The following is a 43,073-nucleotide window of genomic DNA, read 5'->3' on the forward strand; positions in this document are numbered from 1 at the left end:
GCTTTCCTACATGAAAGAAATGGGCATGGGCAGCGACCAGTATGAACTGATCACCCTGTAGGGCCAGCCATATCATGCCGTTGAGTCTTCCTGCCGGCGATGCCTGAAAATGGCCGTGCCGCTTCGGGTGCCGAAAGCCCCCGCGATGTCGCGTCGCGGGGGCTTTCACATGGCATGGCGGGCGTCAGCCAAGGCTGTCGCCAGAGCGGTTTGGGTGACTTCATTGGCAAACCGCTCTGCGATCACAGCGGCTATAGGGAGTTAAGAAATATGAGAATAGGGGATGGTCTGTTCCGTCCTTGACCGATGCTTGACAAACCCTTGCCTGATGCCGCTTAGGCGCTTGACCGAAGCCCAAAAAGCGTCAGGAAAAAGAGTTGAGAACGCGGGGCCGTTTTGCGGCCCCTTTTTCATTTAAGGTGAGAATTGCGCGCGCGTGGCCGTGTGCTGATTCAAACACAAAAAACGGCCCATTTTTTCAATATTCGCGCCCTATCCAGAGGACTTGTCCGATAACCCGAAAAAGGTCCTGCTCCTGGCCCTGGACATCAATCTCCAGCGGTGGATAGGCCGGGTTCGTGCTTTTGAGGATCACCTTCCCCGGCACCCTGTCGATGCGTTTAAGATAGATGGCATCCTCGAAGCCTACCGCAAATATTTTGCCAAGACGTATGTCTGTTTTGCTCTGGTCCAGAAGCACGGCGTCTCCATCCATGATTTCCGGCTGCATACTATCCCCGTCCACACGCATAAGAACCATGTTCTTTGGATTGCCTTTGCGAAGGAGGAAGTCTGAACGGAACGCATAGCTGCGGTCACTCTCCCCGCTCACCTCTAAGCTCCCGTGGCCCGCTGATAAGCGCGCCTCAACCATCGGAACCATAATCAAATCGACATCGCAGTCTTTGCCCGTTTCCTGAATGGAACATCCCTGTATGGCGTTTAGAGCCTCCGGTGGGGAAACCGTGGCTGCGGAACCTTCCAGGCCGTTCTCGCCCATCAGAAGCCAGTCCGAAGAAATGCGCAAATTATGACAGACATTTCTTAAAAATTCTGCGGTGGGACTGGAAACACCCTTCTCGTAGTTTCGGAGGGTGCTTTCAGTGGTTCCCATTTGCTCGGCGAAGGCTCTGCGGGGTTGTCCATTCCTCAATTTTATCAAGCGGGCTGCCAAGTCATTCATCACGCAAACCTTTTGAGAAACAAAGTTTTGCGCAATATTTTGCGCGGAAAACTTTATAACCCTACAAAATTGCTCGCAAATCACAAAAACGCAATTTTTTTAGATTTGCGCAGATTTTGATTGACTATGCGCAAAAAATGACAGAAAAAAGACTTGCGAGCGGTTGAATTTTCAACGCTGACAACGCCGACTTTAGCCGCTCCACCTGTTGAAATCAACGTCCACGGCAAAGCCGAGTTTGGACACGAGCGGAGGACAAAATGGAATACCAGGACTTCCTTTACGGCACGGGCTCCAAGGTTTCGGAAGAAGATTTCGAGGACCTTATCCGGCCAGTCATCGAGGACCGGAGCGACCTCTTTCCTACGGATGAGGCAGCGATCGCCCATTACAACCGCTTCGGTCTGAATGGGTTTTTGGACGGGTTCATCGAGGCCATTGACGAACTCGTGGACCATCTCCGGGACGCCAGACTGGCAACCGGTGTGGATCCGACATCTTTTCTCAAGCTCGTGGAACTGGCCGTGGAGCAGGTTTAGAGGCAAGCCACAATGACGCAGCTTTCCCTGCTCGAAACCTCTTACCAACTTGCCGGCGCAATGGCCGCCATACGGGCGGCCATGCGGGCAACGGTGGGCGCGCCTGAAAGCGAAGGCCGCAAGGCGCTTCCTGACCGCATGAATGCCATAGCGCGCCAGGCGGGCGTCCGACTCACGCAGGGAAACCAGAAGAACATCAGCAAGGACACCCTGGACAAGTGGCTGTCCCCTGCTGACACCACGCACACGCCTTCCCTTATGGCTGTGCTGATATTTTGCGCGGCTACTGAAAATATGGAGCCGCTCCGCGCGGCAGCGAAGTCCCTCGGCCTGGACCTGATGACCAAAGAGGACATGAAGTTCCGGGACTACGGGCGCGCCGTGTGGGAAATGAAGGCGGCGCGAGAGCGCAAGCGGAAGCTGGAGAATGATTTATGAACCGGGCAGCCTGCGGGATTCAGCGCTTTGCTCACCGGTATCTTATCCGGGAAATTTTGGATGACCGGGGCCTCAGTATGGCGGCGCTTGGGAGGCAGATTGGCGTTTCTTATGAAACGGTCTCCGCAACGGTTCGAGGGAAAAAGCATTGCCACAAAGTCCTGGATGCTCTCAAGGACCTGGGAGTGCCGACAGCATATCTCTTTGACCCTCGCGTAAAAGAAAAGACAGCCGCCTAATGGCTTCACCATCCGTCTGGCAGGTTAGAGAAATGGCAATCAAGACGGCATACACTACAGCGGAAATAATGGCAGTTTTGCAAATTTCTGCGGCGTCCACAGTAATTCGGCGCTCTGCAAGAGAAAACTGGCAATTCCGCCCCCGGCGTGGGCGTGGCGGCGGCAAGGAATGGCTTGTGGCTTCCATGCCGGAGGATACGCGCCTCGCCATACAGGCAGCCGAAGAAAAAGCCCTCATGGCCGAAGCCACTTCCGCCCCGCGCCTTCCGGCTCTCCCGGCCACCATACAAGCCGCCATCATGGACGATTCCAGGCGCAACAAGGCCCTGGCCCGCGCAGACCTGGTGCGGCAGTACCTTTCATGGCTTAGGCGCTTTGGGCACGGCAAAAAGCAGCGTCAAGACTTCATTTCCGCCTATCTCTCCGGCGCGTGGCCACAACTCCTGCAAGAAGTCGGCAAAACTAGCTGGAAATCCATTGAGCGCTGGAAGGTGGCGCTGGAAAGGACAGAAAGCGTCCTCACCCTGACGGACAAGCGCGGCGTGGCTCACCGTGGGCGGACGCTCCTCACGGAGCGCCACCGTACCCTTATCCTCGGCCATATCCTCAACCCTAATGCGCCCAACATCAGCCAATGTGCCAACGAGGTGCGCAAGCGGTTCCAGGCGGAAAATCTCTATGTCCCCTCCGAGCCGACAATCCGGCGCTTTGTGAAGTCCTATATGCAGACCTGCTTTGACGAATGGACTCTGTTCCGTGAAGGGCGCAAGGCGTGGAACGACAAGTGCGCCATTTCCCTGTTGCGGGACTGGAGCCTGGTCAATGTTGGCGACATCGTAATCGCAGACGGCCATACCCTCAATTTTGAGTCAATCAATCCGGCAACGGGCAAGCCCAAGCGGATGACCATTCTGCTTTTTTATGACGGTGCCAGTAATTGCCCGCTCGGCTGGGAAATCATGCCCACCGAGAACACGGCAAGCATTTCCGCCGCCTTCCGGCGAACCTGCATCCTGCTCGGGAAATTCCCGCGCGTTGTGTACATCGACAATGGCCGCGCCTTCCGCGCCCGCTTTTTCGAGGGCTGCCCGGACTTTGAGCAGGCGGGCATCTTCGGCCTCTACGAAAGCCTTGGCTGCAAGGTGATCCACGCCTGGCCCTACCACGGCCAGAGCAAGCCCATTGAACGCTTTTTCGGCACCATGCACGGCCTTGAGGTCTGGATGCCGTCATATACGGGCTTTGACATCGCCCACAAGCCCGCCCGCATGAAGCGCGGCGAGGACCTTCACCGCAAGCTCTACGAAAAGATGGGTGCCCGCCCCCTGACGCTGGAAGAAACCCATGTCCAGGTGGCGCGCTACTTCGCCGAATACGCCCAGCGCCCGCAGCACCGTACCCACCTGCGCGGTCGCAAGCCTGCCGAAGTGTTCATGGCAGGGCGCGGGGACGGCTATAGGGGGGCAAGAGAAATGAGAATGGCGGTACTGGCTAATCCGGCTTGACGAATGCTTGACTTTCCCTTGACTGATGCGGTCCCGACGCTTGACCGACCTCTAACAAGCGCGAAAAGAAAGACTTGAGAACGGAAGGCTATTTCAAGAGCGTTTCCGCACGACAAATGAGAACAGAACAGCCCCGCCGCGTGTCGTTTTTGACACAAAAGCAGGGCTGTTTTTTTCTGTTTGGCGACTACGCCGCGCCACTTGCTTCTTTAGGCTGATCCGTAGCAACAGCGAGTCGATTTTTACGTTCCTCCAGTCGGGCAACCTTTTCCCGCAGTTCCCCGATTTCGCGGAACAGCTCTTCCTTTTCCTTATAGAGCACCTCTTTTTCTCGGTAGAGCTTGCGATTTTCTACTGTCAACTCTCGGCGTTCTTCTTCCAATATATTTAATTTTTTCTCGATGTTAGAATAGTCTTGAGATGGTTTTTCCTGATTCTCTTTGCATACTGAGGAAGCCGAAGTAGCGCTAAGGTGCATGGGTCCTTCCCCTTTGAGGAGCCATTCGGCTGAAATATCATACGAAAGACAAATTTTTAGGATGACATCTGCACTGGGTGAATTTCTGTCATTTTCATAGCCACCTATGGAACCTTTTGCAATTCCAACATGTTCCGCAAATTCGGCTTGGCTTTCTTCCCCGCGTATGAATCGGATGCGTTCTCCCAGTGTTTTCATTGGGTAAAAGTTCCCTACACCAAAGTTTTACCTCAACTTTTACCTAGCTACTTAGGCAACTAGCTAGAAAAATTGACAAATAAAATTATGGGCGCTTTTTAAGTTTTACCCAAAATTTCAGGTTACTTGTCTGAAATTTTGTCCTAAAACTGGACTTGCGGGCGGTTGAAGTTTCAACAGTAAGCAAGTCGACTTTATCCGGCCCGCCCCATTAAATCAACGTCCGAGCGCAAGCGGCGTTTGGACAGGGAGCAGGCCATGAAGCAGTTTTCCTTACTTGACGATGCACTCAGGCTTTCGGGCGTGATGGCGGCCATACGGACCGCCATGCGTGATGCAGCCGGAGCGCCGGAAAGTGAAGGACGCAAGATGCTTGCCGACCGACTGAACGAGACAGCGCAACGGGCGGGCATCAAGCTGACGGGCGGCAATACCCTGTCCATCAGCAAGGCCACGCTGGACAAATGGCTGGCTCCCTCCGACACATCGCATCCTCCCTCCATTCTGGCACTGCTGGCCTTCTGTCGAGCCACCGGCAACGTGGAACCGTTCCGTGTTGCGGCGCGGTCTCTGGGCCTGGACCTGATGACGGAGGAAGACAGGAAGCTCCGCGACTACGGAGCGGCAGTCCTGGAAATGAAGGCCGCCCGGAAACGCAAGCGCAGACTGGAGGAAGACTTATGAACCGCAACAGATGCGGACTCCGCCGCTTTCAATACCGTTACATCATTCGAGCCATCTTGGACGACCGGGGCTTGAGCATGTCGGAGCTTGGCAGGCGCATAGGCGTTTCGGCGGAAGCCGTTTCCGCCACGGTACGGGGCAAGCGGCACAGCCCCAAGGTTCTGGACGCCTTGCGCCGGGAAGGCGTGCCGGAAGAATACCTATTTGACCCGCGCCTTGAGTGCAGCAAGGCCGCATAGCGTGGGAACGTGAAGGAAAAGGCGATGGTACTCCGTGAAGCATACATCACGCAAGAATGCAGCAGGCTCTTGGGGTTGAGCGTAAAATCTACGCTGCAACGCGCACAGCGTGAGTCTTGGCAGTCCCGCCCGCGCAAGGGCCGGGGCGGCGGGAAGGAGTGGCTTGTTTCCTCCATGCCGGAAGCAACGCAACGCGCCCTCCAGACGGCGGAGGAACGCCGGGTGATAGAGGAAGAAGCGGCCCATAATGCAGCCCTTCCCATGATTGCCAGCTCGCATGTTCCATCAGTGGCCCGACAGGCCATTTTTGACGACAAGCGCCGCTACAAGGCGCTGGCAAAGGCCGACCTTCTGGGGCTTTACCTGGACTGGCAGACAAAGCACGGCAGTACCATCAGGCAGAAACAAGCCTTCATCCTTGCCTATCAGGGCGGCGCGTGGGGCAAGCTCCTTGCGGAACTCGGCCCGCGCGTAAGCTGGAAGAGCCTGGAACGCTGGAAGCTGGAGCAGAAGGACTCCGGCGGCGTTTTGGCACTGGCCGACAAGCGCGGCCTTGCCCATCGGGGCAAGAGCATGCTCACGGAACGGCATCAGACCATCATTCTGGGGCAAATCTTGGACGGCGACCGCCAAATCAGCACCTGCGCCCGCATCATACAGGAACGGTGCAAGGCGGAAAATCTGACCGTTCCCTCAGACGATACCATCCGGCGCTGGGTAGCCAACTACTCAAGGACATGTTTCAGCGACTGGACGCTGTGGCGCAACGGCGAAAAAGCCTGGAACGACAGGTGCGCCATATCCATTCTGCGAGACTGGTCGCTGGTGGAAGTGGGGGACGTGGTTATCGCGGACGGGCATACGCTCAACTTTGAAAGCATCGACCCGGATACCGGCAAGGCCAGGCGCATGACGCTGCTTCTGTTCTTCGATGGAGGAAGCCGCTACCCGCTGGGCTGGGAAGTCATGGGCACAGAAAACACGGCCTGTATTTCCAGCGCGTTCCGCCGGTCCTGCATCCGGCTGGGGAAGTTTCCCCGCGTTGTCTATCTGGACAACGGCAAGGCGTTCCGGGCGCGGTTCTTCGACGGGTGCAAGGACTTTGAGCAGGCCGGATTCCTCGGTCTTTATCGTGACCTTGGCTGCGAAGTCATCCATGCCTGGCCCTACCACGGCCAGAGCAAGCCCGTGGAACGGTTCTTCGGAACCATGCACGAACTGGAAGAAATCACGCCGTCCTATACGGGGTGGGACATAGCCCACAAGCCCGCGCGGCTGCACCGGAACGAAAAGCTGCACCGCCGCCTGCATGAAAAACTGGGCCGCCGCCCGCTCACGCTGGAAGAAACGTATGAGTGGCTGGCCTACTGGTTCGAAGTGTACGCTTCCCGCCCGCAGATTACCACGCATTTACGCGGCAGAACGCCCGGAGAAGTGTTCGAGGCAGGCCGGGGGCCGGGTGTGGACATGGAGCGCCTTACCCTGCTGATGCTGCAAAAGGAAGTCCGCACCATCAGCAAGGACGGCATACGGCTGGACGGCCGCCTGTTCTGGCATGAAGCCCTGTTCAACCGCCGCCATCCGGTACTGGTTCGCTATGACTGGCAGCTCTCGCCGCACACGGTGCTTGTGTACGATCTGGAAGGCCACAGACTTTGCGAAGCCCGCGACCGTTACCATTACGGCATTGCCGCCGGAATCCATCCCGCCGCCCGCGCTTTGGGAACGACGGAACAGCAGCGGGACCTTACGGAAGCCCTGGAACTCAAGAAGCGGCAGGAATGCGCGGCCAAGGCCGGAATACGGCAGATGACGGAAACGGTCATTCTCCCGGAAGCCCGACAGCGGCAGATCACAGGATTCCAGAAGGTCATCCCCGCCCCGGAACCCGTCAAAAAGACTCCGGCGCTCTCCGCCACGGAAAAAGCCGCCATCGAAGCCGCCAAGGCCGCCGGAGCGCAGGCCCGCGCGGAGCTGGACGCCCCATCCTACGAACCTTCCATTTTCAAGCGGTTCCCGGATGAACCGGCCCGGTACGACTACCTGTTCACAGCCCTGCACGAGCGGGGCGCGGAACTGGTGCCGGAAGACGCGGCATTCATGGAATATTTCGAGAATACCCCGCAGTTCCAGCGCAATTTCAAGGCGCTGTACGAGGACAGGCTGGAACTGCTGCAATTCAGAAAAGGTCAATACATCGCAACGGCATAGGGAGGCTATATGCGAGACGTGATTATCCCCACAGACGCGACGGCGCGGTTCACCACGGCGGTGGACGCCGTGGTGGACGCGGGCCGGGGAACCAGCGGATTCATTCTTGCCCACGGGCAGGCCGGACGCGGAAAGAGCGTGGCGGCGGACCAGTACCATTACCAGCGCGGCGGCGCGTATGTCCGCGTATGGGAAGGCTGGACGCAGGCGGCGTTCCTCCAGCGCGTACTTTTCGAGGTACGCGGCAAGAACGGGGATTTGCCCCGCATGAGCGCGGACCGCTGCAAGCAATCCATTGTGGAACTTCTGGAACGGGATCGCAAGCCCGTTTTCGTGGACGAGGCGGACCGGCTGGCCATCGGGCGCATTGAAGATTTGCGGGACATTCTGGAAATGACCGGCGCGCCCATCATACTGATAGGCGAGGAAGGCATTTTCGGACTTCTTGCCGAACGCCGCCGCGTATGGAGCCGTGTAGCTCATGAAGTGGAGTTCGGCCCCATCAGCGCGGCGGAGGTTGCCATGTACGCCATGAAAGCGGCGGCACTGGACATTCCGGCGGAACTCTGCGGGCGCATAGCGGAACGGGCAGAAGGCGACTTCCGGCTGGTGCGCAACATGATGCTGCTTTTGGAAAAGGCGGCGAAAGCGGCGGAAAACTTCACGGTGGACGGGCCGATGCTGGACACCGTGCTTTCCGCGCATTCCTGGCGGCGCAAGTAGGAGGGAACATGGATACCCGCAAGGAAGTCAGCAAAGAGGCGGTGCGCGCGGCGCTGCAAGCCCTGGGCGAAGGCGGAAAGGAAATCAGCTATCGGCTTGTGTATGAGGCGCTGGGGCTGGAAAACGACGCGGAACAGGCCGTTGTCCGCAGCCGTATTTCCGACATGACACGACACGGGGAAGTCAAACGGACGCGCACCGGCTGTTTTACCTACGATTTCAGGCACCGTCCCCGCGAGGCGAAGAGCTATGAAACGCTGTGGCGTTTTGTCCGCAAGGCGAAACCGGGTTGGAGCATATCGGAATGCGCCATGATGACGCGCGTTTCCTACACGCAGGCACTCCGTTACTGCAACTGGCTGGCGGATGAAGGATTCATAGCGCGGGCGGGAAAGGACGAGCGCAACGCGGCCACATGGCGGGCCACGGTAAAGGCGGACAGAACCCCGGAAACGCCGTATCCGCCGCTGCGTGAAACGGACCCCTTCGCGCGGGAACGAGTGGCGGCGGCCACCATTGCGCGGCTTCTGCTCTGCGCCGACCCCTACGCGAAAAAGACGGCGCAAAGCATTACGGACGCCTGCAAGGTACTGCTGGCACGGTTCGACAAGAACCGCACGGAAAATGAGAACGACAACCCAGAGGAGGATGCAACATGCTGAAAGAAAATCTTTTGTCCATTCTGGCCGCCCTTGGAGAAGTACAGGGAAACGCAAAGGATGAGGAACAGGCCGCCCTGGTGCGCGGCTGCCGCGACAATCTGAGGGCTGCCGCCGAACAGGCGGAGGCCCTGGAAAACAACCTTCATGTGGTGAGCGTGGACTGGACGGCGGAAGAAGCGGAAATCGCCGTACCCGCCATGAACCTGCGACTGGTCGCACGGGGCATCAGCGCGTCGGGCGTGTTCCCGGCAAGGGCTATCCGGGAGGTGATGTAATGGCACGCATCAAGCCGGACCCGCATGTGGTGGAGAACCGGGCGCAATGTGAAGGGGCGCTGGCGGAAATGGCGGCACTGGACCGCAAGCTCTCCGCCATTGAAAACGAGATGCGGGAAACCGTGGACGGGGCGAAGACAAAAGCCGGTCAGCTTGCCGGGCCGTTGCAGGCGCGGCGCAAGGAACTGGCGGACGCGGTGGCTGTCTTTGCCAGGCTGAACCGGCGAGAGCTGTTCGCCAAAAGCAAGAGCCTGGACATGGGCTTTGGAGTGATAGGCTTCCGGGCCAGTACGAAAATCGTCCAGATACGGGGCATCACGGCGGAAATGACGCTGGAAAAGCTGCACCAGTACAATCTTTCCGACGGTATCCGAACCAAGGAAGAAATCAACAAGGATGCGGCGCTAGGCTGGCCGGACGAACGCCTGGAACTGGTGGGGCTGAAACGCCAGCAATCGGACACGTTTTTCATTGAAATCAGCAAGGAAAATGTCCCCCAGGGCACGGCGTAGGAGGAAAGCATCATGGCCTACAGGCTGACGAAACCGGACCGGGAAAAACTGGGAATGCGTTTTGCGGAAATCCTGCTCTGCCGGGCAAGCGCCAGCCCCGGAGAAATGCCGGAACTGGCCTATCGCAAGGACTGGAGGGAAGCGGCGGCCCATGAGCGGAAAAAGGTAGTTTCCGAGATTGCGGAAGAGGCGCGGGGCATCCTGCTGAAAAGCGGATACCCGAAGGAACAGGTGGAGAAGGCGACACGCCATCTCATCAGATACTAAGGAGAAAAGACATGACGAAACGCGAACTTATCGAAAAGGCACTGGAAACGGCGCGTAACGCCCGTGACCGCAATCTGACGCTGACCGATATGGGCGCTGCTCTGGACAGCCTGTGCGAAGTAGCCGCCGCCGAACTGCTGGGCGGGGGCGAAGTGCCGCTGCCCGGCCTCGGAAAGCTCAAGAGCAGGGATGTAGCCGCCCGCAAGGGGCGCAATCCGCGAACCGGGGAGACGCTGGATATTCCGGCGCACAAGGCGGTGATTTTCGCCGCCTGCAAGGATTTGAAAGAGGCAATGAAGCCATAAAAGCGAAACCGCCCGCCCACTCCAGGGGCGGCGCGGTCGCCCGGCGGTGGTGCGCAGGGCCTGACGAGCAGCCAATGAGCAAGCAAAGCAATCAGAGGATGCACCCGGATTTGAACCAGGTGCGCAAGGAACTGGAAAGCATCATGGCGAAAGGACACAACAGCTACAAGGTCTATGAGGACTGGATAGGTCTGATGTTCTATGCCTTTCAGCGTGATGATGAACACTACCTGGAAATTATGGGGAACTACAGGAACGAGGGGCCGCAGGGCAGGCGCGAGGCTGACTATTTCGCCGGGGCCACGGGGGCGCTGATGCAGTACATGGCGCAAACCCATGAGGAAGCGTTGGGGCCGCTGTTCATAGAATACGCCTCGAATCACTACCGGGGCCAGTATTTTACGCCGCTTTGCCTGGCGCGGACGATGGCGCGAATCACCCAAACGGAACCGCCGAAGGACAGACGATTCATCGTGGCCGACCCAGCTTGCGGGGCGGGCGTCTGCCTGGTGGCCTGCGCCAAGGAACAGACTTTCGAGGAAAACAATCGCGCCATTTTCGTAGGCCAGGACATAGACCTGAATTGCGCCCGGATGGCGGCCTTGAACCTGATGTTCTTCAACCTGGACGGCCTCATCATCTGGGGGAACACCCTGACCGTGGAAGTCCGCGGAGCCTGGAAAACGCGCCGGAGCGTAGCCTTCGGCGGCAGTCTCCGGCCCACGGACACGGAGCAGGCGCGGACATGGATTGCGGGAGCCTTCAAGGCGCAGGAGAAGCCCGTGCCTTGTGTCAAAACTGACACAAAAAAGCGGGGAAAACTGGAGCAAATGACGCTGTTTTAAGGAGGTGGAAATGCCCGGATTGCTGCCAAAACAGAGGGTGCGCCCCTGCAAACACTGTGGGGAAAGGCCGGTTCTGCACATTATCCCTATGGTTGGTGGTCTGTTGACGGGGTTTGTCTGCCGGAAGTGCAGCCCGAACAGAGCCACGGTCTTTACCTCGCTGGTAAAGGCGAAGCAGCATTGGAATTACGCCAATAAATGAGGTGGATGGCTATGGACATTGTGAGGACGGAACAGGAAATCGCCCGTGTGGAAAACTGGGCCTTCGCCGGACTGGACGAGGGAACGCGCTATGCGGGGATTACGTATGAGCAGGGACTGATTGACATGCTGGAATGGCTGCGCGGCGACACGGATCATGCGCCGGATGAAGAATAGGCAAGCGAAACCGCCCTGCGGGGCGGTCGTCCGGCGGTGGCGCGCCGGGCCTGATGATGCAGCCGGGAGAATAATCTCATGCTAATCCCCTTGAACCTGTCCATATCTATACCGAAATACGCTGTTTCCATCCGGCAGCCGTGGGCGGAACTGCTGTTGCGACGGCAGAAGTCAGAAGAGTACCGGCAATGGCAACTTTCTGAAAAACACTGGGACCAGTGGCTGTATCTGCATGTATCGGTCAGTATGGCCAAAGCGGAAAAGCTGGCCGCGCTGATGCGTTGCGGTACATTCGACCTTCCGCGCGGCGGGTATGTCGGAAAAATTCGGTTTGACCGTCCCTATTGGGGCGAGACGCCGCGCGAAGGGCAAGATTACGTCCGGTGCCCGTACTGCTGGCACTGGCCCGTGACCGGGATTGAGTGGACGCCGTTCGTGTTGGCCAAGGGAAAACTACGGATTTTCAAGGTGGAATGAATGCAGGAAGGTATTGTGGATCAGCGTCTCCCGCGACGAGAGGAAGGCGGCAAAGTTTACATAGGCGAAGGAATACGGTTCGAGCGCATCCGGCGCATCACGGGCTATCTGGTGGGCACGGTGGACCGCTTCAACAACGCGAAACGGGCTGAGGTGGCGGACCGCGTGAAACATGCGGTCATGAGGTGAGGCCATGAGGAAGGACAATCGGAAATTCTGCGCGTCCATCAGCGTGCGCAACGGTGAAGAGCGTGCGAAATTGGAGCTTTCCCCGGCTCCGCTGCATGGCGGGCCGGAGGGCTTTTACCGCGTGCGGCTGGCCCGGCGCTGGCTGGATACGGAAGGCGGAACGCCGCGCTTTTTCGACCGGGACGGCCTTGCCTGTCTGGCGGCGGAGCTTGCCCTGTGCGGTCTGGAAACGCCTGCGCCGCGCCCCCATATCCCCCAGGACTGCCGCGTGACTGTGCGCGTCTGGAAAGACGATTTCCCGCAGTATTACGGCACCTGGACCTACTCCGAGCCGATTCTGGACTATTCGGGCCGCTGGCTGATTCTGGTCAGCGTGGAAGGCAAACGGCGTTTCGTGCCCTGTGATGACGTAACCCCCCATGAGGAGCGGCGACATGCGAGAAAATAACACCATGCGCCTGGGATTATATCGCAAGATTGAGATTGCCCGCAAACAGCTTCCGAATATGGATGAGGAGGCGTTTCGTGGGCTTTTGCGTTCCGAGTTCGGCGTATCCAGCCGCAAGGATATGAATATCCATCAGCTTTCCCGTCTGGTGCAGCTTTTCGCGGCACAGTACGGCGTGACCTATACCGCGCCCGCCAAGAGCCGGAACAGCCGCGTCACGCCGCACGGACGCCCGGACTTCATAGAGATAACCGATTCCATGCCCTACGCGCGGGAAAAGCGGCAGATTTTGGCCATCTGGCGCAAGCTGGGTTACTCCATGACCAGCCTGGACACGAGAGTCAAACGGGCGTTCGGGATTCACTGTTTTGTCTGGCTCCAGAACGGGGAACAAATAAGCACGCTGCTGTCCGACTTGCAACGCCGGGAAAAGGCGTTCGAGAAAAAGCGGAAAGTCGAAGGCGGGGCCGGTGAATGAGGTTGATACCCTCCGGGGGCAGGTGCTTGAGCGGTATGCGTCGGTGTACGCCTTTTGCCGCGCGCATCCCGAACTGAAACGGGCCACGGTGTATCTGGTTCTGTCCGGGAAGTATCCGGGCAAATGGAGTTTTCAAGCGGCACGGATACGGGCCGCGCTGACCGGAGCAAAAGAAATACCGGAAGTTCCCGCGCCGGGCGCGACCGAAGGCGGCCCGGAGGGCCGTGCCCGTTGCGCCGAAGGAAGCTACGGGCATCGACAGCAAAGCGTGACGCGGGAAGTTCTGGCGGAAACCTTGCAAAACATACGGTGCGCCCATTGCCGCCGCCTGGACCGGCGGGAGTGCATGGCCTGCCGGGACCAGACGGAACGGGAAGGAAAGGAGCTGTTCGGCAAACTGTTTCAGGAGAAATGAGCATGAGAACGCGGATACAGGAAATAGTGACGCTGACGAAGGAAGGCTGGCGGCCCTACGATGCCGAACCGGATCGGAGCGTATATGAGAAGCTCGGTTGCAACTATGCCCTGCGCGGGCAGAAGCGCAAGCCGTTCTGGTTCGTGCGGGACGATGTGTTTTGCTGCATCGGCTGCGGGAGCCATTGTACGCTGAAACGTCCGGCGGGCTTTCCGCTGCCGCTGCCCATCCGGTATTCCGTGGTTCCGCCGGATCAGCCGTTTACTTTGACGCCCCTGGAAATGCTGGCCCGGCATGATATTCTGACGGTTCGGCAGACGGCGTATGTGCTGAACATATCGGAGCGTCAAGTTTACGATTATATTGCGGAAGGAAAACTTGTAAAACTCAAGGATACGCCGGTGCGGGTACGCGCCGACGAGGTGAAAGCTCTCCGCAAGGATTTTGACGAATAATCCCCTGAAATTTGTTCGCATGGAGCGCGTCCTTTCCGGGCGTTGTCCGGCCCGTCATGGCAAGATGGCTGTGACGGGCCTTTTTCGCGCCAGGCCCGTGTCCTCCCTCTTCCCGCCGGGATTGGCCCGGCGGGAAGCCTGGCTTCAGCCGTTGCGACGAAGGAAGCTACGGATGAAGACAGCAACTGGTTACACACTACGCGACGCGAAGAAATCGCTGTCGCTATCCGTAAACCCGCTAACGCGGGTAACGGCTACCGCAACCCGGCGCGAGAGGAGCAAATGGACATGAAGAAATTTCTTTGCAATCCCCGGTATCTGCTGGCCGTGTTCATCCTGTGCGGCGTGGTTCTGCTGATCGGGCTGCTGACGGAATCTCCCGTACAGGGGCCGGTGGTGGCCTACAAACTGGCGCTGGTCATGGTAGCGGCCATTGCGGGCATGGTCTTTGATTTTCTGGCCTTCCCGTATGCGCTGCCGTCCGGCTACCTTGACCGGGACTGGCGGAAAAATCCCGATGCCACGGGAGCGGACGGCAAGCCGGACTTTCCCATTGCCACAGGGTATTTTCGTCCGTTCTGCGCGGCCTTGCTGCGCCGCGCCGTCATCATTGCGGCCTTTGTTGTGGCCGTGGCGCTGGGGCTGTAGTGATGAAGGCGCGTCTTTTTTCGTCATGCGGCGTTAGGCTGCGTCCCGTCCTCCACGCGCTGGACTACTTGTCCCGCTTGGTCGGACGGAACTTGCCTTCCTTGCCTGACAAAAAAATCCTAGCCTTCATCATTTGTAGCCTGCTGGGGTTTTGCGCCGTTCCCGCTCACGCCGCCGAAGTGAGCATTCCCCGCGCCGCCGAACAGCACAAAGCCACACTCACGCGAGCGGCCCACGCCTTCTGGGGGCTTGACGCGCCGGTTTCGGTGTTCGCGGCGCAAGTTCACACGGAATCCTGGTGGAAAAACGATACCGTTTCCAGCGTGGGGGCGCAGGGGCTGGGCCAGTTCATGCCGTCCACGGCCCGCTGGTTGCCTTCCGTGGCCCCGGAAACGGGCGAACCCGCGCCGTTCAATCCGGGCTGGAGTCTGCGGGCACTCTGCGCCTATGACCGCTACCTCTGGGAGCGCGTCGGAGCGTGGTCCGAGTATGAGCGCATGGCTTTTACGCTATCGGCCTACAACGGGGGCTTGGGCTGGGTGAACCGGGACAAGGCCAGAGCGCGCAAGCTGGGCAAGGATGACCGGAACTGGTTCGACCATGTGGAAAACGTCAACTCCGGGCGCAGTGCCGCCGCTTTCCGCGAAAACCGCAACTATCCCCGGCTTATCCTGCAAAAGCGCCAGTATGCCTATATCAAGGCGGGCTGGGGGCCGGGAATTGAGCCATGAACAAGACGCTCGCAGTTTTTGCCATCGGTTTTGCGCTTGCGGCTGTGGTTCAGTATTTCGCGGCACGGGCGCTGGAAAGTTCCCTTGCTGCGGAAGAGGCGGCCCATGCCGTCACGCGGCAGGAGCGCGACGACTGGAAGGCGCGGGCGGAGGCGGCGGCAACGCGGGCGGAAGCTCTGGCGGACAATGCCCGTCGTTGCCTTGAGCGGGAAGCCCAGACGCAGGCGGATGCCGCCGAACGGGCGGCCATCATGGACGCGGCCAAGCCACGGACCAGGACCGCCGAAGAGAAAAACAAGGTGGTGGACGATGAAACGCGCCGTCGCGCTGCTCTGCGCCTCAATCGCCCTCTGTAATTGCTGCGGCTGCGGCCCGAAACAGGCCGCGCCGCTCGTCCTTAATCTGCCTGCTTGCCCGGCCCCGTCCGTTCCGGTCTTGCCGGAACTGGACGCGGCGGAGCCGCTGGACAGCCCGGAGAACCTTTCCCGTCTGCTGGAGAGAGACGACAGAATCCGGGCTTACATAGACGGCCTGAACGCGGCCCTGCGCTGTGAACAGGCACGGGGGAAATCATGGGAAACGAAGTGAACGCCGCCATAAGCGCGGCCCTGCCTCTCATAGAATCGCTGTTCGCCTTGGGATTGCCCGGCATCATCCTTATGCTGGCGGCCATCCCCGCACTGGTTATTATGGTAGTGTTCATTCTGGACTACCGGCACGGCAAGCGAACGGAAATGCTGCTGGAAGCCTATCGTGAAGACACGCAAAACGTTCTGCGCGCGGTCAGTGAAAAGCATGAGGCCATCTTGCGGGAAATGAGCGAGAAGCACGAGGAAACGGCGGAATTTTACAGGCGGAACGTTACATTGGTAAAGAATTATGAAAAAATGAACGACGCGCTGCAAGAACTGGTCGTGAACAACACACGGGCGACGGAACGCCTCACGACGATGATTGAGGCCACAATCAACAAGGTCATGCGGGGATAACCATGCTGGTGAAGGAATACAGAAAGGCAAGAGAGGAATTGCGCATGCGGCGCAAGTCGATTGACGCGGACATCTCCTCCCGCAGGGCCGACCTGCTGGCCGCGCTTTCGTTGACGCGCCAGAATGTCAGCCTTCAAGGCGATTATATCGTAAGTCTGGCCATCAAGCTGAACGAGCTTCTGCTTGAACTGAAAGGGGTTGATGACCAAATAGATATTCTTTCCCGTGAACTGGATGACTAAAAGGTTCTGGAGGAATAGGGAATGAACATGCGGCATGAATTGCTTGGCAGCAAAGTTGAACTTGCCCGGAAACAGAAAAAGAGCAGGATCATAGCTGATGCTCTTGCAGCCCATATCATCGCCATGTTGTCTCAACAGGACTACGGAGATATGGACACGGAAGACTTGCAACTGTCCGCGCAAAGTCTGTCCGAGGCCGTGACGGAGATGCGCGCCCTTTCGGAACGTATTGCCAGGGTCAACGAAGCCCTGGGGGAATAGCATGGGCCGCGAATACCCCACGGATACGCTCTGGCGAGCGCAGGAACTCTACTGCGTGGATCGGCTGAGTTACGCCGTCGTGGCGGAGGCTACGGGCGTTTCCGCCACCACGCTCAAGGCGTGGGGGCAGAAATACGGCTGGGCGCGCCGCCGCGAGGAAATCGCGCGGGCGGAAAGCGAGATACGGGTCAACATCATCAAGGGCCGCCAGAAGGCGCTGGAGCAACTTCTGGCCGCCGCCGATGCAAAAGAGGCTGCCCCCATGGCCTTTGCGGTGTCCAGTCTGGAATCCCTGGCGCTCAAGCGGCAGGAACTGGCCGCCTCCGGGAAGATACCCGACGCATCGGCTCCCGCGCGGCGCAAGATCGCCACGCGGGCGGACGCCGTGGCCGCTCTGCGGGAGGCCGTGGAACGCAAGCTGGGGCTTGCCCTGGCCGATCCGGATAAAATCTCCACGGCTACGGTGCAGGACGTGAAGCGTTGCCTTGACCTGGTGGCCGAACTGGAAGCCGGGCTGCCGAAGGAAACGGAAGCGGAAGACGCCCGAAAACGCGGCATGTCCGGGGAACTGGCGCAAAACATTTACCGGGCGCTGGGCATCACGGAGGATGCAGAATGAACGTCAATATCGCCAACGTCCTGCTGCCCTACCAGCGCCGCTGGGCGGCGGACACAAGCCGGGTGCGCGTGTGGGAAAAGAGCCGCCGTATCGGCGCGTCCTACTGCGAAGCCCTTTTGTCGGCTCTGGAGGCGGCCAAAAGCCGGGAAGCGGGCGGCCAGGATACCTTCTATCTTTCCTACAATAAGGAAATGACGCAGACCTTTATCCGCGATTGCGCCTACTGGGCCAAGATTTTCAATATGGTGGCGGAAGACGCGGAAGAACTGGTTTTGCGGGACGAGGACCGGGACGTGACGGTGTACCGCATCCGTTTTGCCTCCGGCCTCAACGTGTGGGGGCTGCCCTCGGAGCCGCGTTCCCTGCGCTCGAAACAGGGGCGCGTCATCATCGACGAGGCGGCCTTCGTGGACGATTTGCCCGAACTCATGAAAGCCGCCTTCGCCCTGCTCATGTGGGGCGGCTCGGTATCCATCCTTTCCACTCACAACGGCGAGGACAACCCGTTCAATGAGCTTGTCAAGGACATTCGGGCCGGGGCAAAAAAGTACAGTCTGCACCGCACCACGCTTGACGATGCCATAGCGGACGGCCTGTACAAGACCATCTGCAAGCGGGCGAATCCCCCTCGCCCCTGGACGCCGGAGGATGAAGAGGCATGGCGGGCGGGCATCATCGCGGACTACGGCGACGGCGCGGACGAGGAACTTTTCTGTGTTCCGAACCGTTCCAGCGGCGCGTACCTGACCGCGACCATGATTGAAGCCTGCATGGAGACCGTTCCCGTGCTGACCTGGACGCCTCCGGCGGAAGACTTCGTGGACTGGCCCCTGCCCGTGGCGGAGACGTACACCAGGGGCTGGATCGAGGAAAATCTTGCCTCCCGGCTGGAAGCACTGCCGGAAGACCGGGCGCATTTCTGCGGCGTGGACTTCGGGCGGAGCGGCGACTTGTCCGTGTTCTGGCCTGCTACAGAAGAACGGGACTTGCGCCTTGTGCCGCCCTTTGTGCTGGAGCTTCGCAACTGCCCGCACCGGACGCAGCAGCGGATTCTTTTCGCCATTCTGGACGCCCTGCCGCGCTTCTCCGGCGTTTCGCTGGACGCGCGGGGCAACGGCTCGGCGCTGGCCGAAGCCGCCCGCCAGGAATACGGCCCGGCACAGGTGCGGGAGGTCATGATTTCCGAGTCCTGGTATCGGGAAACCATGCCGATTCTCAAGGCCGGGATAGAGGACAAGAGGCTGATTCTGCCCAAAGACGCGGGCATACTTTCGGATTTTCGCAGCCTTCGCGTGGTGAAAGGCGTGGCCCGCGTGCCGGAGCAGCGCACGCAAGACAAGACCGGCGGCAGGCATGGCGACACCGCCATAGCCTGCGCCATGATGCTGGACGCGCGCAAGGAACTAGGGAGTGCGGAGCCGTGGGAGTATGTGGGGGTAAGTATGCCCGGATTTGATTTGAGCGGCTGGTAAAATCGTTCGCATAGCCCGCGCCCTTTCCGGGCAGGGCCTCCGTTTTTTGCCACAATGGCAGGAAGACGGAGGCTTTTTCGCGCCCAGCCGTTGCCCGCGCCAGCGGGCTTACGGATGCTTCAAGCGTTGTGACGCAGGAAACTACGCTTGAAGACAGCATGTGTGACGACATGACCACATTGTTACAGCCGCTGTCGCCATCCGTAAGCCCTTCGGGCAACGGCTGCCGCGGCGACAGCCTTCCTCTGAAAAAAGGAGATGTTGCTATGGCGGATGGGCTTTTTATGCCGGACGGCACGTTTCAGGCGTTCAGCGCGGCGGATTTGGGCACGGAACTGGCGACGCGCCAGAACGCGGGCATATTTTTCGGAGAACTGGACGGATGGCTGAATACGCTGCCGGATCCTGACCCCGTGCTGCGCAAGCGCGGGGACGACGCGGCCATTTTGCGGGAGCTTTCCGCCGATGACCAGGTGACTACGGCCATGCTTTCCCGAAAAAACCGCGTACTGAACTGCCCGCATTTTTCCATCCGGGCAGGCGCGCCGGAGGGCGAGACGCCCGCGCCGGAAGCGGAGGAACTGCACCGGCGCTTCATGCAAGACCTGGAACGGACCAACCTGCGCACGGTCATCAGCGGAATGCTGGATGCGCCCTTTTACGGCGTCACGCCGCTGGAGCTTCTCTGGCGCTTTGACGGGGACTGGTGGCATATCGTGGACATTGTGCAGAAACCCTATCACTGGTTCCGTTTTGACAGCCGCAACCAGCCGGTCTTTGTGGGCGAATACGGCCTGTTCTGCGCGGACCCGCGCCCGCTGCCCGCCGGGAAATTCGTTTTCGTCACGCATCATGCCACCTATGACAATCCCTACGGCCTGCGGCTGCTCTCGCGCTGTCTGTGGCCGGTGAGCTTCAAGCGCGGGGGCCTGACGTTTTACGCCAAGTTTGTGGAGCGCCACGGCCTGCCCTGGGTAGTCGGGGAAGCACCGGCAAAGGCCACGGCGCTGGAAAAACAGGACATGGCGCGAGGGCTTTCGCGCATGGTACAGGATGCCGTGGCCGTGATTCCCTATGGCGCAAACGTCAAGCTGGAAGGCGCCGGGCAGACGCAGGGAGCCTTGCACGAATCGTTCCTTGCCCGCCAGGACAGGGCCATCAGCAAGGTTCTCATGGGCCAGACTCTGACCATTGAAACAGGCGGGGACAACTCTTTGGCGGCCACGGAAGCCCACAAGGATGTGGCCGACGATCTGGCCGATGCCGACAGGGCTATGGTTACGGATGCCTGGAACGAGATTGCCTGGCTGTATGCCCAGGTCAACGCCGGGCCGGGCGTGTTCGCCCCTCTGGCGGAATACGACGAGCCGGAGGACTTGAACGTACAGGCTGACCTTGGCAAGAAAATCCGGGAAATGGGCGCGAAGTTCACGCGGGAATACTTCACCGGACGTTTCGGCCTCAAGCCGGAGGAGTTCACGCTTGAGGATGAAACTACGTCACCGGAAGGAGCGACAGCCGCAGGAGCGGACTTCGCGGCTCCGGCGGGCAAAAAAGCAGCCTCTGCGGACGCGGCAGCCGCTGATAAGGAACTGCTGGCCGACAGGGCGCAGAAAAACCTTGACGCGGCCATCAAAAAAATGCTGCCCGCCGCGCTCCGGGCCAGTTCAAAGTTTGTCGCGGAAGTTGAGAATGTCGTCAAGGAGGCAAAGAGCTTTGACGAACTGGAAGAAGCCCTGGCGGAATTGCTGGCCCCGTCCATGCAGCCGGACGCGCTGGAAAGTTTTCTGGCCAGCGCCATGACGGCGGCTGCCGGACACGGGGCCTCAGCCGTGGACGCTGAGGCGGAGGAGGACGCCGATGTCTGAACCGCGCTTTCCTTTAACCGCCGGAGGCGCGAGCGGTAGCGAGCTGATAGACCGACCGAAAGGCGGCGAAGCCGTGCCCGTTCGAGCGAAGCGAGTTACGGGCATCAAGAGCAGAGCGGAGGCGGCGTGTCCATCCGGCTTTGCCGGTGGACATGGATGCGCCGCCGGAACGGGGAAGGAGGCGGACGAAGATGCCTGAAAAGAAGCCGGATTTTGACTTGCCGGGGCCGGAAATCATCGCGGAACCCGTGACCCCGGACGCGGCTATAGCGTTCTGGAAGCAGCGGGCAAAATTGACGGACGATGAAGCCAGGGCGCTGGGCGAAGGTGCGAAACAGCGAGCGTTCTACGTCACCGGTCTGGCCCGGCGTGACCTGGTGCAACTGGTGAGCGACGGCATCCAGAGCGCCCTTGAAAACGGGGAGACGCTGGAGGCTTTCAGAGAGCGCATTGCGGCGGCCATTCAGGCGCAGGGCTGGCACGAACGGCGCGTGGAACTCATTTTTCGTACCAACATGCAGACGGCGTATGCCGCCGGGCGCTGGAAAAAGATTCAGGCGGTCAAGGCGTCCCGCCCCTATCTGCAATATGTGGCGCGCATGCTCCGCACCCGGCCAAGCCATGCCATTCTGCACGAGCTTGTCTATCCCGTGGATCACGAGTTCTGGGCCTCCAACTATCCGCCCAACGGCTTCCGCTGCCATTGTCATGCCGTTTCCCTGTCAGCCCGACAGGTGGAAAAACACGGTCTGACCGTGCAGAAGGAGATGCCTCGTCCCGGCGTGTGGACTGACCCGAAAACCGGGATGGAATACTTTGTCCATTTCCCCGGCGCGGACAAGGGCTTCAGGAACAATCCGGGCAAGGACTGGCTGGACGGTCTCGACCTCAAAAAGTACCCGGACCTGAACAAAAAGAGCTATGAGGAACAGCGCGGCCCGGCCTCAAAGCGGCCCGCGCCGGTCAAAACGTATGCGGAGCTTGAGGACGGCATCAGGTCGCGCTGCGGGCATTTCGCCTCCAACAACGGTATTCTGAGCGTGGACTTCATCAAGGACAAAGGTTGCTTCATGGCCACATGGTGCAACGGCAGATTCAAGATTAGTACGCATACCCATTCCATGCGGAATGGCAAGACCTTCAATGCGGCTGAGGAACTGAAAAACGCCTGGAACAAGCTGGCGGAAGGAAAACCTCTTACATGGGAAGAGGAATACGCCTGCGAAAGCCTGTGGCATGAAATCACACATAACAGACAGAAGAATGTTCTGCTGGGGAGAAACACGGCGGCAAGCCGTTACATGGAAACGGTTACGCAATGGACGGCCAGAAGAACCTACCATGAGATGCTGGAATCCTTGGGGGGAAAGGCCGCCCACCAGACCGATATCAAGAAAAACGGACTGGGCTATGGCTACTGGATCAGGAATTTTGACCGGCTGCTGGATGTGCTGGGTGTTGATGATTCCGTGATGCTGCCTTTCATGCAGGAGATAATCACTACCTTGCCGATGGATAAATACGGCAAGGCTCTTGTGGATTTTTTGTCCAAAGAATCAGGCGTCAAAAAAAGCGCCGTCAGGGCGGCGCTTTCCGGCACAAAAGAATGGGATTACGAAAAAGTTTTACGGGACGCGACACTCATACAGTGACATGGAGGTTTCCAGTTTACGCTCATTATCTTGAATTTGTTCGAGATAATGAGCCGATTTGTCCTGTTCTCCACGGTCATAAAAAAGACATGCCAGATTGGAGAAATTGAAATCCGCGTCATTCCCGCAAACAGACCTCAATCTCTCAATTTCCTTTTTGGGAGGAGGATAGCCGAAATATCCTTCCAGTTCGGCAGAGGTGGCAATGTCAACGAAGTTTTCCATGCTTTTCAGATAGCCCGCAGGCGGACAGGTGTCAACAATCCGTTTTTCATTCTCATTTATCGTGCGGAAAAAGCTTGACGGATTTTGCTAATTTCTGCAAATTAGCAAAAAAGGAGGTGAAATGCGGGAAGCCAATCCCGACAAGTACGCAAAAGCGTTGACTGTCCGAGTTTCGGAAGAGGAGCACCAAAAGCTGAAAATGCTGGCGGTACGGGAAAAAAAAACGCTTAAGGCTATTCTTTTTGAAGCGTTGAATAGGACATTTCCCGGATGGATGAAATAAACAACGCTGCCGGAAGGTGGAGCTTTCGGCAGCGTCTAACCGCAACACTACGCAGGAGGTAGTGAAATGGCTGAAAACAGTCTATCTCAAACCGCGTCCTTCATCAATGACAACTCCACCATCTGCGTTGGGCTGACGGCGCGGAACATGCCCGCCGTGCGTTCGGATGTTGTCGCCCACCATTTCGGCAAATCCCACAAGAACGTCTTGCGCGATATTGCCAAGTTGCGCGGCAAGTGCCCGGAATCATTTTACCGGCTCAATTTTGAGCGCGTTGACTATACTGATTCCAAAGGTGAAAGACGGCCCGCCTACCTCCTGACCCGTGACGGGTTCTCCCTGCTGGTCATGGGCTTCACCGGCGCGAGTGCCGTTCGCTGGAAAATCCGCTATATCGAAGCCTTCAACGCCCTTGAAGCCGCCGTGGCGGAAGACCGGGCAAACCTTGCCCGCGAATCCGGCTACCTTCAGGGGCTGGACGAAGGCCGGGCCGCCACCAAGCCGGAATTTCTGGCCGCCAGAACGGAAGCAGCCGCCCGTATCTGGCGTTTCGGGCCGGTCAAGAAGCGCCGCCTGCGCTCCGCCGTGCGTTACCGCAACATGGGGTTGGGCATTGCCTCCATCGCCAAGCTGCTGGACGTGAACAACCGCGAAATCAGCGACCTGCTCAAGGCCGCCGAAGACTTGGGCTTTCTCTCCACGGACAGGCCCGCCCGCCCCGTGCAGGGCAACTTGCTGACACTGGACGGCAAGGAGGTGGAGGCATGAGCGCCATGCGTGAAGTACCCGTGGATGTGGTGGACGAAATGGATCGCGTGGAATGCCGCGTGGCTTTTTTGAGCGATGTTTTTCTGGCCGTTTCCGAAAAGCCGGAAAACGATGTCGCTTTGAGTCGCAAGGGGTGGCAAGGGCTGTTCTACTGGACGCAGGACCTTGAAGACATGCTGCGACGTTTGAACGAGCAGGTTAAAACCGCCTGAAATTTGTTCGCATGGAACGCGCCCTTTCCGGGCAAGGCCCCTGTTTTTCCGATAGCGTAACGGAAAACAGGGGCTTTTTGTATGGGCAAGGAAAAATGGATCGAGATAGCCCGGACGGGGACGTTCGAGGACAGCGCCGGAAGACTGCGAACCTTCACGGCGCGGGACCTGGACGCCATAGCCCGACGCTATGACCCGGCCAGGCGGGACGCGCCGCTGACGTTCGGGCATCCGGACAGCGACAGGGCTCCGGCCTACGGCTGGGTGGAAAAGCTGAAAAGCGAAGGCGGGAAGCTCTACGCGAATTTCTCGCGAGTTCCCGAACAAGTGCGGGATTTGGTGGCGAAGGGGCACTACCGCCATGTGAGCATGAGCCTCATGCCCGACCTGGTGACGTTGCGACATGTGGCGCTGTTAGGCGCGGAACAGCCCGCCATTGACGGGCTGGCGGCGGTGGAATTTGCAGACGGCGGCGACGCCATAACCGTGGATTTTGCTACACAAAAGGAAGGAGACACCATGTCGGAAGATTTGCAGCGGGAAATCGGCGCTCTGAAAGAGCGGATCAAAAGCCTGGAAACCGAAAACGCGGCGCTCAAGCAACAGGCGCAAAGCCACAAGGAAGGCAAGGACAAGGCCGAAGCCGAAAAGGCCGCCGCACAGGAAAAGGCGGAAAAGGCCAGTGCCGATTTTGCCGCGTACCGGGGCAGGATTGAAGGCGAGCGCCGGGAAGCGCGCGTTTCCGAACTGGTGAAGGCCGGGAAGGTGAAGCCCGCTGAAAAGGCGGGCGTGCTGGACTTTGCGGCCAGACTGGCGACGCAGACGGAGACCGTGAATTTCTCGGCTCCCGATGGCAAGACGGAAAGTCTGACCATGGAAGAACGCTATTTCCGCGATCTGGAAGCCCGGCCCGCCGACGAACGCGGCGCGGACTTTTCCGCGCCGCCCGCTCATGCGGGCCATGCGGGCGGCCAGTTCGACAACTTTAATCCCGCCGAACTGACGGCGAAACTGTAGGAGCATGACGTATGAATGAAGGATTTCTCGGCAAGCACGTCCTCTCCGGGGAACGGGCGGCCACCGGCGACCATCCCGTGGTCCTGCATCATCTGCCGCTTTCGGTAAGCGCGAAGGCCGCAGCCATTCCCGTTGGCACGGTCATGAAACGGGTGGACGTGACGGAAACCACGGGCGAAGGCGAATCCGCCGTGACCACGGTTGTGGGCGCGGCCTGGGAGCCGCTGCTTTCCACGGACGCGGCCACGGTGCTTCCCGTGGCTGTGGTGGATATGCCCTGCGACCCCACGGGCGAGAACGGGGAAAGCTCCGCGCTGTGCGTGGTGCATGGCGGCGTCAAGCTTCGCGTTCTCACAACGGGCGACGGAAAGGCGCTGACTGACGTGCAAATCGCACAGCTTTCCGAACATGGCATCTATGCTGTTTAGCCTGAACACCATCTAACCATAGGAAATATTATGCTTGCGAATCTGAAAGGCATTTTTGCTCCGCAGGCGGTGGCGCAGTCGCTCAAGACGCTGCCGCCGCTGGAAAGCACCATCATGGACCGTTTTTTCAAACAGCGCCCGACGCATCCCCTGTCCATGCTGGGCATCACGGACCTGAAAGCCGTGGTGCAGACCGTTCCCGTGGTGCGCCGTGACGGCGTGCCCGTGCCTCTGGACAATGAATCCATCGAAACGCAGTTCTTCGCGCCCTTGCCCATTAAGGTTCAGGTGCCCGTGACGGCTGCGGAGCTGAACGATTTGCGCGTACTTCTGGGCAACCAGGCATCGCTTGAGGCGTGGCGCACGCGCAAGGTGGACCAGATACGGCAGGCCGTCCACGCGACCACCGAGGGCATGTGCGCTGGCGTGCTGACCACGGGCAAACTGGCCTGGCCGGTGCAGCTTCCTGGCGGACGTTCGGAAAGTTACGGCATCGACTACGGCGCGCCCCTTGCCCATACCCTCGCCACGAAACTGACGGGCGCGAGCAAACTTTCCGACGTGTACCGGCTGCTGCGCGCCATGCAGCAGGAAATCCGCATGGCGGGCATCGGCGGCAAGGTGGAGTTCATGTGCGGTGAGGACGTGGCCGCCGTGTTCCTGGACATGGCGGAAAACTACCGCTCCACGGCTCAGGACGCGCCCATCGGCATCAAGCTGGGCGACGGTGAAGTGCGCATCGGCAGTTACGTCATCCGCTTTATGGACGAAACGTACCCCGCGCCCGTGACCGGGGAATGGGTGCCCAAGCTGGACGCCAAGACGCTGATGGGCGTGGCCGTGGATGTGCCGGGGACCATCTGGTACTGCGCCATTGATTCCATTTCCGCCAACAATGCCGCCGTTCCCCTGCACATCGTGCCGGTGAAGAGCGACGACGATTCCTCCATTACGCTGATCGGGCAGGCCAAGCCCATGCCCGCGCGTCCGTCACGGGCGGTCTGCAAGGCCGTGGTGGTGGCATAAAGCGGAAAACGCCCTGAGCGCCCCGGAGAGGCGTTTTTCTCTCCGGGGCGGGCGTGGGCAAGGGAAAAACTTTTAGACTATTCTAAAACTATTCCAAAACGCGGAAAAAGGGCATGTCCATGATTCTGTGCAGCCGTGAACACATCGTTGACCTTCTGTACGCCAAATATGTGGAGGCGTGCGAGAAACAGAACCCCGGACTGGTGGAGCGGACCATTGAGGCCGTTTCCGGGGAAATCGGGGACGCGCTTTCCTACCGTTATCCGCAGCCCTGGCCCTATGTGCCGGAAATCGTGCGCTACATCGCCGCCGTGACCAGCGCCTACCGCGTGGTGGAGGCCATCACGTCCCTGGTGGATACGGAAGAAAGCGGCGACAATGAATGGATACCCCTGCAAAAGCAGTGGAAATACTGCATGGACCTTCTGGACCAGATAGCCAGGGGCAAGCTGAAACTCCCCCTGGAAGAAACGAATCCCGACAGGGAGGAAGCCAGCGTGGCAGTAGTAACACGAACTCCCCTTTTCGATTTGAGGGGATTGTAGGTGAAACTTGTAACCTTACCCGACGGAGTCGCGGCGCGTGCGCCGCTGATAGCGCAGGCGGCGTGTTCATCGCGGCCTTGCCGCGTGAACATGGATACGCCGCCGGAGCGGGGAAAAGACCTGCGGGGGCTGTAGGCGCGGCAGCCGTTGCGACGAAGGAAGCTACGGATGCCGACAGCAATCATCTGAAAATGGAGCTGTTGCTATGGCGGCGAAAAACGGCGTTTCCCTGAACTGGGGCGGATTCGACAAGGCGCTTTCCAAGGCCGGGCGTAAGCTGGGCGACACGCAGGCGCTTATGGAGTCCGTGGGTGAAGCTCTGCGAGCCGGCACGCTGAAACGTTTTGAGCATGAAGAAGACCCGACGGGCAAGAAATGGAAAAGCTCGGCGCGGGCTGCGGCAAAAGGCGGCAAGACGCTGGATAAGGAAGGCCATCTCAAGGATTCCATCGACTATTCCGCCACGCCTGACAAGGTCATGGTGGGCAGCAACCTGCCCTACGCCCGGATTCACCAGCTCGGCGGCACCATCAGGGCCAAGAAGGGAAAGTATCTCAAGTTCAAGGGGCTGAATGGAGAAGACGTGTTCGTCAAGGAAGCAAAGATTACCGCCCGTCCGTACCTGGGCGTTTCCAAAGAAGAGATGGAGGAAGTGCGGGAAACCATGGCTGACTTTCTCGCCGGGGCATTCAAGGCATAGGAGCGGAGTCAATGCAGACCTTCGCAACGGAAACCATCACGCGGGCGGCGCTGGCCGCCGGACTGCCGGAAGGCCGCGTTATCGACATCGTGAAAAAGGACAATCTGACCATCGAAAGGCCGCGAGTGGAGATTCAGTTCATGCCGGAACGCTACACGCGCACGGGGCGCAAGCTGTCTGTGACCCGCACGAAAACGGAGCAAATCCGCAAGCGCGAGCTTTACGAAGTGGAACTGACGGTGAACGTCAACGTCCTGGCCGACGACCGGGCCTGGCTGGAAGCGTTCAGCGTGGACTTTGTGGCGGCGTTGCCGCGCGGCGGCAACGACAGCCGGGGCAACTGGATAAAGGTACGGGCGCGGGAAGCGACGTTTTCCCGTCCGTCGGACAAGCGCGTGGGCGATGAAGTCATTGAAGTGTTTACCAGAGTGAACCGGCTGTTCGTGCTGACGTTCACCGGAAGGATTACCGGGGAGGAAACGGAAAAGCTGATTCCTTCCTTCACCATCAACCCGACATTCAAATAACAAGGAGGCCGGTATGGCTGCCAGAAAGAAGACGACAGAGGAAAAGGACGACCAGCAGGCTGTTACGATGACCACGGAACAGGCCGTTCCCGATCAGGAGGAAGGCCATGTGGAAGACACGCGGGAACAGACGCCGGGAACTGTGGAAACGCCGGAAGCGGCCCCTTCTGTGCTGGAAAGATCCAAGGATGATTGCGCTCCGCAGGAAGCGGGGCAGCCGCGCAGCGGGAGCGAAGCGTTTTCCGCGCAAAACGCGAGCGACAGCGAGTGTCGCACAGGGACGCCAGCCGAAGGCCGCCATGCAATGGCGTTTCCGTTGGCAAGCGAAGCGAGCCTTACGGAAATGGACAGCAGAGCGTGCGACCGAGCGTCATCTGGTCTGTCAAGCCTTCCCGTGCTGGCGGACCGTCACCGCGTGCCTTCATGGCAGCAGGCGGCCCTGTGCCGCTTCATGGGCTGGGCGGACGGCAAAATGCTGACGGACGATGAATACAGGGCCGCTCTGGCTGGACTGACCGCGCGCCACCTGGGCGGCGGAAGGAGAAAGTAGCGGCAGCCGTTGCGTCAGCCGTTGTGACGAAGGAAACTACGGCTGGCGACAGCAAACCACAAAAAAGGAAAAGATGCTATGGGCGACGTACTCGAATATCTTGTGGACGGCACATCCGGCCTTGCGCCCGGCGGCGTGGAAGGTTCGGCCATCGTGGTGGGAGCGTGCAGCAAGGGACAGGTGGGCAAGGGCTACCTGCTCGGCACCAGTTCCGACATTGAAGGGCTGCTGGGCGTGGGACCGCTGGCGGAACGCGCGCGGGACATGCTGAACACCGGCGGGCAGGACCCCGTGCTGATAGCCGTGCCCTGCCTGGCGCAGTCGGGCGGCTACATTTCCGAACCGGTCTGCACGGGCGGCAACGGGAAGTATCCCGACGTGGGCGTTTCCGGCGTGGCACAGGTCAATGCCGACGTGGTGGTCAAGGTGGAAGCCGCCGGAGACGTGGGCACGGCAACCGTTCTCATTTCTCTTGACGGAGGCAGGACGTTTGCCGACGCGGCGGAGACGACGGCGGAACAGCTTGTCATCGGGGAGACCGGGGCCACGCTGCTGTTCCCCTCCGACGCGGAACTGGAAAACGGCTGGCAGTGGTCCTTTGTGACGCGCGGCCCCGTCGGCCCGGTGGAGCGTGTGGGCGATGCCGAAAGCCCCCTGCCCGTGATTGCGGGCGACGTGCTGGCCGGAGGGGAAATCGCCATTCAGATAGTGAAGAGCGGTGGCCTGAACGAAGGCACCTACCAGCTTTCCACGGACGGCGGGGAGAACTACGGCAAGGTGAAGACCCTGCCCGTGGACGGGCTTGTTTCCGTCTCCGCCCTGGGCGTGACCGTAACCTTCCCGAAAGGAACTTACACGGGCGGAACCACCTATTATTGCAGGCTGTTGGAACCCGTGCCGTCCATTGTGGATGTCATGGCCGCGCTTGAGGAACCGCTGGCCCGGTATGATGTGGAGTCCGTGCTGGTGGCCGGGGCCACGGACAGCGTGGACTGGGCGGCCATGCAGGCAAAGGCGGAAGAGCTGTGGAACCTGCACCGGCCCACCTACTTCAAGGCGGAGGCCCGCCTGCCCCGCGACGATGAAGACCTGAACGACTTCACGGCGTATCTGGTGGAGGAAAAGCGGGATGTGGCGGCGCGTTTCGTGACGGTCTGCGCACAGTACGGCGGCATTACCGACTCCACGGGAGCCGTAAACCTGCGCAACGCTTCCGGCTTGCAGGCCGGGCGTGTCATGAGCCTGCCCGTGCAGCGCGCCACGGGGCGCGTGCGTGACGGCAACATCAGCCAGCTTGCGCTTCCCGACGGCTGGATGGCCGTTCAGAGTACCCTTGAAGACGCCGGATATCTGACGGCGAAGAAATACGCGGGGCTGGACGGTGTGTACTGGGGAGACTCCCGCACGCTGGCCGACGATACCAGCGACTTCCGCTATGAGGAAGTGCTGCGCACGGTGTTCAAGGCCGTGCGCAAGGGCCGCATCGCCGGGCTGAAAAGCATGTACGATGAAGCCGGGGACCCGCTGCTGGGCAATGAGGCGGCCGGGCTGGCCTATCTCAAGGCCAACATCGAAAACGCGCTGGATGCCATGGTGGGCGCGCTTCCGCCGGAACTGGCCGCCTATGTGGTCAACATTCCCTCCGGGCAGGATATCGTGAACAACGGCGTGGCCGTGGAAATTACGCTTATCGGCATTCCGATCATCCGGCAAATCAAGCTGTATTTCAGCTACACCTACGCGGGCGGCAAGTTCGACCCGCGCGGCCTGAACCAGACGGCATAGGAGTAAGAATAATGGCCATCAACGGCAGACAATACGATTGGGAAGACATTCACGTCGTCACTCTCAGCGGGGAACAGATAGGCATCACGGAAATCAAGTACACGGACGGCCAGAGCATCGAAGCCCGGTACGGGCGCGGGGCCGTTCCGCGCGGCTGGGGGCGCGGCAACTACGAGGCGTCCGGCAGCATGGTGCTTGACCGTGACGAATGGGAGAATCTGAAAAAAGCCCTTGTGGCATCGAGCGGCGCTGGGGACATTTTCGGGCATCGTCCCTTCCCCATCACCGTGAGTTACGCCAATGACGACATGGGAACCATCGTGGATACGCTGAAAGACTGCAAGATCACGAAGTTTGACGGCGGCGGAGCTTCCCAGGGCGATGCCAACGCCAGCCCCATTACCTGCGAGTTCACCATTCTTTCCCCCATCGTGTGGAACGGAACCCCGGCCAAGGTCGGGTAATTCCCCCGCAAAATTCCTTCGCATGGAACGCGCTCTTTCCGGGCGCGTTTTTTGTTTTCATGGCATGTTTTCGGAAAACGGGGCAATAGCGATGCTGTCGCTGCGTCAGCCGTTCGAGCGCAGCGAGTTACGAATGACGACAGCAACTTGTTACCCAAAAGGACAGTCAGAGAAGCTGCTGTCGCCATTCGTATGGCTCGCAAGCTCGCCAACGACTGGCGCATCCGTAAGCTGGACAGGCCAGCTAACGGCTAGCGCCCCGCCCCGCAAAAACACAAGGAGCCATCCATGTCTCAGTCTGAAAACCGCAAATACGTTTCCTTCTCTCACACCTTTTCCGACCCGTGGTCCGGGGAGAACGCGGAAGACGCTCAGGACGTGACCCTGACCTTCCGTTTCGCCAAGCCGGGCAAGACGCAGATTCAGCGCCTTCAGGACAAGGCGGCCAAAAACGCCGGGCAGGCTTCCCGCAATCTCATTCTGGACTGCGTGCATCCCGACGACAGACAGGCGCTCACGGACGCCATGGAGGAATACCCCGGCATTGCCACCAGCTTTGCCACGGCCATCATCAAGGGTGTGGGCATTTCCGCCGAACTGGGAAACTAGCGCCGCCCCCGGATGCTTTCGGGCAGGGGGACGCGCTTATCCTTCACTGGCTGCACTGTGCGCCGTCGGAGGATTTTTCCGAGTGGCGGGCACAGATAGGACAGGCCGCGTGGCTTGAGGAACGGTACTTCACCACGCTGGCCCGCATGATTCACGGAGACAAAGGACGGGGAAATCCCGCACGGAAGTAGCCCATGGAAGTTTTCAGCGTTTTTGCCACGTTGTCGCTGGTGGACATGATTTCCGGCCCGCTGGACCGGGTACGCAATGCCATGAGAAGCGTGGAAGGCGGCGTGGCCTCGCTGGGAAGGCGCATGGGCAACCTTGCGCTGGGCATGGCTCCGGTGGCGCTGGCCGCCGGGGTCATGCTCGGCTCGTTCGGGGCCTGCGTGGGCGTGGCCGCAGGCTTTGAAGATCAGATGGCCAAGGTTGGGGCCGTGTCCCGCGCGTCGTCGGAGGAAATGGCTGCTCTGGAAGCCACGGCGCGGGAGCTGGGCGCGACCACGCAGTTTACCGCCGTTCAGGTGGGCGAGGCGGAACAGTATCTGGCCATGGCCGGATTTTCGGCACAGGAGAACATCGCGGCGCTTCCGGGCGTGCTGAACCTTGCGGCGGCCACGGCCACGGACCTGGGCCGGGCGGCGGACATATCCTCGGACATACTTTCCGCGTTCGGCATGAAAGCCGAAGAAATGACCCGTGTTGCGGACGTGCTGGCGCTGACCTGCGCCACGGCCAACACGAATATGGAGCTTCTGGGCGACACCATGAAGTATGTCGCCCCTGTGGCGCGCATGGCCGGGCTTTCGCTGGAAGAAACGGCGGCCATGGCCGGTCTGCTCGGCAACGTGGGCATCAAGGGCAGCCAGGCGGGCACCACGCTCAAGGCCATGCTGAACAAGATGGCCGCGCCGACGAAGGAAGCGCAGGAGCTTTTCCAGAAGCTGGGCGTGACGGTGAAGGACAGCGCGGGCAATCTGCGCAGCCCTGTCACCGTGCTGGGGGAAATGGCGGCTGGCCTCAAGACCATGGGCACGGCTGAACAGATCGCCGCCATGAAGATGATAGTGGGCGAAGAGGCCATAGCCGGATTCTCGGAACTCATCGAGAAGGAAGGCATCGGAGCCATAGCCGAATACGCGAAACAGCTTGAGGCCGGGGGAGGTTCCGCTGCGGAAATGGCCGCGCGGATGAACGACACGCTGGCCGGTTCCCTGCGCGGTCTGGGCTCGGCCTGGGAAAGCGTGCAGATTACCGTGGGCAAGCTGTTCATTCCCGCCGTGCGCGGGGCCGTGGATGGCATGACCGGCTTTCTGCGCCTGCTGGACAAGGCGGCGCAGACGCCTTTCGGCGCGGCGCTCCTGAAAATCGTTTCCGCCGTGAGCCTGGCCGTGGTGGCGCTGACCGGTCTTTCCGCCGCTATCTGGTTCTTTTCGTCCGTGGGGCCGATGCTGGCCAAGGCGCTGGCCCCGGCAAAAGCCGCGCTGCTGGGCCTGGGCGCGCCGGTCTATGCAGTCATTGCCGTGCTGGGGCTGCTCTATGCCGCATACCGTACCAATTTCGGCGGCATGGCTGACTATCTGTCCGCCTGCTGGCAAAAAATCACCCTTACGGTCAAGGGCGTGCTGGCGGTTTTCCAGTCCCTCAAAAATGGCAGCGGGGAAATCCGGGGCGAGCTGGCCACACAGATAAAGGCCGCCGGTCTGGTGGGCCTTGTGACCACCGTTTCCCGCGTGGTGTACCGCATTCAGGCGGTGTTCAGGGGATTCAGCAAGGCGCTTTCCACGGCCTTTGATCGTATCAATGTCATTTTCGTGCCGGTACGGCTGGCCGTGGCCGAACTCATGCGGGCGGTATCCTCGCTGTTCGGCGTGTTTTCCGGCAACGAAGTGACCAGCGCGGCCTCGACATGGGAGGCGTTCGGCGCGGCCCTTGGAGAGATAGCAGGCGGCGTGCTGGAAGGGCTGGCCACGGGCTTCGCCTGGCTGGTGGACGGCATACGGCTGTTTGCCTCCGCCGTGGGCTACCTGATAGACGGCGTTTCGGCGCTGTGCGGCTGGCTGCTGGATCTTGGCGGGGCCGCGAATGAGGCCAACACGGCGGCGGACCCCTTCGCCTGGTCGAACCTTGGCAAGGTGCTTGGGTATGTGCTGGGGCTGTTCGTGGCCTGGAAGGCCGCGCTTCTGGCCGTGCGCGGCGTCATGGTGGCGGTATCCGCCGCAACAAAGGCGTGGGCCGCTGTGCAGTGGGTTCTCAATGCGGCCATGAGCGCCAATCCCATAGGGCTGGTCGTCATCGCCATTGCGGGCCTGATTGCTGCCGGGGCATGGCTTGTCCAGAACTGGGATGAAATCGCCGCCTGGTGGCATGACCTGTGGGGCGGCATAGCGGCCTGGGCGGGCGAGAAATGGGACGCCATCGTCGGCGCCATTACCGGAGCGTGGGATTCCATTGTTTCCGGCATCGCGGGCTTCGGCTCTTCCCTGCTGGCCGGGATAACGGAAGCCTGGAACGCCGTGCTGGAATTTTTCGGCGGCCTGAACCTCTTTGAATCCGGGGCAAAACTGCTGGATACCTTCATCGACGGCATCAAGAGCATGGCTTCGTCCGTGGTGGACTCCGTGGCGGGCGTGTTCGCCAGGGTGCGGGAGTATCTGCCGTTTTCGGATGCGCATGTGGGGCCGCTTTCGCAGCTCACGCTTTCCGGGGGGCGCATGATGACCACGCTTGCCGAGGGAGTGAGCGGCGCACAGGGGGGGCTTGTGTCCAGGGTATCCGGCGCGCTTGCCGGAGTGGGCGGAGCCATCCGCGACTGGTGGAACGGTCAGAGCCTGACTGGCGGTCTCGGCAATCCCGCCGGGGATGCCGCTTTCGCCGTGTCCACGCCTGACGTGCCCGCTGTCGGCATTCCTCCCGCCCCGTCCTTCAGCGCGTCGGACGAGGGGCGCGCTGAGGGCTGGCAACGCGGCAACGGCCAGAGCGGCCAAACCATAAGCATCTACGGCGACATCATCCTGCCCAATATTCAGAATGCGGAGGACTTCGGGGAAGCCATGCGCCAGTACCTGCAAGGGGAAATTTCCATGATGGAGGGGATGGCATGAGCCAGGCCAGGGAGAACGGACAAAAATCGAATCTGATAACCTTTGAGGACGGCGTGCTGACGCTTGCCGGGGAGGACGTGCCGGGCATCCTCAGCTCCCTGCGCGTGGACGGCAAGGTGCGCTTTGACGAGCAGAAGGTGGACGGCACATCCGGCAAGAAAAAGACGCCGCAGGGCTTTGAGGACAGCGACATCATGGTATCGCTGTATCTGGTGACGGACGAGGATTCCAGTTGCTACGACAAGCTGGAAACGCTTTCCGGGATGTTCCGCAAGGTGGATGACAAGGCGAACCCGCAGATTTACACGGTGGCGAACCGGCATCTGCTGGCGCGGGGCGTGCGGCAGGTGGTCTTTTCCAAATTCTGTTCGTCGGAGAATGACCGGACGGATGAAATCACGGTGACGCTGGGCTTTGTGGAGCACAACCCGCCCGTGGTCAAGACGGAGAAGGCGCAGGCCAAAAGCCCCACATCCAAAGAGCTGGCGGAACAGGCGGCGGAGAAGGCCAGACAGGCCGCCGAACCCAGGGAAGACGAACTTATCATCAACGCGGGGTAACGTTATCCGCCGGAGGCGCGCGGCGTGCCGCGCCTGGGTGACGAGCGAAGGCACGGTCAGGCTTCGCCTGCCGGGCATGGTTCTGAGCGAGGAACGGAAGAAATGATTGAAGGCATCAATATCCGTTGCAACGTGGGCGGTGTGGAAGTGCTGCGCAGCCCGCGCATTGTGCTGACGTTGCGCCGTCGGGCCGTTGTCTCCACCTGCGAAGTGGACATACCGGATGCCGACGGGTCGGTACAGACGGGGCTGGCAAGGAAACAGGCGGTGCGCGTGCGTTTCGGGCACCGGGGCGAAGGCGGAACGTGGCACGACTGGTCCGGCACGGTAAAGGATTTTCAGCCCGCAGGGCCGGATACCGTGCGCGTGCAGGCCGTGGGGCTGGAACAGGCGCTCATCGACACCACGGTGACGGAAGCCATGCACGGGGAACCGGCGGACGTGGTGGCCCGCCGCCTGCTGGCGTCCACGGGCCTTCCCGTTGCGGAAATCAAAATCCCGTCGGAGACGCTCCCGCATATCGTGTTCAGCAACGTGACCGTGGCGCGGGCCATCAAGCAGCTTGCCGCCAGTCTGGAACGGAGTTTCGGGCATGACCTTTCCCGGCACGCGGTCTGGCTGGGGGAAGCGGGTCTGTACTGGTCCGACGGGGACGAACCGGGAGACGTGTTCGTCATTGAAACTGCGGCCAACCTGATAACCAACAGCCCGAACCCGGCGGGCATGAGCTATGCCGTGTCCACCATTCTGCCGGGACTGACGCACAGCCGCAAAGTACGCATACGGGACACGCGGCGGGACTTTTCGGAGCTGGTACGCGCGGAAGATGTCATCCATACCCTGAGCGTGGACGGGAACACGACCACCATCGGCTACGGCCAGGACTGCGGCTGGGGGTAATCATGGCGGACCAGAGCCTGCTTTCCTTGCTCAAACGCGCTTTGGAACTGGCCATGCCGGATTTGCGGACGTACTACCGCATGACGCGCAAGGCAAAGGTCGTGGCGGCGTATGCCAGCGACGGGCGCTACTATGCGGACGTGCAGCCGCTCCGGAACGACGAAAGCCAGGACACGTCGGAACCGGTGATCCCCAAGGTGGAAATCCCCATCGTATGGGGCGGGCCGAAACGGGGCATTGTCTGCCCTCCGGCGGCGGGGACGCTGTGCGACCTTTCCTATTATGACGGCGACCCGAACTATCCGCGCATCAGCAACTTCCGCTGGCAGACGAACGGCGCGCCGGACTGCGGGCTGGACGAACTCATTATCCAGCAGACGCCCGGCGTGAGCCTCAAGATAGAAAAGGACGGTTCTTTTCTAACTGTTTCACCTGAAAACTGGACCGTGGAAGTCGGCGGGAATGCCGTCATCAAAGCGGCGGGCAACGCGACTGTGGAAGCAGCCGGCACGCTGACCATGCAAGCGCCGTCCATCATCAAAAAAGGGAATGAAACCTGCTCCGGCAGCGACGGCGGCGCGGGAACCACCACGGAGAACGCCCACCGCACCACCAACGGCAGCCTCACGATCAACGGACCGCTGACCGTCAACGGCGATCTGTCTGTTTCCGGCAACGCCCACGCGGGAAGCCGCAGCGGTGGAAGCTGCCCGCATTAGCTCCATTCTCATTTCTCGTGCGGAAAAAGGTTGCGCTCTCATTACTAGTATGCTAGTAATCTATCCGCAAGGAGGTAGAGTGCCAAGAAAGCAAATTTCGTTTGAAGTGTCAGAGGAGGAGCACGCCAAAATCAAAGAATTGGCGGCTCAACGGAGGCAATCCGTAAAAGGTATGTTTTTTTCAGCTTTGGATAAGCTGATTCCTGATTGGAAGCCCCCCAAAAAAACGACGAAATGAAAAACAGCCCGGAAAGGTGGTGACGCACCAGACCGGGCCTAACCTGAAACTCCCTGAAACGGAGGGAATCATGGCTGATAACAGTCTATCTCAAGTCGCGTCCCCGGTAAAGTCCGGCAATGTCATCCACATTGATTTTCTGAACAACGAAACGCCCGTGGTTCTGAGTACGGACGTTGCCCGTCATTTCCAGCGGCGGCATTCGCACATTCTGCGCGACATCGACAGATTACGCTCTATCCTCCCGAAATCATTCAACGCGCCCAATTTTGGGCCGGTTGAACTTCCAGATGCAAAAGGTGAAAAACGCCGAGCCTACCAGCTCACCCGCGACGCTTTTTCCCTGCTGGTCATGGGCATGACGGGCAAGGCGGCCATTCTGTGGAAGCTGCGCTACATCGAAGCCTTCAACGCCCTTGAAGCCGCCGCGCTGGAAAACCGGGCGGAACTTGCCCGCGAGTCCGGCTACCTGCAAGGGCTGGACGAAGGCCGGGCCGCCGCCCTGCCGGAGTTGAAGGCGGCGGAAGAGAAGGCGCAACGGGAAACGGCCCGTCTGTTCTGGAAGCTCGGCCCGGCACGCAAGCGGCGGCTGCGTTCCGCCGTGCGTTACCGCAGGATGGGGCTGGGCATTGCCGCCATCGCCAAGCTGCTGGACGTGAGCAGCCGGGAAATCAGTAATCTGCTGGACGCCGCCGAGGCCCTGGGCGAACTGCCGCCCCGGCGGCAGGGTTCCGCCCGCCTCGTGCAGGGCAACCTGCTGGAGGTGGAAGCATGAGTTTTATGCGTAAAGTGCCCGTGGAAGTGGTGGATGAAATGGATCGTATGGAATCCCGCGTGGCCTTTCTGTGCGCGGCCTGCGGTGCGTTTTCCATACTAAATGAAGAGGAACTCGACGCGATGACAGGCAAAAAAGTGTGGGAAGGCCTGTTCTACTGGACACAGGACCTTGAAGATATGCTGCGTCGGCTGAACGAACTGGCTAATCCCGAATAAAAAACAGTCTGAAAATACTTCGCATGGAGCGCGTCCTTTCCGGGCGCGCTCCTCTTCTTTGTGCCAGAATTTCTTCATGAGGCGGCATACCGCAAACCGCCGGAGGCGCGGCGCGTGCGCCGCCTGGAGTGACGAACGAGCGCCCGGCAGGCTTTGCCTGCCGGGCATGGATGCGAGTGAGGAACGGATGAATGACCTCTGGGGGCAGGATATCGCCCTTGACAATGCCGGACAGGCACGCGTGGCAGCCAACGGCGAACTGGTGCTGACTGACGGCGTGGAAACGGGCGTGCAGGATATCAAGCTGCGCCTGTTCACACGTCTGGGCGCGTTGTTCTACGACCTGGACTTCGGCAGCCTCATTTCCGACTGGTTCTACGAAGACAGCACGGCCACGACGCGCGCGGCCTTTCTGGCGGAAGTGACCATGCGCGTGGAAGAAGATCCGCGCGTGGTGGTGGGGAGCGTCAAAAGCAGTCTGCTTGCCTGGGATGAAAAGAGCATCGCCGTTGCCGTGCAATGGCGTTTCATCGGAGAAGACCAGCCGTTGAACCTGGTGCTTACGGCGGACAAGAGTGTGCGGGAACTGGTCATACGCGACGGCAGATACAACGAACCGGAGGCGGCGCTATGAGCCTGCGACTTTCCAAAGACATAAGCGATATCCGCGCCGGGCTTTTTGAACGTATCGAGGCAGTGCAGGACGAATACGCGGCCAGGGGCTGGCTGCCCGCGCGCCTCAATCTGAATAAGGGCATCGCGCGGGGGATTATCGAATTGTTCGCCTGGGGCCTGTGGCAGCTCTACAATTTTCTGGATCGCATTCACAGGCAGGCCATTCCGCTGGAATTCTCCGGGGACTGGCTGGATACCCACGCTGCTCAGGTGGACGAAATCCGCAAGCCCGCCACCAAGACACGCGGCATGGTGCAGTTTCAGCGGGGCGACAGGGCCGGCAATATCCGTATCCCGGAAGGGCGCATTGTGCGCACGCAACCCGATGGCGCGGGCGAGGTCTACCGCTATGTCACCGAAGCCCTGGCGGTTCTCCCCGATGGCGCGGATGCCGTGGCTGTGCCTGTCGTGGCCGAGGAATACGGGCAGGCGTCCAACGCCACGGCGGGGCAGATCTGCGAGCTGGTCACGCCTGTGGAAGGGATTGCCGGGGTTTGCAATGCCGCGGACTGGCTGCTGGAGGAGGGCGCGGATGCCGAGGGCGATGCCTCCCTGCGCCACCGCTATGTGCTGGCCTGGCAGAGCAGGGCCGGTGTCACGCGCGCGGCCTATGAGGCCGCCGCCCTGTCCGTGCCCGGCGTGGCGGGCGTGTTTGTGGCTGACCAGCACCCGCGCGGCGAGGGCACAGTGGATGTGGTGGTGCAGGGCGCGGCGGGCCTGCCCACGGAAAAGCTGCTGGCAGACGTGCGCATGGCCGTGGATGACGCCATTGTCATCAACCATGACCTGCTCGTCAAAGCCCCGCTGCCAGTCCTTGTGGATGTGGCCCTGACCCTTGAGCTGCTGTCCGGCGATGAGGCGAGCACCCTGGCCCAGGCGGAAAACTGGATTCGCAGCCTGTTCAGCTATTCGGACGATACCAGCATTCCGCGTTTTTCCATCGGCAAAGATGTCATTCGCGACCGCATTGCCGCCGGTCTTGTCACCTTGCCCGGCGTCAAGCGCGTGCTCTGGCAAAGCCCTGCCGCTGACGTGGAAATCTCCGCTGTCAGCCTGGCCGTGCTGCAAAGCCTGCAATTACAGGCCATATGGGTGTCAGAGGCATGAGCGTTTTCTGGAAATATTTCCACGACACGCTGCGCTGGCGCGTCATTTTTCATCCTGGACCGCTGGCGGCTCTGGTCAGGGGCCTGGCCCTGGTCATGGATGATGCGCGTCAGGACATCCTCTGGCTGCGCCGTCAGTATGTGCCCCCGCGCTGTGACGCCGAGTTCATGGCGCGTTTTGGCGCAAGCCGGGGCATTGTCCGCTGGCGCTTTGATTCGGACGACAGCTATGGCCGCCGCGTGGTCAACGCCTTTGCCTGGCACAAGCTGGGCGGCAAGGTGCGCGGCCTGGAACGGATTCTGGCGGAAAATGCCTTTCAGGCGCGGGTGCTGCCCTCGCCAGATCCGGAGCTGTGGGCGCATTTTCGCCTGGATTTCACTATTGGTGACAGCGGATTCGACCAGGATGCCGCCGCCCTGGCGTTCTGGTTGGCAAACGAGTACAAGGCGGCCCGTTCTGTCCTGGAAGGGTTGTGGACGCGGGTTTCGGAAAATCTGCCCCTGTCTGTCGGGGTGGGCTTGCGCTCGCGAACGCTGGGCAAGCTCCAGCTCCATTTTTTCCCGGCCTCCGCCCCAGCATTGCCGCGCCGCATCGGTCTGTGCGTGGGCGGCATCCTGTCGAGCCGTCCGCGCCTGTGGAGCGTACCCCGCCCCTCGCCCCGGCTGTCTCGGCGCGTGGCCCTTGGCATTGCCGCCATCACTGCAACCCGCGTGGCGTTGTGCCGCGCGGCATAAGGAGTTGCCTGCATGAGTGAAGAAGCGCCCACCTATTACGCTGTCCTCACGGATGCCGGGGCGGAGCTGGAGGCGCAGGCCCTGGCCGAGGGCAAGGCCGTGGTTCTCACGCATCTGGCCGTGGGGGACGCCAACCTGCAAACAGTCACGCCGCATCCCGCCGTAACCGAACTGGTGCATGAGGTGCACCGCAGGCCCATTGACGCCCGCAGCCGTGATGCCGCTGATCCCAAAATCACCCTGCTGCATTGCACCCTGCCCGCCGATGTGGGCGGTTTCTGGGTGCAGGAAATCGGCGTTGTGGGCCATCTGGAGGGCAGCGAGGCTGACGTGCTCTACGCCTATGCCAACCACGCGCGCTATTACAAGATGCTGCCGCAGGACGGCCAGACCGTTACGCATGAAATCACCATCCCCATTGTCCAGAGCACGGATGCCCGCATCACCATAGTCGTGGCGGACGAAGGCTATGCCACGCGGCAGGAATACCGCGCCCTGTCCGCCCTGGTGCAGGACCTGCGCACGGTGCAGCGGGCCACCTGGACGCTGGAGACGGCCATAGAGGAGGGGGGAGCGCTGGTACTGCCCGCAGGGCTGGCCTATGTGCCCGGCCTGCATGTGGTCAGCCTCTCCTGGGATGGCATTGCCTGCCACGAGGGCAGTCAATTTACGGAAGCGATCCCGGACGAGGACGGCAAATGCCGCAGCCTGACCATGCTTTGCCCGCTGCCCATTGGCAGCGATTTGGAAATCGTCATTCACGGGCACAGCGCCGCGCCCGCAATCCATGAATAGGAGCTGATTATGGCTGATTTGTATACCTATGACCTGAAAACCCGCGAATATACCGGCTCGCGCCCGGCGCAACCGCGCCCGGACGGCACGCCCATAGTGGAGTGCCTGGCCGCCACGCCCGTGCCCCCCCCGGCGGATGTGCCAGCCGGTCATGTGGCCCGCTGGAGCGGTTCTGCCTGGGAGCTGGTGGAAGACCATAGGCGACACATGGATGATACTGGCACGAAACAGGGCGGCACCGCCTACTGGCTGCCGGACGAAGGGGATGACTGGCAATCCCCGGAACGCTACATGGAGGCGCTTGGCCCGCTGCCCGCCGGGGCCGTGACGGTGAGGCCGGAAAAGCCCGCGCCCACGCTGGCCGAAGCCAAAACCGAAGCCGCCGGCACAGTGGACGCCGCCACCAGCGCGGCCATTCTCGCGGGGTTTGATTACCAGATTGACCCCGGCACGGGAACGCCGGAGACGCTGCATTTCTCGTATGATTCTTTTGACCAGCAGAACTTCGCGGATTCGGCCAATGTGGCCACCCTGGCCCTGTCCGGCGTGGAGGGCCTGCCAGGCTCCGTCACCTGGAACGCCTACCGCGGCCACACGCCGGAAAGCGGCGGCGAGCTGGTGCGCCTGAATCTTACGCCGTCCAGCTTTCTGGAGCTCTACACCTCCGGGGCGCTGACGCACAAGGCCGCGCAGATGGAAATTGGCGGCGCGCGCAAGGCGGCCGTGGAAGCCTGCGACAGCGTGGAGGCAATCGCATCCTTGCTGGAAAGCTGGGGGCTCTGATGCCCGGCGACATGTCTTACGGGAAGTCTGTCTTCATCGCGCTTGACCAGGGCGTGAACGCGCTCCTGGGCGGCTGGCCGGATGAGACTATTTCCAGCCGCGCCTGGCGCTGGCATGTGAGCGGCGTGCGTCACTGGCCGCAACGCTGTATTGATGCGCTGTTTTTCTGGGACAGCCAGGACGGCAAGCGCCACTGCGAACTGTCTCACGAATCTGAACGCCTGGGGCGGCAACTGCCACCAGAACTGAGAATCTAAGGAGAACCATATGGCATTTCCCGGAATCTTCCGCCGTCTGTTTGCCAATGCTGGCGCTGGCCCCCTGTTGAGGAAAGAGATTATCCCCTTCGGGACAGAAGAGGGCACAGTCTGCGCCGGTGACGACAGCCGCCTTGCTGGCGGGGCCGATTGGGCCGATTCCAGCCAGTCGCTGAAAGCCGCCATTGCCACGCTGGACGCCCTGCGCATCCAGTCCATTGGCGTGCCCAAATACTGGACATCAACCACGCTGCCCGCTGACCACTGCTGGCCGGACGGCAGTCTGATTCTGTTTGCAGACAGGCCGGAGCTGCACGCCAAATACGAGGCCGGAGGCTTTGCGGGCATGCTGCTGGAGGCCGATGCGGACGAGGAGACAATAGCCGCCAATCTGGGCAAATGGGTGGAACACCCCAATGGCTTGGGATTATTTGCTCCTCAACT

59 protein-coding genes, 2 other RNA genes and 1 pseudogene (1 of these 62 running past the window's edge) are annotated in these 43,073 nt (G+C 60.5%); 60 read left to right on the forward strand and 2 right to left on the reverse strand.

Translation table 11 applies throughout. The features are described 5' to 3' along the window. Positions 1-61: the 3' portion of a DUF362 domain-containing protein gene (locus ACQRA4_RS06505; RefSeq protein ID WP_427822283.1), read on the forward strand. Its footprint begins 905 nt before the window's first position; only the last 61 of its 966 coding nucleotides appear in the window; its start codon lies off the left edge, out of view; the stop codon is at positions 59-61. A 417-nt stretch (positions 62-478) separates the two neighbouring features. Here the strand turns inward: ACQRA4_RS06505 and ACQRA4_RS06510 are convergent, their stop codons facing one another. Further along, positions 479-1,183: an XRE family transcriptional regulator gene (locus ACQRA4_RS06510; RefSeq protein ID WP_427822284.1), complete on the reverse strand. Its 705-nt coding sequence runs from the start codon at positions 1,181-1,183 to the stop codon at positions 479-481. A 260-nt stretch (positions 1,184-1,443) separates the two neighbouring features. Here ACQRA4_RS06510 and ACQRA4_RS06515 point away from each other — a divergent pair, with 260 nt between their 5' ends. The 3 genes from ACQRA4_RS06515 (at position 1,444) to ACQRA4_RS06525 (ending at position 3,904) form a co-directional block, all read left to right on the forward strand. After that, positions 1,444-1,722: a hypothetical protein gene (locus tag ACQRA4_RS06515; protein ID WP_427822285.1), complete on the forward strand. Its 279-nt coding sequence runs from the start codon at positions 1,444-1,446 to the stop codon at positions 1,720-1,722. Between the two features lie 12 nt (positions 1,723-1,734). Then, positions 1,735-2,160, forward strand: coding sequence for a hypothetical protein (locus ACQRA4_RS06520; RefSeq protein WP_427822286.1), 426 nt, complete (start codon positions 1,735-1,737; stop codon positions 2,158-2,160). A gap of 307 nt (positions 2,161-2,467) precedes the next feature. After that, complete coding sequence (locus ACQRA4_RS06525) at positions 2,468-3,904, forward strand: DNA-binding protein (RefSeq protein WP_427822287.1); 1,437 nt, start codon at positions 2,468-2,470, stop codon at positions 3,902-3,904. Positions 3,905-4,091: 187 nt separating this feature from the next. Here the strand turns inward: ACQRA4_RS06525 and ACQRA4_RS06530 are convergent, their stop codons facing one another. Then, positions 4,092-4,580, reverse strand: a complete 489-nt coding sequence (locus ACQRA4_RS06530) for a helix-turn-helix domain-containing protein (protein ID WP_427822288.1) — start codon at positions 4,578-4,580, stop codon at positions 4,092-4,094. Positions 4,581-4,838: 258 nt separating this feature from the next. Here ACQRA4_RS06530 and ACQRA4_RS06535 point away from each other — a divergent pair, with 258 nt between their 5' ends. The 56 genes and pseudogenes from ACQRA4_RS06535 to ACQRA4_RS06810 form a co-directional block, all read left to right on the forward strand. Then, complete coding sequence (locus ACQRA4_RS06535) at positions 4,839-5,264, forward strand: hypothetical protein (RefSeq protein WP_427822289.1); 426 nt, start codon at positions 4,839-4,841, stop codon at positions 5,262-5,264. Further along, a complete protein-coding gene (locus ACQRA4_RS06540; RefSeq protein ID WP_427822290.1) occupies positions 5,261-5,503 on the forward strand; it encodes a helix-turn-helix domain-containing protein in 243 nt (80 codons plus the stop codon). The genes ACQRA4_RS06535 and ACQRA4_RS06540 overlap by 4 nt, the downstream gene beginning before the upstream one ends. A gap of 75 nt (positions 5,504-5,578) precedes the next feature. After that, positions 5,579-7,714 (forward strand): Mu transposase C-terminal domain-containing protein, encoded by a 2,136-nt coding sequence (locus ACQRA4_RS06545; protein WP_427822291.1) that lies wholly within the window; start codon positions 5,579-5,581, stop codon positions 7,712-7,714. A 9-nt stretch (positions 7,715-7,723) separates the two neighbouring features. Further along, on the forward strand, positions 7,724-8,437 hold the full coding sequence (locus tag ACQRA4_RS06550) for an AAA family ATPase (protein ID WP_427822292.1): 714 nt from the start codon (positions 7,724-7,726) through the stop codon (positions 8,435-8,437). Between the two features lie 8 nt (positions 8,438-8,445). After that, on the forward strand, positions 8,446-9,099 hold the full coding sequence (locus tag ACQRA4_RS06555) for a hypothetical protein (protein WP_427822293.1): 654 nt from the start codon (positions 8,446-8,448) through the stop codon (positions 9,097-9,099). Then, positions 9,093-9,374, forward strand: a complete 282-nt coding sequence (locus ACQRA4_RS06560; RefSeq protein WP_427822294.1) for a hypothetical protein — start codon at positions 9,093-9,095, stop codon at positions 9,372-9,374. The genes ACQRA4_RS06555 and ACQRA4_RS06560 overlap by 7 nt, the downstream gene beginning before the upstream one ends. Then, positions 9,374-9,886, forward strand: coding sequence for a host-nuclease inhibitor Gam family protein (locus ACQRA4_RS06565; protein ID WP_427822295.1), 513 nt, complete (start codon positions 9,374-9,376; stop codon positions 9,884-9,886). Before ACQRA4_RS06560 ends, ACQRA4_RS06565 begins: the two co-directional genes overlap by 1 nt. A 12-nt stretch (positions 9,887-9,898) precedes the next feature. Then, positions 9,899-10,153: a hypothetical protein gene (locus ACQRA4_RS06570; RefSeq protein WP_427822296.1), complete on the forward strand. Its 255-nt coding sequence runs from the start codon at positions 9,899-9,901 to the stop codon at positions 10,151-10,153. Positions 10,154-10,164: 11 nt separating this feature from the next. Beyond that, positions 10,165-10,458 (forward strand): HU family DNA-binding protein, encoded by a 294-nt coding sequence (locus ACQRA4_RS06575; RefSeq protein ID WP_427822297.1) that lies wholly within the window; start codon positions 10,165-10,167, stop codon positions 10,456-10,458. Beyond that, positions 10,459-10,535, forward strand: an RNA gene (locus ACQRA4_RS06580) — hammerhead ribozyme type II. Beyond that, positions 10,533-11,303, forward strand: a complete 771-nt coding sequence (locus ACQRA4_RS06585) for an N-6 DNA methylase (protein ID WP_427822298.1) — start codon at positions 10,533-10,535, stop codon at positions 11,301-11,303. The genes ACQRA4_RS06580 and ACQRA4_RS06585 overlap by 3 nt, the downstream gene beginning before the upstream one ends. 207 nt (positions 11,304-11,510) lie before the next feature. After that, positions 11,511-11,681: a hypothetical protein gene (locus ACQRA4_RS06590; protein ID WP_427822299.1), complete on the forward strand. Its 171-nt coding sequence runs from the start codon at positions 11,511-11,513 to the stop codon at positions 11,679-11,681. A 2-nt stretch (positions 11,682-11,683) separates the two neighbouring features. Then, an RNA gene (locus ACQRA4_RS06595) (hammerhead ribozyme type II) lies at positions 11,684-11,749 on the forward strand. Between the two features lie 10 nt (positions 11,750-11,759). Beyond that, on the forward strand, positions 11,760-12,158 hold the full coding sequence (locus ACQRA4_RS06600; RefSeq protein ID WP_427822300.1) for a hypothetical protein: 399 nt from the start codon (positions 11,760-11,762) through the stop codon (positions 12,156-12,158). Beyond that, positions 12,159-12,347 carry an anaerobic ribonucleoside-triphosphate reductase gene (gene nrdD / locus ACQRA4_RS06605; protein WP_427822301.1) on the forward strand — a complete coding sequence of 63 codons (189 nt, stop codon included), beginning with the start codon at positions 12,159-12,161 and terminating at the stop codon, positions 12,345-12,347. A gap of 4 nt (positions 12,348-12,351) precedes the next feature. Next, on the forward strand, positions 12,352-12,795 hold the full coding sequence (locus ACQRA4_RS06610; RefSeq protein WP_427822302.1) for a hypothetical protein: 444 nt from the start codon (positions 12,352-12,354) through the stop codon (positions 12,793-12,795). Next, positions 12,782-13,273 (forward strand): phage protein GemA/Gp16 family protein, encoded by a 492-nt coding sequence (locus ACQRA4_RS06615; protein ID WP_427822303.1) that lies wholly within the window; start codon positions 12,782-12,784, stop codon positions 13,271-13,273. The genes ACQRA4_RS06610 and ACQRA4_RS06615 overlap by 14 nt, the downstream gene beginning before the upstream one ends. Continuing rightward, positions 13,266-13,688, forward strand: a complete 423-nt coding sequence (locus tag ACQRA4_RS06620) for a hypothetical protein (RefSeq protein WP_427822304.1) — start codon at positions 13,266-13,268, stop codon at positions 13,686-13,688. The genes ACQRA4_RS06615 and ACQRA4_RS06620 overlap by 8 nt, the downstream gene beginning before the upstream one ends. Positions 13,689-13,690: 2 nt before the next feature. Next, positions 13,691-14,143 (forward strand): helix-turn-helix domain-containing protein, encoded by a 453-nt coding sequence (locus tag ACQRA4_RS06625; protein WP_427822305.1) that lies wholly within the window; start codon positions 13,691-13,693, stop codon positions 14,141-14,143. Between the two features lie 288 nt (positions 14,144-14,431). Further along, complete coding sequence (locus ACQRA4_RS06630) at positions 14,432-14,791, forward strand: putative holin (RefSeq protein ID WP_427822306.1); 360 nt, start codon at positions 14,432-14,434, stop codon at positions 14,789-14,791. 101 nt (positions 14,792-14,892) lie between these two features. Further along, entirely contained in the window at positions 14,893-15,522 is a 630-nt protein-coding gene (locus ACQRA4_RS06635; protein ID WP_427822307.1) for a transglycosylase SLT domain-containing protein, read from the forward strand. Continuing rightward, positions 15,519-15,878 (forward strand): hypothetical protein, encoded by a 360-nt coding sequence (locus tag ACQRA4_RS06640; protein WP_427822308.1) that lies wholly within the window; start codon positions 15,519-15,521, stop codon positions 15,876-15,878. The genes ACQRA4_RS06635 and ACQRA4_RS06640 overlap by 4 nt, the downstream gene beginning before the upstream one ends. Beyond that, the gene (locus tag ACQRA4_RS06645) at positions 15,832-16,110 is read left to right on the forward strand and encodes a hypothetical protein (RefSeq protein WP_427822309.1); all 279 of its coding nucleotides are present in this window, start codon (positions 15,832-15,834) and stop codon (positions 16,108-16,110) included. The genes ACQRA4_RS06640 and ACQRA4_RS06645 overlap by 47 nt, the downstream gene beginning before the upstream one ends. Continuing rightward, positions 16,095-16,511: a transcriptional regulator gene (locus ACQRA4_RS06650; protein WP_427822310.1), complete on the forward strand. Its 417-nt coding sequence runs from the start codon at positions 16,095-16,097 to the stop codon at positions 16,509-16,511. The genes ACQRA4_RS06645 and ACQRA4_RS06650 overlap by 16 nt, the downstream gene beginning before the upstream one ends. A 44-nt stretch (positions 16,512-16,555) precedes the next feature. Next, the gene (locus ACQRA4_RS06655; RefSeq protein ID WP_427822311.1) at positions 16,556-16,753 is read left to right on the forward strand and encodes a hypothetical protein; all 198 of its coding nucleotides are present in this window, start codon (positions 16,556-16,558) and stop codon (positions 16,751-16,753) included. A gap of 21 nt (positions 16,754-16,774) precedes the next feature. Further along, entirely contained in the window at positions 16,775-17,014 is a 240-nt protein-coding gene (locus tag ACQRA4_RS06660) for a hypothetical protein (RefSeq protein WP_427822312.1), read from the forward strand. A gap of 1 nt (position 17,015) precedes the next feature. After that, positions 17,016-17,633 carry a hypothetical protein gene (locus ACQRA4_RS06665; protein ID WP_427822313.1) on the forward strand — a complete coding sequence of 206 codons (618 nt, stop codon included), beginning with the start codon at positions 17,016-17,018 and terminating at the stop codon, positions 17,631-17,633. Beyond that, positions 17,630-19,105 (forward strand): hypothetical protein, encoded by a 1,476-nt coding sequence (locus tag ACQRA4_RS06670; RefSeq protein WP_427822314.1) that lies wholly within the window; start codon positions 17,630-17,632, stop codon positions 19,103-19,105. Before ACQRA4_RS06665 ends, ACQRA4_RS06670 begins: the two co-directional genes overlap by 4 nt. 266 nt (positions 19,106-19,371) lie before the next feature. Beyond that, entirely contained in the window at positions 19,372-20,973 is a 1,602-nt protein-coding gene (locus ACQRA4_RS06675; protein ID WP_427822315.1) for a phage portal protein family protein, read from the forward strand. Between the two features lie 191 nt (positions 20,974-21,164). Further along, positions 21,165-22,625: a phage minor head protein gene (locus tag ACQRA4_RS06680; RefSeq protein WP_427822316.1), complete on the forward strand. Its 1,461-nt coding sequence runs from the start codon at positions 21,165-21,167 to the stop codon at positions 22,623-22,625. Between the two features lie 346 nt (positions 22,626-22,971). After that, positions 22,972-23,133, forward strand: coding sequence for a hypothetical protein (locus tag ACQRA4_RS06685; RefSeq protein ID WP_427822317.1), 162 nt, complete (start codon positions 22,972-22,974; stop codon positions 23,131-23,133). Positions 23,134-23,199: 66 nt separating this feature from the next. Beyond that, positions 23,200-23,901: a Rha family transcriptional regulator gene (locus ACQRA4_RS06690; RefSeq protein ID WP_427822318.1), complete on the forward strand. Its 702-nt coding sequence runs from the start codon at positions 23,200-23,202 to the stop codon at positions 23,899-23,901. After that, complete coding sequence (locus ACQRA4_RS06695) at positions 23,898-24,113, forward strand: hypothetical protein (protein ID WP_427822319.1); 216 nt, start codon at positions 23,898-23,900, stop codon at positions 24,111-24,113. The genes ACQRA4_RS06690 and ACQRA4_RS06695 overlap by 4 nt, the downstream gene beginning before the upstream one ends. A gap of 81 nt (positions 24,114-24,194) precedes the next feature. Beyond that, positions 24,195-25,130 (forward strand): phage protease, encoded by a 936-nt coding sequence (locus ACQRA4_RS06700; protein ID WP_427822320.1) that lies wholly within the window; start codon positions 24,195-24,197, stop codon positions 25,128-25,130. Positions 25,131-25,141: 11 nt separating this feature from the next. Further along, a complete protein-coding gene (locus tag ACQRA4_RS06705) occupies positions 25,142-25,558 on the forward strand; it encodes a hypothetical protein (protein WP_427822321.1) in 417 nt (138 codons plus the stop codon). Positions 25,559-25,588: 30 nt separating this feature from the next. Continuing rightward, on the forward strand, positions 25,589-26,584 hold the full coding sequence (locus ACQRA4_RS06710; protein ID WP_427822322.1) for a major capsid protein: 996 nt from the start codon (positions 25,589-25,591) through the stop codon (positions 26,582-26,584). A gap of 113 nt (positions 26,585-26,697) precedes the next feature. Further along, positions 26,698-27,129, forward strand: a complete 432-nt coding sequence (locus ACQRA4_RS06715) for a phage protein Gp36 family protein (protein WP_427822323.1) — start codon at positions 26,698-26,700, stop codon at positions 27,127-27,129. A 205-nt stretch (positions 27,130-27,334) separates the two neighbouring features. After that, positions 27,335-27,829, forward strand: a complete 495-nt coding sequence (locus tag ACQRA4_RS06720) for a phage virion morphogenesis protein (protein WP_427822324.1) — start codon at positions 27,335-27,337, stop codon at positions 27,827-27,829. An 11-nt stretch (positions 27,830-27,840) separates the two neighbouring features. After that, the gene (locus ACQRA4_RS06725; protein ID WP_427822325.1) at positions 27,841-28,356 is read left to right on the forward strand and encodes a translation initiation factor 2; all 516 of its coding nucleotides are present in this window, start codon (positions 27,841-27,843) and stop codon (positions 28,354-28,356) included. Between the two features lie 13 nt (positions 28,357-28,369). After that, positions 28,370-28,906, forward strand: a complete 537-nt coding sequence (locus ACQRA4_RS06730; RefSeq protein WP_427822326.1) for a hypothetical protein — start codon at positions 28,370-28,372, stop codon at positions 28,904-28,906. A 78-nt stretch (positions 28,907-28,984) separates the two neighbouring features. Further along, positions 28,985-30,691 (forward strand): DUF2586 domain-containing protein, encoded by a 1,707-nt coding sequence (locus ACQRA4_RS06735; RefSeq protein WP_427822327.1) that lies wholly within the window; start codon positions 28,985-28,987, stop codon positions 30,689-30,691. 11 nt (positions 30,692-30,702) lie between these two features. Continuing rightward, positions 30,703-31,155: a hypothetical protein gene (locus ACQRA4_RS06740; RefSeq protein WP_427822328.1), complete on the forward strand. Its 453-nt coding sequence runs from the start codon at positions 30,703-30,705 to the stop codon at positions 31,153-31,155. 288 nt (positions 31,156-31,443) lie between these two features. Further along, positions 31,444-31,764 carry a hypothetical protein gene (locus ACQRA4_RS06745; protein ID WP_427822329.1) on the forward strand — a complete coding sequence of 107 codons (321 nt, stop codon included), beginning with the start codon at positions 31,444-31,446 and terminating at the stop codon, positions 31,762-31,764. A gap of 194 nt (positions 31,765-31,958) precedes the next feature. Further along, on the forward strand, positions 31,959-34,868 hold the full coding sequence (locus ACQRA4_RS06750) for a phage tail tape measure protein (RefSeq protein ID WP_427822330.1): 2,910 nt from the start codon (positions 31,959-31,961) through the stop codon (positions 34,866-34,868). Further along, positions 34,865-35,428: a hypothetical protein gene (locus ACQRA4_RS06755; RefSeq protein WP_427822331.1), complete on the forward strand. Its 564-nt coding sequence runs from the start codon at positions 34,865-34,867 to the stop codon at positions 35,426-35,428. Before ACQRA4_RS06750 ends, ACQRA4_RS06755 begins: the two co-directional genes overlap by 4 nt. A 102-nt stretch (positions 35,429-35,530) precedes the next feature. Continuing rightward, positions 35,531-36,328 carry a hypothetical protein gene (locus ACQRA4_RS06760; protein WP_427822332.1) on the forward strand — a complete coding sequence of 266 codons (798 nt, stop codon included), beginning with the start codon at positions 35,531-35,533 and terminating at the stop codon, positions 36,326-36,328. A 2-nt stretch (positions 36,329-36,330) separates the two neighbouring features. Then, positions 36,331-37,047, forward strand: coding sequence for a baseplate assembly protein (locus tag ACQRA4_RS06765; protein ID WP_427822333.1), 717 nt, complete (start codon positions 36,331-36,333; stop codon positions 37,045-37,047). A 308-nt stretch (positions 37,048-37,355) separates the two neighbouring features. After that, the gene (locus ACQRA4_RS06770; protein WP_427822334.1) at positions 37,356-38,060 is read left to right on the forward strand and encodes a Rha family transcriptional regulator; all 705 of its coding nucleotides are present in this window, start codon (positions 37,356-37,358) and stop codon (positions 38,058-38,060) included. Then, on the forward strand, positions 38,057-38,278 hold the full coding sequence (locus ACQRA4_RS06775) for a hypothetical protein (protein WP_427822335.1): 222 nt from the start codon (positions 38,057-38,059) through the stop codon (positions 38,276-38,278). The genes ACQRA4_RS06770 and ACQRA4_RS06775 overlap by 4 nt, the downstream gene beginning before the upstream one ends. A gap of 76 nt (positions 38,279-38,354) precedes the next feature. Next, positions 38,355-38,912 carry a baseplate assembly protein gene (locus ACQRA4_RS06780; protein WP_427822336.1) on the forward strand — a complete coding sequence of 186 codons (558 nt, stop codon included), beginning with the start codon at positions 38,355-38,357 and terminating at the stop codon, positions 38,910-38,912. Continuing rightward, positions 38,909-40,060 carry a baseplate J/gp47 family protein gene (locus tag ACQRA4_RS06785; RefSeq protein WP_427822337.1) on the forward strand — a complete coding sequence of 384 codons (1,152 nt, stop codon included), beginning with the start codon at positions 38,909-38,911 and terminating at the stop codon, positions 40,058-40,060. Before ACQRA4_RS06780 ends, ACQRA4_RS06785 begins: the two co-directional genes overlap by 4 nt. After that, positions 40,057-40,794 carry a phage tail protein gene (locus ACQRA4_RS06790; RefSeq protein WP_427822338.1) on the forward strand — a complete coding sequence of 246 codons (738 nt, stop codon included), beginning with the start codon at positions 40,057-40,059 and terminating at the stop codon, positions 40,792-40,794. The genes ACQRA4_RS06785 and ACQRA4_RS06790 overlap by 4 nt, the downstream gene beginning before the upstream one ends. 12 nt (positions 40,795-40,806) lie before the next feature. Further along, a complete protein-coding gene (locus tag ACQRA4_RS06795) occupies positions 40,807-41,589 on the forward strand; it encodes a phage tail protein (protein ID WP_427822339.1) in 783 nt (260 codons plus the stop codon). A gap of 9 nt (positions 41,590-41,598) precedes the next feature. Beyond that, positions 41,599-42,372: a hypothetical protein gene (locus ACQRA4_RS06800; RefSeq protein WP_427822340.1), complete on the forward strand. Its 774-nt coding sequence runs from the start codon at positions 41,599-41,601 to the stop codon at positions 42,370-42,372. An 11-nt stretch (positions 42,373-42,383) separates the two neighbouring features. Next, a complete protein-coding gene (locus ACQRA4_RS06805) occupies positions 42,384-42,629 on the forward strand; it encodes a pseudouridine synthase (RefSeq protein WP_427822343.1) in 246 nt (81 codons plus the stop codon). Positions 42,630-42,639: 10 nt separating this feature from the next. Then, a pseudogene (locus ACQRA4_RS06810) lies at positions 42,640-43,073 on the forward strand (hypothetical protein); the annotation flags it as partial.

The sequence above is a fragment of the Desulfovibrio sp. SGI.169 genome, assembly GCF_050313595.1.
Taxonomy (GTDB): Bacteria; Desulfobacterota; Desulfovibrionia; order Desulfovibrionales; family Desulfovibrionaceae; genus Desulfovibrio.

Excerpts from the sequence above, each read along its gene's own strand:
- ACQRA4_RS06510 (WP_427822284.1), bottom strand. The coding sequence starts at position 1,183 with ATGAATGACTTGGCAGCCCGCTTGATAAAATTGAGGAATGGACAACCC.
- ACQRA4_RS06515 (WP_427822285.1), top strand. The coding sequence starts at position 1,444 with ATGGAATACCAGGACTTCCTTTACGGCACGGGCTCCAAGGTTTCGGAA.
- ACQRA4_RS06520 (WP_427822286.1), top strand. The coding sequence starts at position 1,735 with ATGACGCAGCTTTCCCTGCTCGAAACCTCTTACCAACTTGCCGGCGCA.
- ACQRA4_RS06525 (WP_427822287.1), top strand. The coding sequence starts at position 2,468 with ATGGCAGTTTTGCAAATTTCTGCGGCGTCCACAGTAATTCGGCGCTCT.
- ACQRA4_RS06530 (WP_427822288.1), bottom strand. The coding sequence starts at position 4,580 with ATGAAAACACTGGGAGAACGCATCCGATTCATACGCGGGGAAGAAAGC.
- ACQRA4_RS06535 (WP_427822289.1), top strand. The coding sequence starts at position 4,839 with ATGAAGCAGTTTTCCTTACTTGACGATGCACTCAGGCTTTCGGGCGTG.
- ACQRA4_RS06540 (WP_427822290.1), top strand. The coding sequence starts at position 5,261 with ATGAACCGCAACAGATGCGGACTCCGCCGCTTTCAATACCGTTACATC.
- ACQRA4_RS06550 (WP_427822292.1), top strand. The coding sequence starts at position 7,724 with ATGCGAGACGTGATTATCCCCACAGACGCGACGGCGCGGTTCACCACG.
- ACQRA4_RS06555 (WP_427822293.1), top strand. The coding sequence starts at position 8,446 with ATGGATACCCGCAAGGAAGTCAGCAAAGAGGCGGTGCGCGCGGCGCTG.
- ACQRA4_RS06560 (WP_427822294.1), top strand. The coding sequence starts at position 9,093 with ATGCTGAAAGAAAATCTTTTGTCCATTCTGGCCGCCCTTGGAGAAGTA.
- ACQRA4_RS06565 (WP_427822295.1), top strand. The coding sequence starts at position 9,374 with ATGGCACGCATCAAGCCGGACCCGCATGTGGTGGAGAACCGGGCGCAA.
- ACQRA4_RS06570 (WP_427822296.1), top strand. The coding sequence starts at position 9,899 with ATGGCCTACAGGCTGACGAAACCGGACCGGGAAAAACTGGGAATGCGT.
- ACQRA4_RS06575 (WP_427822297.1), top strand. The coding sequence starts at position 10,165 with ATGACGAAACGCGAACTTATCGAAAAGGCACTGGAAACGGCGCGTAAC.
- ACQRA4_RS06585 (WP_427822298.1), top strand. The coding sequence starts at position 10,533 with ATGAGCAAGCAAAGCAATCAGAGGATGCACCCGGATTTGAACCAGGTG.
- ACQRA4_RS06590 (WP_427822299.1), top strand. The coding sequence starts at position 11,511 with ATGGCTATGGACATTGTGAGGACGGAACAGGAAATCGCCCGTGTGGAA.
- ACQRA4_RS06600 (WP_427822300.1), top strand. The coding sequence starts at position 11,760 with ATGCTAATCCCCTTGAACCTGTCCATATCTATACCGAAATACGCTGTT.
- nrdD (WP_427822301.1), top strand. The coding sequence starts at position 12,159 with ATGCAGGAAGGTATTGTGGATCAGCGTCTCCCGCGACGAGAGGAAGGC.
- ACQRA4_RS06610 (WP_427822302.1), top strand. The coding sequence starts at position 12,352 with ATGAGGAAGGACAATCGGAAATTCTGCGCGTCCATCAGCGTGCGCAAC.
- ACQRA4_RS06615 (WP_427822303.1), top strand. The coding sequence starts at position 12,782 with ATGCGAGAAAATAACACCATGCGCCTGGGATTATATCGCAAGATTGAG.
- ACQRA4_RS06625 (WP_427822305.1), top strand. The coding sequence starts at position 13,691 with ATGAGAACGCGGATACAGGAAATAGTGACGCTGACGAAGGAAGGCTGG.
- ACQRA4_RS06630 (WP_427822306.1), top strand. The coding sequence starts at position 14,432 with ATGAAGAAATTTCTTTGCAATCCCCGGTATCTGCTGGCCGTGTTCATC.
- ACQRA4_RS06640 (WP_427822308.1), top strand. The coding sequence starts at position 15,519 with ATGAACAAGACGCTCGCAGTTTTTGCCATCGGTTTTGCGCTTGCGGCT.
- ACQRA4_RS06645 (WP_427822309.1), top strand. The coding sequence starts at position 15,832 with ATGAAACGCGCCGTCGCGCTGCTCTGCGCCTCAATCGCCCTCTGTAAT.
- ACQRA4_RS06650 (WP_427822310.1), top strand. The coding sequence starts at position 16,095 with ATGGGAAACGAAGTGAACGCCGCCATAAGCGCGGCCCTGCCTCTCATA.
- ACQRA4_RS06655 (WP_427822311.1), top strand. The coding sequence starts at position 16,556 with ATGCGGCGCAAGTCGATTGACGCGGACATCTCCTCCCGCAGGGCCGAC.
- ACQRA4_RS06660 (WP_427822312.1), top strand. The coding sequence starts at position 16,775 with ATGAACATGCGGCATGAATTGCTTGGCAGCAAAGTTGAACTTGCCCGG.
- ACQRA4_RS06665 (WP_427822313.1), top strand. The coding sequence starts at position 17,016 with ATGGGCCGCGAATACCCCACGGATACGCTCTGGCGAGCGCAGGAACTC.
- ACQRA4_RS06670 (WP_427822314.1), top strand. The coding sequence starts at position 17,630 with ATGAACGTCAATATCGCCAACGTCCTGCTGCCCTACCAGCGCCGCTGG.
- ACQRA4_RS06675 (WP_427822315.1), top strand. The coding sequence starts at position 19,372 with ATGGCGGATGGGCTTTTTATGCCGGACGGCACGTTTCAGGCGTTCAGC.
- ACQRA4_RS06680 (WP_427822316.1), top strand. The coding sequence starts at position 21,165 with ATGCCTGAAAAGAAGCCGGATTTTGACTTGCCGGGGCCGGAAATCATC.
- ACQRA4_RS06685 (WP_427822317.1), top strand. The coding sequence starts at position 22,972 with ATGCGGGAAGCCAATCCCGACAAGTACGCAAAAGCGTTGACTGTCCGA.
- ACQRA4_RS06690 (WP_427822318.1), top strand. The coding sequence starts at position 23,200 with ATGGCTGAAAACAGTCTATCTCAAACCGCGTCCTTCATCAATGACAAC.
- ACQRA4_RS06695 (WP_427822319.1), top strand. The coding sequence starts at position 23,898 with ATGAGCGCCATGCGTGAAGTACCCGTGGATGTGGTGGACGAAATGGAT.
- ACQRA4_RS06700 (WP_427822320.1), top strand. The coding sequence starts at position 24,195 with ATGGGCAAGGAAAAATGGATCGAGATAGCCCGGACGGGGACGTTCGAG.
- ACQRA4_RS06705 (WP_427822321.1), top strand. The coding sequence starts at position 25,142 with ATGAATGAAGGATTTCTCGGCAAGCACGTCCTCTCCGGGGAACGGGCG.
- ACQRA4_RS06710 (WP_427822322.1), top strand. The coding sequence starts at position 25,589 with ATGCTTGCGAATCTGAAAGGCATTTTTGCTCCGCAGGCGGTGGCGCAG.
- ACQRA4_RS06715 (WP_427822323.1), top strand. The coding sequence starts at position 26,698 with ATGTCCATGATTCTGTGCAGCCGTGAACACATCGTTGACCTTCTGTAC.
- ACQRA4_RS06720 (WP_427822324.1), top strand. The coding sequence starts at position 27,335 with ATGGCGGCGAAAAACGGCGTTTCCCTGAACTGGGGCGGATTCGACAAG.
- ACQRA4_RS06725 (WP_427822325.1), top strand. The coding sequence starts at position 27,841 with ATGCAGACCTTCGCAACGGAAACCATCACGCGGGCGGCGCTGGCCGCC.
- ACQRA4_RS06730 (WP_427822326.1), top strand. The coding sequence starts at position 28,370 with ATGGCTGCCAGAAAGAAGACGACAGAGGAAAAGGACGACCAGCAGGCT.
- ACQRA4_RS06735 (WP_427822327.1), top strand. The coding sequence starts at position 28,985 with ATGGGCGACGTACTCGAATATCTTGTGGACGGCACATCCGGCCTTGCG.
- ACQRA4_RS06740 (WP_427822328.1), top strand. The coding sequence starts at position 30,703 with ATGGCCATCAACGGCAGACAATACGATTGGGAAGACATTCACGTCGTC.
- ACQRA4_RS06745 (WP_427822329.1), top strand. The coding sequence starts at position 31,444 with ATGTCTCAGTCTGAAAACCGCAAATACGTTTCCTTCTCTCACACCTTT.
- ACQRA4_RS06750 (WP_427822330.1), top strand. The coding sequence starts at position 31,959 with ATGGAAGTTTTCAGCGTTTTTGCCACGTTGTCGCTGGTGGACATGATT.
- ACQRA4_RS06755 (WP_427822331.1), top strand. The coding sequence starts at position 34,865 with ATGAGCCAGGCCAGGGAGAACGGACAAAAATCGAATCTGATAACCTTT.
- ACQRA4_RS06760 (WP_427822332.1), top strand. The coding sequence starts at position 35,531 with ATGATTGAAGGCATCAATATCCGTTGCAACGTGGGCGGTGTGGAAGTG.
- ACQRA4_RS06765 (WP_427822333.1), top strand. The coding sequence starts at position 36,331 with ATGGCGGACCAGAGCCTGCTTTCCTTGCTCAAACGCGCTTTGGAACTG.
- ACQRA4_RS06770 (WP_427822334.1), top strand. The coding sequence starts at position 37,356 with ATGGCTGATAACAGTCTATCTCAAGTCGCGTCCCCGGTAAAGTCCGGC.
- ACQRA4_RS06775 (WP_427822335.1), top strand. The coding sequence starts at position 38,057 with ATGAGTTTTATGCGTAAAGTGCCCGTGGAAGTGGTGGATGAAATGGAT.
- ACQRA4_RS06780 (WP_427822336.1), top strand. The coding sequence starts at position 38,355 with ATGAGGCGGCATACCGCAAACCGCCGGAGGCGCGGCGCGTGCGCCGCC.
- ACQRA4_RS06785 (WP_427822337.1), top strand. The coding sequence starts at position 38,909 with ATGAGCCTGCGACTTTCCAAAGACATAAGCGATATCCGCGCCGGGCTT.
- ACQRA4_RS06790 (WP_427822338.1), top strand. The coding sequence starts at position 40,057 with ATGAGCGTTTTCTGGAAATATTTCCACGACACGCTGCGCTGGCGCGTC.
- ACQRA4_RS06795 (WP_427822339.1), top strand. The coding sequence starts at position 40,807 with ATGAGTGAAGAAGCGCCCACCTATTACGCTGTCCTCACGGATGCCGGG.
- ACQRA4_RS06800 (WP_427822340.1), top strand. The coding sequence starts at position 41,599 with ATGGCTGATTTGTATACCTATGACCTGAAAACCCGCGAATATACCGGC.
- ACQRA4_RS06805 (WP_427822343.1), top strand. The coding sequence starts at position 42,384 with ATGTCTTACGGGAAGTCTGTCTTCATCGCGCTTGACCAGGGCGTGAAC.